The organism is Clostridium sp. UBA5712 (genome assembly GCF_002419845.1).
GTDB lineage: Bacteria > Bacillota > Clostridia > Clostridiales > Clostridiaceae > Clostridium_J > Clostridium_J sulfidigenes.
Genome location: NZ_DIGW01000014.1, coordinates 57,672 through 115,342, shown reverse-complemented (window position 1 = coordinate 115,342; position 57,671 = coordinate 57,672). Strand labels below are relative to the sequence as shown.

The 57,671-nt window shown below is 31.6% G+C and carries 63 protein-coding genes and 1 riboswitch (2 of these 64 cut by a window edge); all 63 genes read right to left on the bottom strand.

Going from position 1 to position 57,671, the window contains the following annotated elements:
• A protein-coding gene (locus B3B03_RS11535; protein WP_346847903.1) for a flagellar brake protein crosses the window boundary here: on the bottom strand, positions 1–302 show its beginning. Its footprint begins 358 nt before the window's first position; 302 of the gene's 660 nt are visible here — the first part of the coding sequence; the start codon lies at positions 300–302; its stop codon lies off the left edge, out of view.
• A 9-nt stretch (positions 303–311) separates the two neighbouring features.
• A complete protein-coding gene (locus tag B3B03_RS11530; RefSeq protein WP_346877386.1) occupies positions 312–1,178 on the bottom strand; it encodes a MinD/ParA family protein in 867 nt (288 codons plus the stop codon).
• On the bottom strand, positions 1,172–2,350 hold the full coding sequence (gene flhF / locus B3B03_RS11525) for a flagellar biosynthesis protein FlhF (RefSeq protein WP_346877385.1): 1,179 nt from the start codon (positions 2,348–2,350) through the stop codon (positions 1,172–1,174). Before flhF ends, B3B03_RS11530 begins: the two co-directional genes overlap by 7 nt.
• Positions 2,350–4,413, bottom strand: a complete 2,064-nt coding sequence (flhA, locus tag B3B03_RS11520) for a flagellar biosynthesis protein FlhA (RefSeq protein WP_346877384.1) — start codon at positions 4,411–4,413, stop codon at positions 2,350–2,352. The genes flhF and flhA overlap by 1 nt, the downstream gene beginning before the upstream one ends.
• A gap of 19 nt (positions 4,414–4,432) precedes the next feature.
• Positions 4,433–6,268, bottom strand: coding sequence for a fused FliR family export protein/FlhB family type III secretion system protein (locus B3B03_RS11515; protein ID WP_346847899.1), 1,836 nt, complete (start codon positions 6,266–6,268; stop codon positions 4,433–4,435).
• An 11-nt stretch (positions 6,269–6,279) separates the two neighbouring features.
• Entirely contained in the window at positions 6,280–6,549 is a 270-nt protein-coding gene (locus B3B03_RS11510) for a flagellar biosynthetic protein FliQ (RefSeq protein ID WP_346847898.1), read from the bottom strand.
• Positions 6,550–6,563: 14 nt separating this feature from the next.
• The gene (fliP, locus tag B3B03_RS11505) at positions 6,564–7,385 is read right to left on the bottom strand and encodes a flagellar type III secretion system pore protein FliP (protein ID WP_346877383.1); all 822 of its coding nucleotides are present in this window, start codon (positions 7,383–7,385) and stop codon (positions 6,564–6,566) included.
• Positions 7,386–7,417: 32 nt separating this feature from the next.
• Positions 7,418–7,759, bottom strand: coding sequence for a flagellar biosynthetic protein FliO (locus tag B3B03_RS11500; protein WP_346877382.1), 342 nt, complete (start codon positions 7,757–7,759; stop codon positions 7,418–7,420).
• A gap of 7 nt (positions 7,760–7,766) precedes the next feature.
• Entirely contained in the window at positions 7,767–8,264 is a 498-nt protein-coding gene (locus B3B03_RS11495) for a flagellar basal body-associated FliL family protein (protein WP_346847895.1), read from the bottom strand.
• Positions 8,248–8,982 (bottom strand): OmpA family protein, encoded by a 735-nt coding sequence (locus B3B03_RS11490; RefSeq protein ID WP_346877381.1) that lies wholly within the window; start codon positions 8,980–8,982, stop codon positions 8,248–8,250. The genes B3B03_RS11495 and B3B03_RS11490 overlap by 17 nt, the downstream gene beginning before the upstream one ends.
• A gap of 10 nt (positions 8,983–8,992) precedes the next feature.
• Positions 8,993–9,784, bottom strand: coding sequence for a motility protein A (locus B3B03_RS11485; protein ID WP_346847893.1), 792 nt, complete (start codon positions 9,782–9,784; stop codon positions 8,993–8,995).
• Positions 9,771–9,986 carry a flagellar FlbD family protein gene (locus tag B3B03_RS11480; RefSeq protein WP_346847892.1) on the bottom strand — a complete coding sequence of 72 codons (216 nt, stop codon included), beginning with the start codon at positions 9,984–9,986 and terminating at the stop codon, positions 9,771–9,773. Before B3B03_RS11480 ends, B3B03_RS11485 begins: the two co-directional genes overlap by 14 nt.
• A 101-nt stretch (positions 9,987–10,087) precedes the next feature.
• Positions 10,088–11,146: a flagellar hook-basal body complex protein gene (locus B3B03_RS11475; protein WP_346877380.1), complete on the bottom strand. Its 1,059-nt coding sequence runs from the start codon at positions 11,144–11,146 to the stop codon at positions 10,088–10,090.
• Between the two features lie 43 nt (positions 11,147–11,189).
• Complete coding sequence (locus B3B03_RS11470; protein ID WP_346877379.1) at positions 11,190–11,891, bottom strand: flagellar hook capping FlgD N-terminal domain-containing protein; 702 nt, start codon at positions 11,889–11,891, stop codon at positions 11,190–11,192.
• An 11-nt stretch (positions 11,892–11,902) separates the two neighbouring features.
• Positions 11,903–13,234 carry a flagellar hook-length control protein FliK gene (locus tag B3B03_RS11465; protein ID WP_346877474.1) on the bottom strand — a complete coding sequence of 444 codons (1,332 nt, stop codon included), beginning with the start codon at positions 13,232–13,234 and terminating at the stop codon, positions 11,903–11,905.
• Between the two features lie 5 nt (positions 13,235–13,239).
• Complete coding sequence (fliJ, locus tag B3B03_RS11460) at positions 13,240–13,680, bottom strand: flagellar export protein FliJ (RefSeq protein WP_346877378.1); 441 nt, start codon at positions 13,678–13,680, stop codon at positions 13,240–13,242.
• A 14-nt stretch (positions 13,681–13,694) separates the two neighbouring features.
• Positions 13,695–15,002, bottom strand: a complete 1,308-nt coding sequence (gene fliI / locus B3B03_RS11455) for a flagellar protein export ATPase FliI (protein WP_346877377.1) — start codon at positions 15,000–15,002, stop codon at positions 13,695–13,697.
• A 14-nt stretch (positions 15,003–15,016) separates the two neighbouring features.
• Positions 15,017–15,784: a hypothetical protein gene (locus B3B03_RS11450; protein ID WP_346877376.1), complete on the bottom strand. Its 768-nt coding sequence runs from the start codon at positions 15,782–15,784 to the stop codon at positions 15,017–15,019.
• Positions 15,768–16,781: a flagellar motor switch protein FliG gene (fliG, locus tag B3B03_RS11445; protein WP_346847886.1), complete on the bottom strand. Its 1,014-nt coding sequence runs from the start codon at positions 16,779–16,781 to the stop codon at positions 15,768–15,770. The genes B3B03_RS11450 and fliG overlap by 17 nt, the downstream gene beginning before the upstream one ends.
• Positions 16,782–16,783: 2 nt before the next feature.
• Positions 16,784–18,355, bottom strand: coding sequence for a flagellar basal-body MS-ring/collar protein FliF (gene fliF, locus B3B03_RS11440; RefSeq protein ID WP_346877375.1), 1,572 nt, complete (start codon positions 18,353–18,355; stop codon positions 16,784–16,786).
• 16 nt (positions 18,356–18,371) lie between these two features.
• Positions 18,372–18,692 (bottom strand): flagellar hook-basal body complex protein FliE, encoded by a 321-nt coding sequence (gene fliE / locus B3B03_RS11435; RefSeq protein ID WP_346877374.1) that lies wholly within the window; start codon positions 18,690–18,692, stop codon positions 18,372–18,374.
• Positions 18,693–18,711: 19 nt separating this feature from the next.
• On the bottom strand, positions 18,712–19,143 hold the full coding sequence (gene flgC / locus B3B03_RS11430) for a flagellar basal body rod protein FlgC (RefSeq protein WP_346877373.1): 432 nt from the start codon (positions 19,141–19,143) through the stop codon (positions 18,712–18,714).
• A 2-nt stretch (positions 19,144–19,145) separates the two neighbouring features.
• Positions 19,146–19,526, bottom strand: coding sequence for a flagellar basal body rod protein FlgB (gene flgB / locus B3B03_RS11425; protein WP_346877372.1), 381 nt, complete (start codon positions 19,524–19,526; stop codon positions 19,146–19,148).
• 414 nt (positions 19,527–19,940) lie between these two features.
• Positions 19,941–20,023: riboswitch (cyclic di-GMP riboswitch) on the bottom strand.
• A 111-nt stretch (positions 20,024–20,134) separates the two neighbouring features.
• Complete coding sequence (locus B3B03_RS11420) at positions 20,135–20,980, bottom strand: flagellin (protein ID WP_346877371.1); 846 nt, start codon at positions 20,978–20,980, stop codon at positions 20,135–20,137.
• 295 nt (positions 20,981–21,275) lie between these two features.
• On the bottom strand, positions 21,276–21,503 hold the full coding sequence (locus tag B3B03_RS11415; protein WP_346877370.1) for a nucleotidyltransferase domain-containing protein: 228 nt from the start codon (positions 21,501–21,503) through the stop codon (positions 21,276–21,278).
• Positions 21,500–21,895: a nucleotidyltransferase substrate binding protein gene (locus B3B03_RS11410; RefSeq protein WP_346877369.1), complete on the bottom strand. Its 396-nt coding sequence runs from the start codon at positions 21,893–21,895 to the stop codon at positions 21,500–21,502. The genes B3B03_RS11415 and B3B03_RS11410 overlap by 4 nt, the downstream gene beginning before the upstream one ends.
• Positions 21,896–22,106: 211 nt before the next feature.
• Positions 22,107–23,852, bottom strand: coding sequence for a methyl-accepting chemotaxis protein (locus B3B03_RS11405; RefSeq protein ID WP_346877368.1), 1,746 nt, complete (start codon positions 23,850–23,852; stop codon positions 22,107–22,109).
• A gap of 162 nt (positions 23,853–24,014) precedes the next feature.
• Positions 24,015–24,833 carry an EFR1 family ferrodoxin gene (locus B3B03_RS11400; protein WP_346877367.1) on the bottom strand — a complete coding sequence of 273 codons (819 nt, stop codon included), beginning with the start codon at positions 24,831–24,833 and terminating at the stop codon, positions 24,015–24,017.
• An 89-nt stretch (positions 24,834–24,922) separates the two neighbouring features.
• Entirely contained in the window at positions 24,923–25,621 is a 699-nt protein-coding gene (locus B3B03_RS11395) for an acylneuraminate cytidylyltransferase family protein (RefSeq protein ID WP_346877366.1), read from the bottom strand.
• A 15-nt stretch (positions 25,622–25,636) separates the two neighbouring features.
• Positions 25,637–26,806: a UDP-N-acetylglucosamine 2-epimerase gene (gene neuC, locus B3B03_RS11390; protein ID WP_346877365.1), complete on the bottom strand. Its 1,170-nt coding sequence runs from the start codon at positions 26,804–26,806 to the stop codon at positions 25,637–25,639.
• Entirely contained in the window at positions 26,800–27,798 is a 999-nt protein-coding gene (gene neuB, locus B3B03_RS11385; protein WP_346877364.1) for an N-acetylneuraminate synthase, read from the bottom strand. Before neuB ends, neuC begins: the two co-directional genes overlap by 7 nt.
• Entirely contained in the window at positions 27,791–28,426 is a 636-nt protein-coding gene (locus tag B3B03_RS11380; protein ID WP_346877363.1) for an acetyltransferase, read from the bottom strand. Before B3B03_RS11380 ends, neuB begins: the two co-directional genes overlap by 8 nt.
• Positions 28,426–29,478, bottom strand: a complete 1,053-nt coding sequence (locus B3B03_RS11375) for a nucleotidyltransferase family protein (RefSeq protein ID WP_346877362.1) — start codon at positions 29,476–29,478, stop codon at positions 28,426–28,428. Before B3B03_RS11375 ends, B3B03_RS11380 begins: the two co-directional genes overlap by 1 nt.
• 29 nt (positions 29,479–29,507) lie before the next feature.
• Positions 29,508–30,671, bottom strand: a complete 1,164-nt coding sequence (locus tag B3B03_RS11370; protein WP_346877361.1) for a LegC family aminotransferase — start codon at positions 30,669–30,671, stop codon at positions 29,508–29,510.
• Between the two features lie 18 nt (positions 30,672–30,689).
• Entirely contained in the window at positions 30,690–31,679 is a 990-nt protein-coding gene (locus tag B3B03_RS11365) for an NAD-dependent 4,6-dehydratase LegB (protein ID WP_346877360.1), read from the bottom strand.
• Between the two features lie 13 nt (positions 31,680–31,692).
• On the bottom strand, positions 31,693–31,992 hold the full coding sequence (locus B3B03_RS11360; protein ID WP_346877359.1) for a hypothetical protein: 300 nt from the start codon (positions 31,990–31,992) through the stop codon (positions 31,693–31,695).
• Positions 31,982–33,793: a motility associated factor glycosyltransferase family protein gene (locus tag B3B03_RS11355; RefSeq protein ID WP_346877358.1), complete on the bottom strand. Its 1,812-nt coding sequence runs from the start codon at positions 33,791–33,793 to the stop codon at positions 31,982–31,984. Before B3B03_RS11355 ends, B3B03_RS11360 begins: the two co-directional genes overlap by 11 nt.
• A 121-nt stretch (positions 33,794–33,914) precedes the next feature.
• On the bottom strand, positions 33,915–34,760 hold the full coding sequence (gene hag / locus B3B03_RS11350; protein ID WP_346877357.1) for a flagellin Hag: 846 nt from the start codon (positions 34,758–34,760) through the stop codon (positions 33,915–33,917).
• 189 nt (positions 34,761–34,949) lie between these two features.
• Positions 34,950–35,279 (bottom strand): hypothetical protein, encoded by a 330-nt coding sequence (locus B3B03_RS11345; RefSeq protein ID WP_346877356.1) that lies wholly within the window; start codon positions 35,277–35,279, stop codon positions 34,950–34,952.
• A 6-nt stretch (positions 35,280–35,285) separates the two neighbouring features.
• The gene (gene fliD / locus B3B03_RS11340) at positions 35,286–37,313 is read right to left on the bottom strand and encodes a flagellar filament capping protein FliD (protein WP_346877355.1); all 2,028 of its coding nucleotides are present in this window, start codon (positions 37,311–37,313) and stop codon (positions 35,286–35,288) included.
• 12 nt (positions 37,314–37,325) lie between these two features.
• Entirely contained in the window at positions 37,326–37,715 is a 390-nt protein-coding gene (gene fliS, locus B3B03_RS11335; RefSeq protein ID WP_346877354.1) for a flagellar export chaperone FliS, read from the bottom strand.
• Between the two features lie 15 nt (positions 37,716–37,730).
• Positions 37,731–38,078 (bottom strand): flagellar protein FlaG, encoded by a 348-nt coding sequence (locus tag B3B03_RS11330; RefSeq protein ID WP_346847867.1) that lies wholly within the window; start codon positions 38,076–38,078, stop codon positions 37,731–37,733.
• Between the two features lie 228 nt (positions 38,079–38,306).
• Positions 38,307–38,522, bottom strand: coding sequence for a carbon storage regulator CsrA (csrA, locus tag B3B03_RS11325; RefSeq protein ID WP_346847866.1), 216 nt, complete (start codon positions 38,520–38,522; stop codon positions 38,307–38,309).
• Between the two features lie 4 nt (positions 38,523–38,526).
• The gene (gene fliW / locus B3B03_RS11320; RefSeq protein ID WP_346877353.1) at positions 38,527–38,928 is read right to left on the bottom strand and encodes a flagellar assembly protein FliW; all 402 of its coding nucleotides are present in this window, start codon (positions 38,926–38,928) and stop codon (positions 38,527–38,529) included.
• A 321-nt stretch (positions 38,929–39,249) separates the two neighbouring features.
• The gene (gene flgL, locus B3B03_RS11315) at positions 39,250–40,185 is read right to left on the bottom strand and encodes a flagellar hook-associated protein FlgL (protein ID WP_346877352.1); all 936 of its coding nucleotides are present in this window, start codon (positions 40,183–40,185) and stop codon (positions 39,250–39,252) included.
• A gap of 25 nt (positions 40,186–40,210) precedes the next feature.
• On the bottom strand, positions 40,211–41,899 hold the full coding sequence (gene flgK, locus B3B03_RS11310; protein ID WP_346877351.1) for a flagellar hook-associated protein FlgK: 1,689 nt from the start codon (positions 41,897–41,899) through the stop codon (positions 40,211–40,213).
• 10 nt (positions 41,900–41,909) lie between these two features.
• Positions 41,910–42,320: a flagellar protein FlgN gene (locus tag B3B03_RS11305; RefSeq protein WP_346877350.1), complete on the bottom strand. Its 411-nt coding sequence runs from the start codon at positions 42,318–42,320 to the stop codon at positions 41,910–41,912.
• Positions 42,321–42,608 (bottom strand): flagellar biosynthesis anti-sigma factor FlgM, encoded by a 288-nt coding sequence (gene flgM, locus B3B03_RS11300; RefSeq protein WP_346847861.1) that lies wholly within the window; start codon positions 42,606–42,608, stop codon positions 42,321–42,323.
• Positions 42,609–42,729: 121 nt separating this feature from the next.
• A complete protein-coding gene (gene fliY, locus B3B03_RS11295) occupies positions 42,730–43,914 on the bottom strand; it encodes a flagellar motor switch phosphatase FliY (protein ID WP_346847860.1) in 1,185 nt (394 codons plus the stop codon).
• Positions 43,907–44,902: a flagellar motor switch protein FliM gene (gene fliM, locus B3B03_RS11290; protein WP_346877349.1), complete on the bottom strand. Its 996-nt coding sequence runs from the start codon at positions 44,900–44,902 to the stop codon at positions 43,907–43,909. The genes fliY and fliM overlap by 8 nt, the downstream gene beginning before the upstream one ends.
• A 26-nt stretch (positions 44,903–44,928) precedes the next feature.
• Positions 44,929–45,327, bottom strand: a complete 399-nt coding sequence (locus B3B03_RS11285; RefSeq protein WP_346847858.1) for a chemotaxis protein CheW — start codon at positions 45,325–45,327, stop codon at positions 44,929–44,931.
• A gap of 16 nt (positions 45,328–45,343) precedes the next feature.
• The gene (locus B3B03_RS11280; protein WP_346847857.1) at positions 45,344–45,703 is read right to left on the bottom strand and encodes a response regulator; all 360 of its coding nucleotides are present in this window, start codon (positions 45,701–45,703) and stop codon (positions 45,344–45,346) included.
• 17 nt (positions 45,704–45,720) lie between these two features.
• Positions 45,721–46,314 carry a chemotaxis protein CheC gene (locus B3B03_RS11275; protein ID WP_346847856.1) on the bottom strand — a complete coding sequence of 198 codons (594 nt, stop codon included), beginning with the start codon at positions 46,312–46,314 and terminating at the stop codon, positions 45,721–45,723.
• A gap of 10 nt (positions 46,315–46,324) precedes the next feature.
• Entirely contained in the window at positions 46,325–48,481 is a 2,157-nt protein-coding gene (locus B3B03_RS11270; RefSeq protein WP_346877348.1) for a chemotaxis protein CheA, read from the bottom strand.
• Between the two features lie 11 nt (positions 48,482–48,492).
• Entirely contained in the window at positions 48,493–49,257 is a 765-nt protein-coding gene (locus B3B03_RS11265; RefSeq protein ID WP_346847854.1) for a protein-glutamate O-methyltransferase CheR, read from the bottom strand.
• On the bottom strand, positions 49,257–50,384 hold the full coding sequence (locus B3B03_RS11260; protein WP_346847853.1) for a chemotaxis response regulator protein-glutamate methylesterase: 1,128 nt from the start codon (positions 50,382–50,384) through the stop codon (positions 49,257–49,259). The genes B3B03_RS11265 and B3B03_RS11260 overlap by 1 nt, the downstream gene beginning before the upstream one ends.
• A 25-nt stretch (positions 50,385–50,409) precedes the next feature.
• Entirely contained in the window at positions 50,410–50,898 is a 489-nt protein-coding gene (locus tag B3B03_RS11255) for a chemotaxis protein CheD (RefSeq protein ID WP_346877347.1), read from the bottom strand.
• A 3-nt stretch (positions 50,899–50,901) separates the two neighbouring features.
• On the bottom strand, positions 50,902–51,360 hold the full coding sequence (locus tag B3B03_RS11250) for a chemotaxis protein CheW (protein ID WP_346867717.1): 459 nt from the start codon (positions 51,358–51,360) through the stop codon (positions 50,902–50,904).
• A gap of 11 nt (positions 51,361–51,371) precedes the next feature.
• Positions 51,372–53,135, bottom strand: a complete 1,764-nt coding sequence (locus B3B03_RS11245) for a FapA family protein (protein ID WP_346847850.1) — start codon at positions 53,133–53,135, stop codon at positions 51,372–51,374.
• Positions 53,136–53,228: 93 nt separating this feature from the next.
• A complete protein-coding gene (locus B3B03_RS11240; protein ID WP_346847849.1) occupies positions 53,229–54,050 on the bottom strand; it encodes an aminotransferase class IV in 822 nt (273 codons plus the stop codon).
• Positions 54,051–54,052: 2 nt separating this feature from the next.
• Positions 54,053–54,691 carry an HAD-IB family hydrolase gene (locus B3B03_RS11235; RefSeq protein WP_346848211.1) on the bottom strand — a complete coding sequence of 213 codons (639 nt, stop codon included), beginning with the start codon at positions 54,689–54,691 and terminating at the stop codon, positions 54,053–54,055.
• A 140-nt stretch (positions 54,692–54,831) separates the two neighbouring features.
• Positions 54,832–55,224: a DUF1292 domain-containing protein gene (locus B3B03_RS11230; protein WP_346847848.1), complete on the bottom strand. Its 393-nt coding sequence runs from the start codon at positions 55,222–55,224 to the stop codon at positions 54,832–54,834.
• A gap of 173 nt (positions 55,225–55,397) precedes the next feature.
• Positions 55,398–57,671, bottom strand: the 3' portion of a protein-coding gene (nifJ, locus tag B3B03_RS11225; protein ID WP_346877346.1) for a pyruvate:ferredoxin (flavodoxin) oxidoreductase. 1,239 nt of this gene lie beyond the right edge of the window; only the last 2,274 of its 3,513 coding nucleotides appear in the window; its start codon lies off the right edge, out of view; it ends in the stop codon at positions 55,398–55,400.

Sequence of the window (57,671 nt, the reverse complement as noted above, 5' to 3'; positions counted from 1 at the left end):
TCTCTTCTTTGTACCTTATGCAATTCACTTTCTCTTTCCAATGTAATCAAGGCTATTTTATCAAATTTTCTCCCTTTCACCTTAGCTTGAAAATTATATATATTACCTTTTCCATCATTATAATTACACTTAACTGTGTCTCCAGTACTTAAGGGATAGCTTATGCCATTTAGTATAGGTGTAGCTATAGCTATATATATACCATCTTCATCAATATCCTGAATTTTTGATTTTGCTAATTCTCGATTTTTTGTATAAATCTCTATTTTATTATTGATTTCCATCATATTATTAGCTTTCATACTCTCCTCCTATGAAAAAATATTAAGCATTTTTTTAAATATACCCTGGATGCTATTACCCTTATTATAAGATATACCTTCTAACCCCTTTGCAATAGACTCAATGTTTTCACTTACTTCACTTTTAGGGAAAGACAATACCACAGGTCTTTGCATCCTTACAGCTTGCACTAATTTTTTATCTTCAGCGATGTTTCCTAAATGCACTAGATTAGCTCCTAGAAATCTATTTGCTGAACTATTAAGTCTATTAAAAGTATCATTTCCTTCTTCCTTGCTTAAAACCTTATTAACAATAATCTTTGCTCTATTTTTCACATTATGATTACATATGGTTTTTAATAAGCTATATGCATCCGTTAATGCTGTTGGTTCCGGAGTAGTCACAATAAAAACTTCATGACTACACTCTATAAAGGCCATAACTGTTCTATTTATGCCTGCTCCTGTATCAATTAATATATAGTCAAAATCTTTTATTTCTCCTAACTTATTAATTAAAACTTCTCTTTGCGACCTATTTAAGTCATCTAATCTAGAAAGTCCTGTACCTCCACATAAAATTTTTATACCTAAAGGTCCATTTATTACTACCTCATGAACAGATTTATTATTTAATATTATATCAAAAATGGTATATCTAGGTATAGTCCCTATTAAAACATCTACATTGCCCATACCTAAATCTGCATCTAGTACTAAGACCTTTTTCCCTAGTTTTTTAAGAGAAATTGCTAAATTAATTACCATGTTACTCTTACCTACCCCTCCCTTACCGGAAGTTATGGTAAAGATTTTAGTATTATTATTGCCTTCTTCCATAGTATCTTGCTTTTCAAATACCATTTGTCTTAATCTTGAAGCCTGGTCTAACATATACTATTTTCCCCTAACACCAATTTTATTATCTCATCCTCCAATGGTACCTTTATATCATCTGGTACATTCTGGCCTACAGTGATAAATTTAATAGGAACTTGAGTCCTTCTACATATATTTAGTATGGAACCATAAGTTGAAGTCTCATCTAGCTTAGTTAGTATTAGTCCCTTGTAATTTATATTAGAAAATCCATTAGCTATGATGTCCATGTCACCACTCTTAGTAGTAGCACTGACTACTAAATAAGCATTATCCACCTTAGCCCTATCTAGAAAAGCCTTCAATTCTAATACTTGCATAGTATTTTTACTACTCCTTCCAGTAGTATCTAATAAGATCACATCACAGTCTTTCATTGAGTTTATAGCTTCTTCCATCTCAGCTAATGAAAATACCACTTTAAAATCAATATTCATAATATCTGCATAGGTTTTTAACTGTTCTACTGCTCCTATTCTATAGGTGTCTACAGTAATTAAACCTACCTTTTTCTTTTTTACAAGAGCTAGCTCCCCTGCTAGCTTTGCTATAGTTGTAGTTTTTCCTACTCCTGTAGGACCAACTAAAGCTATGGTTCCATTTATTTCACTAGAATCTATTTTTATAATAGCGCCAAGTTCCTCTTTAATTCCATTCATGATTTCATCAACGGAAGACACTTGTTTATTTATTTTTATAGTTTCTATTAATTCTTCAATTATATCTTTAGATATATCTACTTCTCTAAGTCTTTCCTTGGCTTCTTTAAAATAAATTTCACTATTATTAGTCTTTTCTTGTTGCAACTCACTTTCTTCTTTGTTTTTGTTATCTAATTCTTCTAATTTAATTTCTTCATTTATAGAATTATTGCTTTGAGTAGAAAAATAGGAATTTATAAGACTCTTCATTGTTTCAACTTCTTGTCTTAGCTCCACTTCATCATTTTCCACTATATCTACTGGTAAAATACTCTTACTGTTTATTTCTTTATCATCCCAACTTAAATCATTAGATTTAGATTCAACAGCTGCGGTTATCTCCACTACTTTAGGAGAAAACAACCCTTTAATACCAGGCTTTCTTATAGCTCTCTGGCTTATAATTACAGCATCTTTTCCTAACTCCTTACCTATCTTACTTAATGCTTCCTTCATGGTAGAAGCTACATATTTCTTTATAATCATTAGATAGATACAACTCCTTCAGTCCTTATCTCTACATCATTAGGTATTTCATTTAAAGATAACACTACAATGCTTGGAAATACCATTTCTATAAGCTTTCTAAAAGCTGGTCTAATTCTTGGAGAAACTAGAATTATAGGTATATTAGTTGGAAAGTGTGTACTTTCTAACATTCCCTTAATACTATTAAATATTTCTGTTGTAATATCTGGATTTATTGCTGGGAAAGAACCCTGCATAGATTTTTGAATATTACTTCCTATTAGTTTTTCTATATCTGGAGATATGGTTACTGCAGTAATTCTATGTTCATCATCCACTAGATCATTGCAAATAGTTCTACTTAATGAAAATCTTACATATTCCGTTAGCATTTCAATATCCTTAGTATTTCGCGAATTATCAGCAAGACATTCTAATATAGTTACCATGTCTTTTATAGATACCTTCTCTTTTAAAAGTCCTTGTAACACCTTTTGAATTTCTCCTATGGTCATAAGGTCCGGTACAAGTTCCTCTACCACAGTAGGATACTTTTCCTTTACAGAATCTAAAATAACTTTAGTTTCTTGACGTCCAAGAAGTTCATAAGAATGAGCTTTAATAGTTTCTGTAAGATGAGTAACCATAACTGTAGTTGGATCTACCACAGTAAGTCCCTTTATCTCTGCATCTTCTCTTTGATCCTTATTTATCCAAAGAGCTTCTATTCCAAAGGTAGGTTCTATGGTCTTTATTCCTTGAATATTTATATCTTCTCCAGAAGGATTCATACATAGAAACATGCTTGGCATTATGTCCGCTCTAGCTATCACTGTTCCTCTTATCTTTATTACATATTCATTATTTCTAATTTGCAGATTGTCTCTAATTCTAATAGGTTGAACCACAATTCCCATCTCTATAGCACATTGTCTTCTCACTGATGAGATTCTCTGCAATAAATCTCCTCCTGAGGATTCATCAGCCATAGGAATAAGTCCATAGCCTATTTCTACCTCTAATGGCTCAACAGAAATTAAATTCATCACATTTTCTGGCTCTCTACTCTCACTCTCTACAATTTCCTTTTCTTCTATTTCTATCTTCTGCTTAACTTGTTGCTTTTCATCCTTATACATTAGATAAGCACTTGTTCCAGATGCTGCAGATAGAGCAAAGAATACTAGTGTAGGCATCCCTGGAATTATTCCAAGGATAAAAAGTACTAGAGATGCAATTGCTATAACTACTGGGAATGCTGTCAATTGTGATGATACCTGTGCTCCAAAGTTATCATCGCTTCCTGAACGAGTAACTAAGATACCCGAAGCTGTAGAAATTAACAGTGCAGGTAATTGACTTACAAGTCCATCTCCTATGGTGAGTTGTGTAAACTTAGCAGCAGACTCGCCTATGCTCATATCCATCATTACTGCCCCTATAACAATACCACCTAAAATATTTATTATAGTAATTATAATACCTGCTATGGCATCACCTTTAACAAATTTAGATGCACCATCCATAGCTCCATAAAAATCTGCTTCCCTTTGAAGGTCAAGTCTCTTTTTCCTAGCATCTTCTTCTGTAATCATTCCTGCATTTAAATCTGCATCTATACTCATTTGCTTTCCTGGCATTGCATCTAAGGTGAATCTTGCTGAAACCTCAGATACTCTTCCAGCACCACTAGTTATAACTAAAAACTGTATAATAACAATAATTAAAAATATTATTATTCCTACGAAATAGTTTCCACCAATTACGAACTCTCCAAAAGCTTGCACTATCTTTCCTGCATCTGCTTGTCCTAGAATAAGTCTAGTAGATGATACATTTAGTGCTAACCTAAATAGGGTAGTTACAAGTAATAATGTTGGGAATACTGATAGTTGCAATACATTTGTAGTAAACATTGTAAGTAACATTATAACTATAGATATTGAAATATTAATGGCAAAGAAAATATCAAGTATTCCTGGGGGTAATGGTATAATTATCATTAGTACAATAAGAATTACCCCAAATGCTACTATTATATCTAAGTTATTCTTAATACTAAATCCCTTATCTTTAAGCATAATTATCATCCTTTTTACATTATTTCTTCATTTTATAAACTAATACTAATATTTCTGCCACTGCCTTATACATATCAAAGGGAATTTCCTTATCTAAATCCACTTCTTTGAACATGAGTCTAGCTAATGGTTTATTTTCTATAATTGGTACATTATTTTCAATAGCCTTTTCCTTAATCTTTAACGCCACATACTCACTGCCCTTTGCCACAACTATCGGTGCTTTTCCACTATTTTCTTCATATTTCAAAGCCACCGCAATGTGAGTTGGGTTTGTAATTACAACAGTAGCATCTGGTACTGATTGCATCATTCTTCTCATAGCCATTTCTCTTTGCTTTTGTTTTCTTTTTCCCTTAACTATAGGGTCTCCTTCTTGTTGTTTATATTCTTCCTTTATCTCTTGTTTAGTCATTTTTAAATCCTTATTATGTTGGAATTTCTGATATAAAAAATCTATGCATCCTATTATTAATAAGGCTATCCCAACTTTAACAAAAACATTAATTATTAAACTAGCCAATTCTGTAAGTATTGTTCCTGTTTTAAGATTTCCAAAGTTCAAAAGACTATAGTAATTATCTATAACAAACTTATATCCTATATATCCTACAATAGAAACAATACCTAAATTTTTTACTAAATCCACTAAGGATCTTATAGAAAACATTCTTTTAAATCCACTTATAGGATTTAGTTTGCTAAACTTAGGTTTTAATGGATCTCCAGTATATATAAAACCAGTTTGAATTATTGATCCAATTACGCCTATAACCATAATAGGAACTGCCACTGGTATAAATATTTTAAATATATCTATGAATACCTTTATTAAAAGTCCTACTAAACTCTCTTGGCTTAATTGAAAATTTAAGTAACTCCCTAGATACTTTGTCATACTGGAGCTTAATACCTTTAGCACAAAGCTACTTAAGATAGCTATAACTAAAGTAGCTGCTAAAAGAGTTAAGGCAGAAGATAATTCCTTACTTTTAGCTACTTGACCTTTTTTCTTAGCATCTTGAAGTTTTTTAGGAGTAGGTTTTTCCGTTTTATCTCCACTATCATTAGATGCGGAAATTAATATAAAGGGCATCATAGTGAATATTTCCGAGAATATATGCTTAATAGCACCAAAATTTGAAGCTATAATTTTCATAATTAAAGGAATAGAAATTACAAAGGTTGCAAGTCCAACAAAAATCTTGATTGGCATTCCTAGTATCATAGCATTAAGCTGAGGCATAACTCTTGATACCAAGCCCAATACAATTTCCGTCATAAGTATTATAAGCATTATTGGCACTGCAATCTTAATCCCAATAGTAAAAAATTCAAATACAACTTGAATAATATATCCCAAAATTTCTTTATTAAAGGTTACAGTTCCTACAGGAACTGAAGTAAAACTATCTATAAGACACTGCACTAAAATAAGATGTCCATCAACTAACATAAATACAGCAAGACAAATCCAGTACATCAACCTTCCCATTACTGATATGTTTTCACCTGCAACTGGGTCAAATAGGCTCATCATAGAAAAGCCCATGGAAAAATCCATAATTTGTCCTGCCATTTGTACAACACTAAACAGTAAATTTACTATATATCCTAGACATATTCCTATAATTACTTCTTTACCTATAAGCACTATTAAAACAAACATATTACTTATTTCTGGTAATGCTTCAGTACTGATTATGGGAGATAAAATCATGGATATAATAAGTCCTACACCAATCTTTGCTATATTTGGTGTTCCTGTTGGGAAAAAGGTTGGCACTGTAAAAATCAAGGATGTTATCCTCATAAACACCATTAAAAAAGCTATAAACATTAAAATATCTACCAACGTTATCCCACCTAAGCTCCTATATTAGAAATTATTGAAAAAATTCTTTGAGTAAAACCTATCACTGTGTTTCCTATAAATGTGGCAGTAATTATTCCCACTATTGCCACAGCTATTATTTTAGGTACAAAGGTTAAAGTTTGTTCTTGTATCTGAGTTGTGGCTTGAAATATACTTATCAAAAGACCTACTACCGTAGCTGTAAGTAGTATTGGTCCAGCTGCCATTAAAGCTGTCTTCACCATATCCTGTAATATTGCAACCACCATAGTCTGTGTCATATTACATCACCTCTCTAAAATCCTAGTATTAAGGATTGACTTAACAAATTCCATCCATCTACTAATACAAATAAAAGTAATTTAAATGGCAGAGAAATCATAGCTGGCGGTAACATAAACATACCCATAGACATAAGAACACTAGCTGTTACAATGTCCACCAATATAAATGGTATAAATAACAAAAATCCTATTTCAAAGGCTGTTCTTAACTCACTTATAACAAAGGCTGGTACAATTGTATAAAGTGGAACATCATCATAATTATAAGTTTCCTTACCATCTGCATCCTTTTCTACTTTAATAGCGTCCTCTACCTTTCCAGCTTCAAGAAACAACTTTAAATCTTTTACTCTAGTTTGCTTTAACATAAATTCCCTCATGGGCTTTATCCCTTTATCTATAGCAACATCCATTGTTATTTCTTCCTTCATATAAGGCTGAACTGCCTTTTCATTAATTTCTGAAAAGGTAGGTGCCATTACAAAGAAAGTTAAAAATAAGGACAACCCAACAATTATTTGTTTGGGCAGTGATGTAGCTCCTATAGCACTCTTAAAGAAAGAAAGTACTGTTACAATTCTTATAAATCCTGTGGTCATTATAAGGATTGATGGAAGTATTGTAAGTACTGTTAGTACTAATAATAATTTTATATTGTCCACATATTCAGTAGGAGTTTTTGCATCCCCATCACCAAAGGATATATTTATATCTGGAATTGGCATGGTATCTCCAGTAGCATAAGCTACTTTACTACTAATTGAAATAACACAAAACACCAGTAGTATTAGCGTTATGGGTTTTATAAACTTTTTTAGATCAAATTTTTTCATATGTATTATCCCTTTATTCCTAAAATAATATTTTACTTTCTCCATTTAAGATACTTGTCTTTAAAAATTTGTTTTAACTCACTACTATTCTTTAATTTAATCATTTCAATTTCTTTATAATCTTCTCCTGCAACTTCTTCTACAATTTCTATTTTTCCTTGAGCTGAAGTTACTAAATAATATTTATCTCTTATCTTTACAATGAGCAGAGAGTTATCCTTACTAATGGTTAGTCTCTCTACTACTCTCATTGTAGATTTTCTGTTTATGTGACTATATTTCTCAACAGTCTTCCCTAGCCAAAGAATTAATCCTATAACTAATGGGAAAAATATTACAAGTTTTAATAAGGTTAAAATCAATTGACTATCCATAGGTCACCTATTGAACAATTATATCTGTGAAATAAATATTGGTTATCTTACCACTATTTAAAAGTTCATTTGCCTTTACGACTATCTCTTCTTTTAATAAAGCATCTCCCTCTGTTTTGAAATCCGTAGATTTCTTAGCTCTTAATACCTTATTTATACAGTCTCTTATTTGTGGAATCTTTGCTGTAAGTTCTTCTTGCAAATCCTTATTCTCTAAATTCGAACCTAAGGAAATTTTCACCTTTACAAATTTAGACTTTCCCTCATCACTTAAATTTACTAAGAACTCGTCTAAATTTAAGGTAGCTTCCTTTTCTACTACATTACTTTCACTAGTGCCATTATTATTTTTACCTACATTCTTTGTTGCAATGGTATATCCAACAAATACAGCTCCACTTATAAGTGCAAATATTACTATAGCGGTTACTATAATTAGAACTAATTTAGAACTTCCGCCCTTTTCTTTTTCTAACTCATTGCCATTACTATTTTTCTTGCTCATTTCCTTGCTCCTTTACATTAGTTACAACTATAATATTAACTCTTCTATTTTTAGCTCGACCTTCATCCGTATCGTTTTTTGCTATAGGTCTATACTCTCCACATCCCTGAGCTGAAAATCTTTGAGGATTTAAAATCTTTTTACTACCAAGAAAATAATCCAGTACGCTTAATGCTCTAGCAGAAGATAGATGCCAGTTATTTGGCATAGCTGGTGTGTTAATTGGTACATTATCTGTATGACCTTCAATTATAATCTTGTTATCTACCTTTCCAATTAAGTCACTAACCTTATCTAATACGTTTTTACTATCTGACCTTAGTTCTGCCTTTCCAGTATCAAAAAGCACCGAATCCTTCATCTGGATATTAAGACCTTTTTCATCTTCATATATTTGAACATCATTCTCTAAATCATTTTCCTTAATGTAAGTTAATACGTCCTCTAAAATTTCCAAGTCTTCATTTTCTTGAATATCATCCACTGTAAGCTGTGGCTTTCCAACTATAGGTACATCACCACTACTTGAGTTAAATTCAAGTATGGACCTATCAGCCTTACCACTAAAAGCACTTTGCATGGCTACAGCTATCTGCTGAAATTTTTGTGAGTCTATAGTTGATAGTGAATAAAGTAAAACAAAGAAGGTTAATAGCAAAGTAACAGTATCTGCATAAGTAGCTAACCACCCATCAGTTTTTATGTCTTTCTTGGCCATAATTATTCACCTACTCTCCTTGATTAACACTACTTAAATACTTTACTCTATCCTCTGGTGATAAATATACTATCATTTTATCTTCAATTACCCTTGGGTTTACTCCTGATTGTATAGAAAGTACTCCTTCAATCATCATTTCCATTTGGTTTACTTCCTTAGATGTTTTATAATTTAGCTTTCCTGCTATAGGAAGTACAACTAAGTTAGCAAGCATTGATCCATAAAAAGTTGTAATAAGAGCCTTACCCATACCTGATGCTAAGTTGTCTGCATCTGATAGGTTAGCAAGCATTTGAATAAGTCCAATCAATGTTCCAATCATACCCATGGCTGGAGCATATGCTCCCCAAGTTGTGAACATAGATGCTGCATCTTCATGTCTTTTTTCTAATTCTTTAATTTCTAAAGTCATAACTTCTCTAATAGATTCAGGTTCAATACCGTCAACTATCATATTTAAGCCTTTTTTAACAAACTCGTTACTAATCTCTTGTATATCTTCTTCTAAAGAAAGTAGTCCATCTCTTCTAGCTTTTTTAGATAAATTAACAAATAGTGCAATATTATCTACCTTAGATGTTCCATCTTCTTTGAAAGCTTGTGCTGCAACCTTGATAAATCTTTTTATTTCATTCATTGGATAAGACATTAAAAGTGCACCGAAGGACCCTCCTACTGTTATAGCTAAGGATGGTACATCAAAGAATAGCTTTAACGATCCTCCATTTAGCATTCCATAAAATACAAGAACAATTGCAATCACAAAACCTATAGCTGTTAACATATCATTCTTCTTCATTGCTTTCCTCCAACCGTACATTTGCCCAGTATTTTCGTCTAAATTCTATAACCTTATCAACTATTTCTTTAGAACTTTCTTTAACTAAATACTTTTTTCCATTGACTAAGGTAATTACTGTCTCTGGGATTTCTTCAATTTTTTCAATGTGATTACTATTAAGAATAAATTTGTTTCCATTTAAGGGATTAACCTCTATCATATTCTCCTATACCTCCTATGATATAGTAAATTTACTTAAGCTAAGATCAATATAAGCACCGTCCTAGCCTAAGGAAAATCACATTTACATATTTAAATAAATTATCTTTTTAAATTTACAAGTTCTTGTAATATTTCATCTGCAGTAGTGATGATTTTACCGCAAGCCTGGAAAGAACGAGTTGCAACTATCATATCTGTAAACTGTGCAGATAAATCAACATTTGACATCTCTAAGAATCCATTTAAAACTTGTCCATAAGCCTTGCCATTGTCTTCTCTTGCACCTAAAGCAGCTTTATCAGTATATTTACCAACTCTAGCTAATGGATTTCCTGAGTTTGCTGAAGGAGAATACATATTATTTCCCTTTTGCTCAAGACCTTCATTGTTAGTAAATGACGCCATGGCAACTTGTCCAAGAACAGTAGTACTACCATCAGCAAGGACAGCCTTAATTAGTCCATCATTTTCTATAGAGAAACCTTGAATTCTAACATCTTCTCTTCTTCCTGTTGGATTTCCACCAGCATCTACTTCTGGATTTCCATCTTTATCAGTTACCAGCTTAGAAACAGTTTCTGGTATTTTAAGTGCTACTAATTCATTTTGATTAGCATTTAAGTTTTCGGATTCTCCATCTACATAATTAACTATTCCACCTAATGGAGATGTTGCTGTTCCATCACTTATAGCATAACCCATAATTCTATATCCATTAGAATTTAGAAGATTTCCCTTACTATCTACCTTAAATGAACCATCTCTTGTATAAAAGCTCTCTAAGGTTGTAGATTCCATACTTTGATCTGGATTAACTGTTATTGTGCCATTTTCTTTTCCTTTAGCTACTATAAAATATCCTGTTCCATCTACAGCTACATCATAAGGTCTTCCTGTTGGTTGCAGACTTCCTTGAGCCATGTTTGTTACTATACTTTGTATAGAAACTCCCATACCAACTCTAGAAGGGTTAACTCCTCCTAAGTTTAATCCTGGACCTGATGCTCCCTTATAACTTTGATACATACTATCCTGAAAAGTAACTGAAGATGATTTAAAGGAAGTAGTTCCTGAGTTAGCCACGTTATTTCCTATTACATCTAACTTTTTTTGATTTGCTCCTAAACCTGATATCCCTGAGTACATTGAATTTAACATATTATACTATCCCTCCGATTCTCTATTTTTTAATGTAATTTTATTAACCTTTTACTCCAATTACAGAGTCAAATAAGTAATCTCTGATTTCTATTTTTCCATCAACTTCAACTTCAACCTTAAGCTTTATGCCTTCTGCATCCCTATATACTTCTAGAACTTTCCCTGTAATACTCTTAGGCTTTACTGGCTTTTCTTCTTCCTTGCCATCTCCCTTAGGCTTTTCTACAGATGTATCTGCTGGCAATGCTATTTCAACAATTTTACCCATCAATGTTACTGCATTAGAGAAGGTTAAGTTATCCATATTTGGATCTCCCGAATCAATGACATCTGTAACTTGGCTATATTCATAATCTGTATATTTTCCATCTACACCTTCCACAGTAACATAAACGTCTCCCTTATGTTTATACACAGCCCTAACTACGCCACACTGAGGTACTCCATTAGCATCCAATGCATCTAAAGCTACAAATTTTCCAGTTAATCCTTGTGCAGATGAAAGAGTCATTGTAGAATTTAATGAACTCATCTGTTCAAGGGTTGTAAATTGAGCTAACTGTGAGACATATGCAGTAGTATCTTGTGATTGAGTTGGATCCTGATTAGAAAGCTCAGCAGCTAATATTTTAAAGAAAGAATTTTTGTCAAGTTCTGCCCCTGGTTTTACAATAGGCGTACCATTTTTAGTTTTGTTTCCTTCAACCCAAGGTGCTGTTGTATTATTAGTTGATATTGCCATTTCATCATCTCCTAAACTAGTAAATCTATCTCATTAGAGGCTTTCACATTAGCTTCAGGTATAACATCCTCTTCAACTATATTGACCTCTGACCCTTGTCTACCATTCTCACTACCTCTTTGTCCACCATTTTCATATGCTTTGCCTTGGTTGTTTCCATGAGCATAATAGGTAGTATCCTCTTCATAAAGTCCTATATCTACTGATTGTATTTTTATGTTGTTTCCATTTAGCTTTTCATTTATGTCCTTAAGTCCTAAAGCTAACATTTCTACAGTTTCCTTTGATGTAGCCTTAATCATTGCCTTTAAAGCACCTTGTTCCATACTTACAGATATGGATATTTCACCCAACTCTTTAGGATAAATCTTTACAGTTAAATCCTTAACCCCATTTTTATCCATGTATGATAAAGCTTTTATCACATCATTATTAAGATCACTCTTTGTAATAGCTATAGGCTTTTCACTAGATACTTCTCCTGATTTTTGTACACTATTTTCAAAGTATGACATAAAATCAGCAGCTCTTGTAACCTTTGAATCCTTCTCTTCACCATTAATTACTTTATTCAAAATAGCTGTTTCCTTTGAAAACTTACTATCTTTACTACTACTACTTTCTTCATTATCTTCTACTCTAGCTACTACACTACTTTTTTCTATAACATTAGCTTCCAGTTCTATTCTTCTAGGTATATTTAAAGGCTCCTCTTCTTTATTAGCATCTTTCATTGAAACTATTTTTTGTAACTGACTTATTAGATCATCATTATCTATACCTTCTTCTGCTGTTAATAGTTTCATAAGACTTTCACTACTATTGTCTAGCTCAGTAATATCTTCATTAATTAAAGTTAATAACTCTGTAAGTTTATTTTTCATGTCACTATTAATTGATGCTTCACTTAATAATTCTAATAAGCCATTTGCCCTTTTTTCACTTCCTAAAAGGTCTAATAAAGGTTGTAGTTCCACTTTACCTTCATTTCCACTGATAAGATCAGAAGAAACCATTTCATCCTTAGAAGGATCCTTCTTATTCAAAAGAGCTATTATTAGATTTATTAGTGACTGCATATCTTCTGAGGTACTTAGCTTTTCACCTTCATGAACTTCCTCAGAGCTCAATATGTAATCCTTCGAAGGCTCTTTAACTTTTTCTTGCTTAATAGAATTTACTGATTTAGTTTTAGAGCTTTCATTATCTGTACTGTAGTTTTTAAGTTCCTTGGAAAATTCCTTATTAGAATATCCTTTATTTCCTTCAGACTTTTTAACTTTATCACTAGTACTACTACCTTTATACAGGTCATTTCCAACACTAAATTGTGCCATTTCCATCAAATTTATCGCCTCCCACACTCACGTATAAATCCATAAAGTGCAAATTCATCATTTTGAATTTGTTCTATTCGATTTTCTTCTTTTATAAATGCTGCCTGATCCTTATCTTTTAATATGCCTACAATCTTTTTATTTACTTGAGCAGTAACTAATTCTTTCCTAGTGAGCTTCACTCTTTCTTCATCAGTTTTAAGCTTTTCTTGTGTAATATCAATAGTACTATTTAATAGATTTAAGTAATGATGCTGAATTTTTCTTTCAGTTACACTCATGTTATTATTCACAGTAGAGTATCTTTGGAAGCTATCCTCTAGACTTTTAAGTTCTTCTTCTACCCTGTTCTTATCCCTAAGGGCCTCCATAAAAACTATTTTTTTACCATCTTCTTCTTTTTCTCTTAAGTCCAATAACCTTTGTAATTTAAACTTATAAGTTTGTCCCAAAATTTACACCACCTTTATTTAAACATATTAATAAGCATGTCTTTACTAGCTTCAATTTCGCAACCTTCTTTTATCTCTTGAGTTAAAAATCCATTTATACTATCTATATATTCAATGGCCATATCTATTTTAGAATTACTTCCCTTTACATAAGCTCCTAGATTTATTAAATCTTCAGCTTCTTTATAAGAGGCCATTAAATCTCTAGCAAGTGAGGCAGCCTTTATATGGATTTCCTCTGCAATTTCTGGCATAAGTCTAGATACACTTTTAAGTACATCTATGGCTGGATAATGATTTTTAGTAGCTAACTCACGGCTTAAGACAATATGTCCATCTAAAATACCTCTTACCGCATCTGCAATTGGTTCATTAAAGTCATCTCCATCAACAAGGACGGTATAAAAAGCTGTAATAGATCCTTTATCAGACATACCGCTACGCTCAAGAAGTTTAGGTAACATTGCAAAAACCGAAGGAGTATATCCTTTAGTAGCTGGAGGCTCTCCTATAGCAAGACCAATTTCCCTTTGTGCCATAGCAAAACGTGTCACAGAATCCATCATAAGAATAACCTTTAATCCTTTATCTCTAAAGTATTCCGCAATGGCTGTAGCAGTAAATGCACCCTTTAGCCTAACAAGAGCCGGTTGATCAGATGTAGCACATACTACTACAGATTTCTTTAACCCTTCTTGACCTAGATCTTTTTCTATAAAATCTAAAACCTCTCTACCTCTTTCTCCTATTAGGGATATTACATTTACATCAGCCTTAGCTTCTCTAGCAATCATTCCAAGAGTAGTACTTTTTCCTACCCCTGAACCAGCAAAAATACCAATCCTTTGTCCTTCACCACAAGTAAGAAATCCATCAATGGCTCTTACCCCTGTAGGAAGAACTTCTTTAATTCTTCTTCTCTTCAATGGGTCTGGTGGCATAGCTTCCAAGGGATAATTCTTATAAAGTGACAATTCCTTTTCATCTAAAGGATTTCCAATTCCATCTAAAACTCTTCCTAAAAGTTCATCTGAACACTTTATACTTAACTGCTTTCCTGTTCTCTCTACTCTGCATCCAGGAGATATCCCTATTAGGTTTCCAAGGGGCATAAGAATCAAATTTCCATCTTTAAAACCTACTACTTCACAGACTATAGTTTTGTTTTCCTCATTATATATGTGGAAAATTTCCCCTACAAAACCCTTAACTCCTTTTACTTCAATGGTAAGACCTATTATGTTTTTAACTATGCCTTCCATATGATTAAAATTTGTTTTACTAATACTTTTTTCAATGTCTCCTATATTCAAATTAATCATAATACCATCTTCCTCTATGCTTCCATGAGAATTTCCTTTAGTTTCTCTATGCTCCCCTTAATAGTAAAGGTGGTTTTTCCATCATCCTTTTCAACAACTAAGGTTCCATAATCTAAATAATTATCCTGTAAAACCACAACTTCTCCTCTGATGCCCATACTATGCTTGAATTCTTCTATCTTTGTCTCTATTTCTTCTAAATAGTTAGGTGCTACCCTTATAATTATCATCTTGGCATTTTTCTCTTCAGATAGGATGTTGAAAAGTAATCCATTTAGTGCTTCCTTACTTTCAAGCTCCTTTTTAAGCATATTTTCTACGGCATTTACAATAATTTTTCTAATGCCCATCTCCTTAGACTTAAGAAATTTATCATACTCTTCCTTAGCTTGATAAAGAATAAAATTTGCATTTCGAATTATTTCTTCACCTTTTTTTACTCCTTCATCATAAGCCTTGTCATAGCCTTCTTTATAACCAATACTATGGCCTTCTTCATAACCCTTATTAAATCCATCTTCCTTGGCTTCATATAGGATTTCTTCTACTTTTGCATTTGCATTTGCAAGAATAGCTTCCCCTTCTTTATGGGCATTTTCAACTATTTCTTCACCCTTTTTCTTTAGTTTTAGATACTCCTCCATGCTCCTAGGATTAGTATCCTCAAGCTCTATAGTCTCCTCTACTATGGGAGCTGGCTCTATATAAAAGTCTGTATCTATTGCCTTGGTTCCACTTTCACATACATTAACACTTTTTATTACCCTATAAGATGAGTGCATCGTCTCCACCTCTTACAATTGTTATTTCTCCAGCTTCATCTAGTCTTCTAATTAAGGCAACAATTTTTTGTTGAGCTTTTTCAACATCCATAAGTCTTACAGGTCCTAAGAATTCCATATCTTCTTTCAATGTAGCTGCTGCACGTTTTGAAAGGTTTCTTGATATAGTTTCTATTACTTGTTCTGAAGTACCCTTTAGAGCCATACATAGCTCCTTATTATCAACCTCACGTAAAATTCTTTGAATTTCCACATCATTGATAGTAATAATATCCTCAAATACAAACATAGATTCCTTAACTTTATCTGCAAGTTCCATATCTTCCCTTTCAAGACCTTCTGTAATGTTTTTCTCTGTAGTCCTATCAACTTGGTTAAGTATATTAACTAAAGATTGAACTCCTCCTATAACACTACTTTCACTAGTAACCACTGAAGATAACTTACTATTTAATACCTCTTCAATTTCTTTCACTACCACCGGATATATATTACTCATAGTAGCAACTCTAAAAGCAACTTCACTCTGTAATTCAGATGGAAGTGCAGACATTATCTGTCCCGCTTTGTCCGGCTGTAGATGACAAAGTATTAATGCTATAGTCTGAGGATGTTCTCCTGAAATTACATTCATAAGCTGAGTTGCATCGGCTTTTCTAGCAATAGAAAAAGGTCTAAACTGCTGTGAAAACTCTGTAACTCTCTCTAGAATATCGTTGGCCTTTTGAGTTCCTAAAGCTTTAGATAAAACGCTTCTAGCATACTCTACTCCACCTTCAAGAATATAATCCTTAGCCTTATTTAATTCCATAAATTCATCTAAAACAGCTTGTCTGTCCTCAGCTTTAACTGATGACATATTAGCAATCTCATAGGTTATCTTTTGTATATCTCTTTCATTTAATCTTTTTATTATTGCTGCAGATGCATCTGGTCCCAAAGAGATAAATAATATTGCTGCCTTTTGAATACCTGTAAATTTTTCTGTTTTAGCCATTACTATCTCCCTTCTTCATCAGTCATCCATGATTTTATAATATCCGCTACCTGTTCAGGTTTCTTTTCTGCATATTTTTTAACTTCTTTCATAATCTTTTCTCTTTCAGTTTCTGCTTCTAAATCTAAATCTTTGTATAAATCCGCCACTGTTTCTAAAGTTTCATCTCCTATAACTACATCTAGCCCTTCTATAGCCTCTTCATCTTCTTCATCATCTTCTTTTCTCTTACTTCTAATAATAGAAACAACTACAATAATAAGTATAAGTGCTATAACTGCTCCTACTCCTAAAGCAATAAGCTTAATCCTCCTAGATTTTGCTTCTGCTTCCTTCATAGCGTTAATTTCTTCTTCAGCTTGTGTTTTATAATCATCATTAAATGTTAAGCTTTCAACTGAAATTCCATCACCTCGTGCCTCATCAAAACCAATGGCATCAGATACTAAATTTTTTATAGTATTCTTAGTTGCATTATCCATATCTCCATTTACAACAACAGATGTGGTAATTCTCTCCACTTGACCTGGTGCCTTGACAACTGTTTCTTCACTCTTAGTATTATTAAAATTTCTTGTTTCTTCCGAATAGCCTGCTTTTTCAGTATCTTTTTCTGCATCTTGCTCATTAGTCATATTATTATCTACAGTACTTCCTGAAGTATTTTCAGTACCCTTACTATTGTCTTTAATAATATGCTCACTTACTACTGCGGATCCCTTTGGATCATATGTAACATTATTCTGCTTTACAGCGTCAAAATTAAGCTGTGCATTTACAGATACTTTTACATTATCTTTATATATTGGTTCTAATACATTTAAGATTTTCTTTTCATATTCTTTCTCAACTTTTTTAGTTGAATCAATTTGATTTTCTGTACTAGTAGCTTGGGTCCCTTTTTCATTATCAAACAAACCTTCCGTTAATAACTTTAGATTGTCTGATACTATTGTAACGTCTTCCTTATCTAAGTTTTCCACACTACCTGTTACTAAGTGTACAATAGCTTTAACTTGTTCAGGTGAAAGTTCATTTCCTGGCACTAACTTTACCGTTACTGAAGCACTAGCAGGAGTTGGTTTAGTTACAAAGGCTGAGTTGGTTGGTAAAACTAAGTTTACTTTTGCAGCCTCAACTTCTTCAAAACCCTTTATAGTTCTTTCAAGTTCTCCAGAAAGTGCTCTTTGATACATTATTCTTGATTCTTCATCTGTGGCCCCAATGCTACCCTTATCAAAAAGTTCGAAGCCTTGGCTTCCTTCTGTTATTTGAACCTCTGACAGCATTTCCATTCTCAGTTTATCTACTTGAGACTTTTCAACTAAAATGGAATTTCCTTCTATTTTATACTTAGTTCCTTTGCCCTCTAGATTGGCTATAATCTTTCCTGAATCTTGGGAATCCATATTTGAAAATAAAACCGTATACTTTGGTTTAAGTGATACATAAAGTAGTGTTCCTACTGCTATAAAAGTCACCACCGCAATTATCACTAAAGCTATCTTTCTAGTTTTCGACATGGAATTCCACTTATCTTTTATCTTCTTCATTAGCTCCGATAGCTTACTCATCTAATCCTTACCCCCATTATACTTGCATATTATTAAATTCCTTATAAGCATCAACTAGCTTATTTCTTATTTGAATAGCAAGCTCTAGGGACATAGATGCCTCTTCTGTAGCTAATACTACTTCATGGATACTTTTTTCTCCTGCAATATATCCTGTTACATTGTTATCTGCTTCAACTTGTAGATCGTTGACCTTTTGCAATTCATCCTTTATAACAGCTGCAAATCCTGTGCCACCCGAAGTGCTATTCTCTTCAGTATCCTTTTCTTTTACCCCATAAATTTCCCTTAGCTCATTTTGAAAAATTGTTGCATTTGGTATGTAATTGTTCATCATAAAGTACTACTCCCATCTTTTATTTACCTATTTCTAAAGTTTTTAAAAACATACTTTTTTGTGCGTTCATTGCATTGACATTGGCTTCATAAGCTCTACTTGATGCTATTAACTCCACCATTTCATTGGAGATATTTACATTTGGCATAGATACAAATCCTTCTTCATCCGCATCTGGATGACTTGGATTATATACTTTAATAAGTTCTGATTCATCATCTACAATGCCAACTGCTTTAACCCCATTTAACTTGTCCTCTACTTTTCCATTGCTTTTATTGTAGGCTTCCTTTAAGTTCTCTTGAAACATAGCAATCTTTCTTACATAAGGTTTCCCATCTTTTCCTCTAGTAGTTCCTGCATTAACAATATTAGAAGAGATAGTATCCATTCTTAATCTTTCTGCAGTAAGACCACTAGCTGAAATTCTCATTCCTCTAAATGCCTCCACTTTTAGTTCCCTCCTTTTATAACTCTACTTGTACTATTTAGCTTTCCACTGGCAAATCTAACTAAAGATTCATACATCATAGTATTAGCAGCTTGACTTGTCATTTCTGTTTCAATATCCACGTTATTACCATCTTCTCGCATAGATGCACTATCATCTCTTTTAACTTGTACATCTTTGCTTCCAATGCCTATATGTTTTTCATTTGTAGTTTTTAAATTACCATTAGCTGTTGACTCTTCCATAACCTGTTCGAAGGGAACATAATATCTCTTATAGTTTTTTATATTTACATTTGCAATATTATTAGCAATAACCTTATTAGCCTCAACAGTTACATTCATAGATTTTTTTAACAATCCATATACTTCATTTTGTGACATTTTATACCTCCATTTTCCACTTAAACATACTTAATGTTTATAAATTAGACATAAATACTTAAATCCCTTCTTTTTTTTGTTAGTTATACGATTTTTTATTTATTTTATACACTTTAAACTTACTTTAAATAGAAATAAATCTACAAAATTCATCATTAGTAAAAAACAGTATGGTAAAGATTGAATAATAATGGTTACATGTAATCTTATGTAAAATACTCATTGTAAAACATGAACCTGGGTAATCATTTACAATATGGTATATTTTATAAAGCCAATTGCAACTTTTATATGAAAAACTATAAATTTTATATAAAAAAAGCTACTCAAAAAGAGTAGCTTTTAATTACAACAAGGTTAAAATAAAAATATTATTTACTTCTATAATACCTAAAACAAAAAGTATACTTACTCTTTGGCAACTGGCTGGCATACCCTTAGGCTTAGCCCCTATAGCTTTGCGTCACTAACTTTCGTCAATTTTGCCTATTTAATTTTTTCACATATCTGCATTATATACTATATTTTTCTTCCATTCAACCTTTTAAACGTAAATTATTTACTTTTTACTTAAAATTCCTTATTTGCTACACGAAATTACTTTTTCTCTACCTATTAGGATATACATTGCTCAATATTTGTAGAATATCCTGTGGAAATTCATTACTTTGAGCCATCATAGCCATACCTGATTCCACTAAAATTGAGTTTTTAGCATATTCAACCATTTCTAGTGCTATATCAGTACCAGTAATTTCACCTTCTGCTCCTTCAACCTTACCTACTATTTCACTGGTATAATCTGCAGTAGACTCCATTCTATTACTTAGAGCTCCATACTTTCCTCTTCCAGAATTAAGCTTATCTATAGCATCATCTAAGCGTTCTAATCCATCATTCATATTCTCCACACTTATTTTATTGCTACCGTCAGCATTCACAAGTCCTAGTCCTGTAGATGTTAAATTATATGTTGGCAGTTTAGTTACATAGTCACTAGTTGCTCCAATAAGTAGATCCACTGTATCACCTGGATTATTTTTATCGGCTAACAGCTTTACACCATTCATCTCCGTATTATTAGCAGTATAAGTTATATGTTCTAGATTCTCATCTATTTCCTTTTGAATAACTGCTCTATCTTCCGGCGTAGTTGCTCCTCCAGCTTGAACCATAAGTTCTCTAGACCTTTGTAAGGCTTCACTTATACTTTGCATACCACCATCCATGGTTTGCATAAGACTTACACTATCTTGAATATTTCTAGTGGCCATTTGAAGACCTCTAATCTCTAACTTCAACTTATCACTCTTAGCCTTAGCATTAGGATCATCTCTATAGGTCTGTATCTTATTACCTGAACTAATACTACCATAAGCCTTAGATTGAGCTACTAAATTTTTAGTATAGCTATTAAATATCCTCATAGCGGACATATTTCTACTTAATCTCATTATCTCACTCCTCACAAAAATTACCACGGGGTCTGACCCCCAGGAATTTTTTTCCTTGGGGTCTGACCCCATGGAATAAAGTTCCATTTATTTAAACTATGTTGACAACTAAATCCATTTTACTTATCGTCACTTTTTATTAATTACTTTATGATTAGCAAAAGCATTAACAGCTATTTTTAGCCATTAATGCTTTTCCATTCTTTCACAAGTGCCCGTCACCTAGAAAAGATAACTTTCCCTACCCTATCTATATGTTCCTTTAATTCCTTATGCTTTAAATGTGAATAATCAACTATGTCAAAAAGTACGGCATAGGACTTTTTTCTTCCAGTATTGAATTAAGTTTTGATAAAATATCCAAATTTATATTTTCTCCATAGACAGCTATATCAATATCTGAGCCTGGCTTATAATTACCCTTAGCACGGGAACCAAATATAGATGCTTTTTCAATCTCATCAAATCCTCTTATAACACTAACTATATATTCTAAATCTAATTCTCTTAGCCCAAAACTCACTGTAATTCCTCCAATTTAGAATATAATTTTTTAATAATAGGATAATAGGATTTACGAATAAGCTCTACTGCTTCTTCAGCCACTTCTTCATTATAAGTATATGACATTAAGTTTCTCTTTTCCAATGCATCAATCCATATATGTCCATCTTCAATCAACTGAATTTGAAAAACAGTTTTTATCGTTCCCCTTGGACTTTTTACTTCAAATCCTTCTAATTCAAGATAATCTTTCATAGTCTTCCATGCTAATTCAAAAGTATATTCAAAACATTTTATTAAACCTTGAACTTCAAATTTATTAAGGTCACCTTTTTCTATAAACTCCGTTAGTTGTGATGTAGCCTTTTTATAATTAGAAAATCTCTGTTTCCAGCGAATATCATTGTTCATATAAAGCCACCTGTAAAGCCACCTGCTTTTTAATTATTTTTTCTCTTAAAACCATAGTATATTCATCTTCATACTATTTTATTATACCATGTAAAATGCAGGGATTGAACCATTCTTTTACAAATGCCTGTGACCAAATTTAATTGAAAAAATCACCATAGGGTCAGACCCCCAGGAATTCTTTTCCTCGGGGTCTGACCCCGTGGAATATTTATACTGTAAATTTATTGATAATACCTTGTAGTTCATCTATAATATTTACCAATCCTTCACTACCATTGGCTATTTCTTCGATACTTGCTGATTGTTCTTCTATAGCTGCTGAAGCTTCCTCAGTTCCTGCTGCATTTTCTTCTGCTATAGCAGATAGATTTTGCATTAAGTCTACAAGCTTTTCTTTACTTTCATTCATTTTTTCTGATGATTCATTAAGCTTATCTATAACATTATTAGTTATTTCTATAGAATTTGATATTCTATGAAATTTTTCTTCAGTTTTTTCTACACTTTCAGATTGGGAATCAATTATCCCTTTTACTTCTTTCATTCTATTTACTGCATTTTCAGATTTTAATTTTAACTCTTCTATTACAGTTTTGATTTCTCCTGTAAAATTATTAGATTCTTCAGCAAGTTTTCTTATCTCTTCTGCTACTACGGCAAAACCTCTTCCATGCTCGCCTGCTCTCGCTGCTTCAATAGCTGCATTCAAAGCAAGTAGATTTGTTTGTTCCGATATAGACTGAATCATTGTACTTGCCTTTTCTATCTTTTCTGCACTTTCGTTATTACTTAATATAATTTCATACACCTGTTTAGAAGCATTATTACTTTCTCCCGTTTTTAATACTAAATCTTTTAATATAATAAAACCTTCTTCTTTTTCCTTTTCTATATCCTTTGCTGCGTTATTTAATTCCTCTGTATATTCTTTATTCTCTTCTAGTAAACTACCCATTTCTTCTACACTTAAAGCTGCTTCTCCTGTATCTTGAGCTTGGCTACTTGCTCCACTAGCTATATTTTCTATAGTTCTTGATATTTCTTCAGAAGCTATGGCTGACTGTTCTGCTGTTGCTGTTAGTTCCTGGGAAGTTGCCACTACCTTTTCTGCACCTTCTGAAGTTTTTATAACAAAGTCTCTTACATTGTCCTCCATAACCTTCAGAGAATTTGCCATAATTCCTATTTCATTTTTCCTTTTCATATATTTTAATGTTTCATCTTTTTCATTAAACTTAAAGTCTAAATTTGACTGTTTTTTTATAGTATTAGTTAAAGCAACTATAGGTTTTGTAATTGATGCCCCTAAGCTATAGCTTATAGCAACAGATATAAGTAGTCCAATAACAATTACTATAACTACCGATTTTATGGTAGATAATACACCTTCATTATATATATCTAAAATTGATTCTACAGATTTTCCAACATAATAAATACCAATGACTTCATTATTATCACCAAAAATAGGTGCATATTTTGTCATATACTTTTCACCTAATATATCAGCTTCTCCAAAATATTCATTCCCCTTTGAAATCTCTTCATAGGCTTTACCACTAGCATCCAATTTTGTTCCAATAATTCGTTCCCCTTTATCATCTCTAATTGTGGTCAAAACTCTCACATAATCATCACCAGACTTAGCAAAGACAGTAGCAAGTATATCCATACCTTCCGCTAATTCGTCAATAAACTCATAGTCACCATCAATGGGCTTACCATTAGAGTCTATAAGTTTCCCATCATCATTAAGACTTAATGTACCAAACTGCTCCTTAAGATAAATATCTAGCACACTATAACCTGAACCTATTGCATCTTCTGATTGTTTGTTTATAATATTTTTAGTAACACTAAATGACTTAAAAAGTCCCATAAACATCATAGACAACGAAATAATTATAATAATAGTAAGAATAATAGTAGTTATTTTCCATTTTAAGCTTTTCATAAATTTAATCTCCTCTGTCACAAAATTTTAGTAATATATAATTAAAATTAATAATATTATCGATATTTAACATTATAACTTTATGGTTTTTTTTAAACTTTATCACATATAAAAAGCATTAACAGCTATTATTAGCCATTAATGCTTTTTACAATTATCTGTTTACAAAAATAATTCTGGTTCTTTTCTATGTATAAAATTTATTTCTAATTCTTCTTTGTGCTTTAAATATCCAATATCATCAAAATACTTTGCTTCTACAGGACATTTTTTAATACATGCACAACATTTAATACAAATTCCATTAACTTTAGTCACATCTTCAAGATCAACAGAGCCCATGGTACAAACACTAGCACAAAGTTTACAATCTATACAACTATCCTTAGTTTTGGGCTTCACCTTTCTTATATCAATAGGCTCTCCCTTTTCATCCCTAGGCATATAATAATTTCTATAAGGCTTTTGTTCATTTATTAATAGATCCTGTCCATCTTCTCCAGCAGCAATTTTACTATATATTTTATCAGCAAAATTCCTAACTATATCCATATCCTTTTCATCAGGTCTATTCTTAGCTAAGGTTTTAGAAAAAGAATGTTGTCCTATAAATGCAGCCCCCACAATAACCCTAAAGCCATCTAGTTCTAATATATCTCTTAACTCTATCAAAGCATCATCATAATTTCTATTTCCATAAACCACCACTGCGACAGCCAACGCACCATTACCCACAATAGAATTTATATACCTTAAAAGCACATTAGGCACTCGCCCTGCATAAACTGGAACTCCTACAATAACAATATCATCCTTTGAAAAAGATACAGATTTCTCCCTTATCTTTGGTAAGGTAAAATCAATACTATTTATGCTTTCCTTTAGGTTCATAGCTTCCGAAAGTCCTTCTGCTATACCAGATATTACTTTCTTAGTTGTATCTGTAGCACTAAAATATAGTGTGTTTAGTTTATAATGCAAATTTATCACCTCTTAATGAATGAAAGACCAGTATGAATATTCCATAGCATTATGCTGAGTGATATTTGACCTCAACATAATTAGCTCAATTATATATTTTGGGCCATAATATATTCTGCAATTCTAAAATCTAGCTCTGTATCAATATCTATTGAGCTTTCTCTACTCATAATGTATGCTTTGCTTTTCTTTCCGTAGAAATCCCTTTCGCTTAAATATTTTTCAACATTAGATATATATATTGAACCATTTATACGATAATACTTTTTGTCATCTTGCCTTCGAGTTGCACTGTTTTTATTTATAAAACCTTCTAAAGATAAACTATCACTCAATGTATTATATATACTTAAAGAATGTTCAGCCTCACAAACACTTACTACAGAATCTAATTTGTTTTCTATTAATAAATCTAATGATTTTTTTATGTCTAAAGCTTTTCTTAGGGGTGAAGTAGGTTGTAGTAACATAAAATAATCATATACTTTCCCTAACTCCTTTAATCTTTGAATGGTATACACAATCATATCTGTACTACTAGCTATGTCGCTAGCTAATTCATCTGGTCTTAAAAATGGTATACTTGCTCCATATCGTTTAGATATATTGGCATACTCTTCTGAATCAGTAGAAACAACTATATCGGTAAATATATCACTTTCAATAGCAGCTTCAATGGTATATGCTATTAATGGCTTATCATTTAATAATTTTATATTTTTATGCCTTAGCCCCTTAGAACCGCTTCTTGCAGGTATTATTGCTAAGATTCTTTTATTACTATACATTTATACTTTTACCTTTCACATCATATTTATATCGTAAAAAGTTTTTTTTAACTCTATCTCTTTGCTTAACGCTTTTTTTATTTCATATAGTATTTTGTTAGATGTATCTCCATCTCCATATGGATTTTCAATCTTTGATATTTTATCTTTAAATTCTTTACTTAGTCCTCTTTTTATTGCTTTAATAATATCACTTTTAATAGGGTCACAATTGATTACCGTTTTAGCTTGCAATCTTCCCTTTTGTCTATCACCAATATTTATAGTAGGGATATTAAAGGAAGGAGCTTCTATAATTCCACTAGATGAATTCCCTATTACCATACTACAATACTTCATAGCACTTAAATATTTTAGTTGTCCCATAGAAACAAAACCAATATATTTCTCTGGGTTTTTAGATATAAATTCATCTATCTTTCTATTTATTTTTCTCCCCTCATTATCAGAATTAGCTTTTGTAATTATAAATTTCATATCATCAAATTCTTCTAAAGCACCTAATAACTCTGTAATCTGTATCTCTGCTAATCCTTGTTCTAGTGTAACTGGATGAAATGTAACAAGCGCAAATTTTTTATTCAAAACAAAATTTATACTTTTTTCTATCTCTTCCTGGGATAATAATTTTAATACTTTAATATTTTCTATTCCTATAGCTCCAACATTGAAAACTCTATGAGGCTCTTCCCCTAACTGCATTACCCTCTTTCTATAACTTTCAGTACTTGTAAAATGAAGATAACTCAATTTAGTTATGCAGTGCCTAAATACATCATCCTGTGCTCCCTCGGTTATCTCTCCTCCATGTATATGTGCTATAGGAACATTAGCTACCATAGCTGAAATACTTGCAGCCAATATTTCATATCTATCACCAAGTACAATTACCATGTCAGGCTTAGTTCTATTAATATACTCACTAAAGCTAATAATAGCTAATCCCATTGCTTTTGAAGTAGCTACATGTGAATCTGAACTTAGTAATATTTCTATTTTTTCATCAATAACTATGCCATCTTCTTCAATCAATTTATATGTAAGTCCAAATTCTGTTGACATGTGCATTCCTGTAACAACCAATTTTAAATCTATCTCTTTATCATCTATCATTTTCATTATTAACGGCTTCAGTAATCCATATTCAGCTCTTGTTCCAGTAATCACACATATTCTTTTTACCATTGAATTAGATCATCCTTTCTATAATCTTTTTTAGAAACCATACCAATTATAGCGTGCCACATCTTGGGGTTTATTCCACTTGCAGGTCTCTTAACAGTTAAATTTTTTTCTGTGAAAACTTCACCGCATTTTATATCTACACTAGCAACGATACTTTTCCTTACTATCTTCTTATTTTCTTTTTCTACAGTGGTGGGATACTTGATTCCATCTCCAAGAGCCTTTTCTATATTTCTAATAGACTTAATCATCATCCTAAGCTCATCTGGATTTAAACTAGCTAAATGATCAGGTCCTTCCATAGTTTTATCAAGTGTAAAATGTTTCTCTATTACCTTTGCTCCCATTGCTACAGCTGCAATTGAAACCTCTATTCCTTCTGTATGATCAGAGTATCCAACATCAACCTTAAATGCTTCTTTTATTGTCTCCATTGCTTTCAAATTTACATCATTCATATTAGTAGGATAATCTGTATTACAATGTAATACAATAATTTCATTATTACCATTATTTCTTAGAGTGCTTAAAGCAAATTCTATGTCTGATAAATCACTCATTCCTGTAGATAAGATAATCTTTTTACCTATTCTAGCTACCTTTTCAAGGTAAGGTACATTTTCTATTTCTCCAGATGGAATTTTAAATACTTCAATTCCCAAGTTATCTAAAAACTCTATACTTTCTATATCAAATGGTGATGATAAAAACATTATATGTCTCCTTTTACAATATTCTACCAACTCTCTATATTCAGCGTAATCCAATTCTAACTTTTTCAGCATTTCAAACTGCGAAGTCTCTTCGCTTAAATTTCTTACTTGATATTTAGCTTGTTTAGCATTCTTAGTCACTAAATTTTCCGCTTTAAAGGTTTGAAACTTAACTGCATCAGCTCCTGCTATTACTGCTTCATCTATTAACTTTTTTGCTACTTCAACACTTCCATTATGATTAACACCAGCTTCTGCAATAATAAATACCTTATTCATATTCTTTCCCCCTTGCTGGATTTCCATATACTTTAGATACTTTATCTATTGAATTAATTACTACGGATCCTGCTCCAATTACAGTACTTTTGACTACACTTATTCCCTCAATAATAGTAGCATTTGTTCCTACATGACAATACTTTTCTATGGTCACTCCTCCGCTCAGAGTTGCTCCTGGAGCAATATGTACAAAATCTCCAACTAGGCAGTCATGCTCAACTATAGCTCCTGTATTTATAATAGCTTGTTTCCCTATTATAGCTTCTGCATTTACTATAGCACCTTTTCCTACAAAAGTTCCTTCACCTATACCACATTCTTCCGATACAATAGCCGTTTTATCTATTATAGCTGGAAATTTAAATCCTATTTTACTTAGCATATCATATAAAGTAATTCTTAATTTAGGATTTCCAATACTTCCAACTGTAATAAATGCATATTCAACACCTTGATTATGCATATCTTGTAATATATAATCCGTTCCAAGTATCTTAACATTAAGTATCTCCCCTTTGTCAACAGGATCTGTAATACCTACTATTTCAAATTCATTTTTACTTCTTATGGAGTCAATGACACTTTTACAGTGCCCTCCTCCACCTACTAATACAATCTTTTTCATTAACCTTCCTCTAATCTTTTCATCATTTCTTGCATTTCATCTGGTTGTCCCATATCCATCCAAGCTCTCTCTGTTATTGGATAAACTCCAACTTTCATTCCTTTATCCATACATTCTTTTGCTATATCAGGTAAGTGAATAAATGTGTCTTCCTTTATTAATTGTAGTGCCTCAGGCTCTATTATGTACATTCCTGTATTAGTTAAAAATGAATACTCAGGTTTTTCTACCATACTCTGTATATTTCCTTCATTATTTAAATTAACTACACCATAAGGTATTACCATATTTTTAACTGCACATACCATAGTAATAAAGTTTTTATTTTCTTTATGATACTCATACATGGCTTCATAATCACTATCTATTAATATATCACAGTTAGATACAAAAAATGTGCTCTTTATTTTATCTTTAAGAAAATAAAGGCTCCCTCCAGTACCTAGCGGTTTATCTTCTTCTATATAGTATATATTATAATTCTTAACTACTTCTTCAAAATATGCTTTAATCATATTTTTCTTATAATTAACGGTTAAATAATATTCATTACATCCAAATTCCTTAAATCTATTAATTATTCTTTCTACTATAGGTATATCACCAATAGGTATAAGAGGCTTAGGTAAAATTTTAGTGTAAGGATATAACCTAGTGCCTAACCCTCCAGCCATAATTACCACTGGTATATCTAATGAAGGCTTCTTCTCAACACTAGACATATCCAAGTCGTTCCAAAATATTATTGATTTTACTTCCCCTTCAATACTAACTACAGGTATAGAACTAATTGAATATTTCTTCATAAGTCTTTTAGCTTTATATCTCTCTGTTTCTGTTATATATTTAGGCGAATAGTTAGCAATTTCTTTTACAGGTGCCGACAAATCCCCACTCTTTAAAATCCATCTTCTTATATCGCCATCTGTAAGTATAGCCTTTAACTTATTATCTTCTGTTATAAGTAAAACCTGCTTGGCAGTTTTATCTAAAATCTTAGCAGCTTGTCTTATACTTATCTCTTCATTTATTATTATATCCTGAATATTCATAGCTATATCTCCCCATACTTAATAATGCTTTAAATACTATTCAAAACATTAATAACATAATTAACTTCTTCTTCTGTTAAATTGCTACTACATGGAATATTTATCACATTTTCTAAATAATAATTAGCTCTATCTATTTTATAAGCTCTTGATTCTCTATACGGTTTTTGAGTATGAATTAAATTCCATATTGGTCTTACTTGTATATTTTTTTCTTTAAGATACGGAATAATTTCTTTAACTCTTAATGGATATATATCATTATTTATTAATAAAGAATAAAACCAATAATTGGGTTGTATATTATTATTAAAATCAAGCATTGTTAATCCTTTAGTATTTTTCAATCCATTATTATATAACTCATAATTTTTTTTCTTAATTTCTATAAATTTATCTAATTGTTCTAATTGCGCAACCCCTAGTGCTGCTTGTAAATTAGTCATTCGATAATTATATCCTATTTCATCATGTATATAGTAAAGTTCATCATCTTTAGCTTGCGTAGAGAGGTATTTTCCTTTTGCTAAAAGTTCCGGATGATTTGATACTATCATCCCACCTCCACCAGTGGTAATTATTTTATTTCCATTAAACGAGTACACTCCAAAATCACCTATAGTTCCCGCATACTTTCCAATATATTTTCCTGAAATGAATTTAGTTCCTAATGCTTCTGTTGCATCCTCTATAACTTTAAGGTTATATTTTTGTGCAATATCCATTATCCTCTCTATATTTACACTATTACCAAAAACATGAACTACAATTATGGCTTTTATATGCTTCCTATTAAGCTTATTTATTAATTTTCCACCAATAAATTCACACTCTTCTTCACAAAACATTTTTAGTTTATTAGCATCCATTGTTAATGAATCATCACAATCCATAAATATAGGTTCTGCTCCAATATATCTAACAGGATTTACTGCTGCAATAAATGTCAATGTAGGAACTATGACTTCATCTCCAGCATCTACTCCACTTAAAATTAACGATAAATGAATACCAGCAGTTCCACTTTGACAAGCAACGGCAGATTCAACATTAAGATATTTAGCTATGCTATCCTCAAATTCATTTATATATGCTCCACCAGTAGATACCCATTCTTTTTCTACTGCATCTACTACATACTTTAATTCATTTCCTTTTAAATTAGGTACTGAAAGCGGAATAAACTTCTTCACTTAGCCCATCTCCTTTAATTAAATATTATATATGTCAGCTTTATACTTAGCTAAGTTTTCTGGTTTTCTAAACCATTCTATAGTTTCTCTAATTCCTTCTTCAAAAGTATAACTAGGCAACCAATTTGTTAACTTCTTAATTTTTTCATTTGAACCTAATAATCTATTTACTTCACTTTTATCAGGTCTTAATCTTTGATCATCACATACGATTTTTGCATTTGGATTTATTTGTCTTATCATTTCCTCTGCTAATCTTCCTATGGATATTTCATCTTGAGTAGCTATGTTTATCTCTTCGCCTATGGTTCTATCTGATTTAGCAATTTCTATAAATCCTCTTGCTGTATCCTTAACAAAATTAAAGTCTCTTGTAGGTGTTAAAGAACCTAATTTTATTTCAGTTTCTCCAGATAATAATTGGGTAATTATTGTTGGAATAACAGCTCTAGCTGACTGTCTTGGGCCGTATGTATTAAATGGTCTAACAATAGAAATCGGCATATTAAAGCTTCTATAAAAAGATTCAGCTAACCTATCTGCACCTATCTTAGTTGCTGAATAAGGAGATTGACCCTGATATGGGTGCAATTCGTCTATAGGTACGTACTGGGCTGTTCCATAAACTTCTGACGTAGAAGTTACCAGTATCCTTTCAGTCTCCAAGTCTCTTGCAGCTTGTAGCACATTCAGAGTTCCTTTTATATTAGTATCAACATAAGAATCTGGTGAATGATAACTAAAAGGAATTGCAATTAAGGCTGCAAGATGAAATACTTCATCTACTCCTTTCATAGCTTCTCTAACTCCATTAGGATCTCTTATATCTCCTGTAAACACTTCAATTTCCTTTAACTTATCTTTAGACAATGTATCTAACCAGCCCCATGAATTAAATGAATTATAATATGTAAATGCCTTAACATCATAACCTTCTTCTAAAAGTGTTTCTGTAAGGTGACTTCCAATAAATCCATCTGCTCCTGTTATTAATACCTTTTTACTCATCTAATACACCTCATTAACTTAATTGTTCTATAACTTTATTTATTTCTGGTATAATCTCATATTCAAACATATCACTCATTAAGATTAAATCATTGTTTTTTAGGGCTTCTAATATCTCTTTAAGAATTTCATTGAATTTTTCTATATTAATACAATTACTATTTACTTTTATAGCTTCTGTCATGAATATTTGTATATATTCAAGTATACTTTCAAACACTTGAGTATTTATTTTACCCCCATTGTTTCTTGTTTCTTCATTATTTATACTAATAAGTTCTACTAAATTTTCTGCAAATTCCTTAATATTCACTGTAAGTTTCCCCTTTACATATAGATTTTCTTTCATTTTTTATATATTTTAATGCATATTCAGCTTCATTTAACAAGTTTGAATATAGTATTTTACTTTTTTCATATATTTTCTTAGCCTTACTTAACTCCGTATCTTCATTTCCAATTTTATAATCTGGATTATATAAAACGATATTAATAGTATCTGCAAATAAATATTCTATAAATCTAATTTCTTTAGGTATTTCTCTTATAAATTTATCTGTATCTTCTAAAATCTTTAATGAGCTCTTTAATATTTTATGTTTACTAGTAAAATTATCATAATACTTTTCATTATGTTTTATAGCTTCTATTAATTTTATCTCTAACTCTTTTAAATAATTTATAGCACAATCAATTATATCTATAACTTTATCATCGCTTATACATCCAATCATATTTTCATAATTAACAGATATATGATTCTTATCTATTACATTATCAAACATAACTTTATTATCCATAAATTTTTTAATCTGTGTTCCCTTGATATTTGCTCCGCCTTCTGTGGAATTAATAAATTCTATTTGAGAGTTTTCCTTAATAATTTCCTCAAATTCTTCTCTAAAAAAATTTAATGTCATACTTGTTCTTACCTTATTTCCATATATATCTTCCACGTACGGACTAAAGTTATCAGCTACCTTAGTGATATCTTCTTTATCCTTATACTTTTCTTGTACAAATTCAGCATTTTCTGCATGAACCTTATCATCTGTATATGCTAAATCCTGACCTAAAAATATTATAGGATTACATCCCATATACATAGCTAATTTTGTACAAGTATGTGCAACAGATGAATGAGTAAAATTATAATTAGGATTTTCCACTATATCATTTATCCAAGGTGCATAAGGATAGAACACTCTATTTCCTTTATGTAATTTCAGAACTTTATTAGGCAAAATCTCTGAATGTACTAATGTTACCTCTTCTTTATTAATAACTTCATCAACCAATTCATAAGATAATTCATGGGCATCTATTATAGATAGAAAATCCGCCTTTATTCCTTCTTCTATTAGAGTTCTCCATGTTCTTCCTCCAGTAAAAATCACAGCCTTATCTTCAAACTGTTTAAGTTGACTTATGTTCTTGGATAGTGATGGTCCTGCTGATACTATAACTGCTGGTTTACCACTATATGCATTTTTCATATTCACTATATTTTTACTTTTACTTAAATATTTAAGATCAGAAATGGTAGATTCAAACCAAATCTTAGAAAAAAATATATTGGTGTTTCTATTAATAACTCTTCTTCTTGTGACGCTTCTAATAAGCTCATAAATATTATGAACTTCTGCAGGATATGCATTTCTATAATTAGGGTATTCTTGAACTACAAAGGATTTTAAAGCAATGCTTCCAATATACATTTCTAAATACTTTAAAAATTCATCTGTCATAGAAATTATTGCTATGTTTTCATACTTATTTTCTTTTCCATAGATATATTTATTATAAACCTCAATATTAGGTTCGATTATAATCAGCTTATTATCTTCTTTAATTAAAGGCTCTATTTCTTCTATGTACTCTCCAGTTCCTAATCCAATGATTATACTATGTTTATCTCCATTACTTAAAATAAAATCCTTTATTGAATCTATGTCCCTTTGAACAGAATATTTACTTCCTAAATAAATACTTTTTCCCTCAGTAAATATTCTTAGTATTTTTTTATTATCTTTACTTATTTCTTCATATACTTCATATTCTATAGCTTTATCTATATTATTTTGTGTTAATCTATTAATAGCTATATAAATCACTCCTTTTTTATGTCACTTTTCTATATATCACTATTATCGTTGTTTCAAACAAAAACTTAAATACTCTACACAAAAAAGGCACCGATAAATCGGTACCTTTTAAAAATAATCCAGTTCTAAATTATCTTAATAATTGAAGAACTCCTTGTGGTTGTTGGTTAGCTTGAGCAAGCATAGCTTGTGCAGCTTGTTGTAAAATGTTATTTTTAGAGAAATTCATCATTTCTTTAGCCATATCAACATCTCTAACTCTTGATTCTGCAGCTGTTAAGTTTTCTGATGAAGTATTAACATTAGCAATTGTATGCTCTAATCTGTTTTGCATTGCTCCAAGTTTTGCTCTTTCTCCAGAAACAGTATCTATTGCAGTGTTTATAGTATCTATCATTGCTGTAATACTAGCTGCACTAGTAGCAGATGATATAACTATTTTTCCAGCACTTACTCCTAAAGCACTTACTGTCATAGTTGCAATCTTTAAAGTAACAGTTTGTTTTGAGTTAGCTCCAACTTGTAATAATACTGAAGCATTGTTATCAGCTCCTGATAAAGATCCATTGATAAGTTTTTTCTTGTTAAACTCTGTTTGGCTTGCTATTCTGTTGATTTCATTTTGTAATTCTGTAATTTCTTTACCAATTTGAGCTCTATCATCTTGGATATTTGTATCACTTGATGCTTGAACTGCTAATTCTCTCATTCTTTGAAGAATGTTGTGAGTTTCATTTAAAGCACCTTCTGCTGTTTGAATTAAAGAAATACCATCTTGAGAGTTTCTTGAAGCTTGCTCTAATCCTCTGATTTGTCCTCTCATTTTTTCAGAAATTGCTAATCCTGCAGCGTCATCTCCAGCTCTGTTTATTCTTAAACCTGAAGATAATTTCTCCATAGATTTACCTGCTGAAGTAGTGTTGATTCCCATGTTTCTGTGTGCGTTTAACGCATTCATGTTGTGATTAATTATCATAATTAATTCCTCCTTGATTTTAACGGACATCCTTGTCCTTTTATATTTATAACTTCTTTGATAGAAGTATATAACTAGATATGTTTCTCATGAGTTTATTCTAATTTTATCTTCTAATATATTTATCGGTAGGTTCAAGATGAACTTTATACCTTTTTTTATTTTTTTATCAATTTTTCTTTTTTAATTTTATATCTCTTTATTTATAAAATTAATACCATTAAATTTATTTTCATATGCAAAAGCAGCCCTTTTACTTTTTTTTAATTGAAAGATTTCATCCTTTATTTTACTTCTTTCTTCATTAAGAATATTAAAAGCTTCTTTTTCCACAGTTAACAAATTTATTTCTTCTACTACTTTCTTTAATTCTTCTTTTTTTATATTCATACTGTTCATTTCTTCTATTATTTCTGTTCTTTCTTCTAGAAATTTATCGGCTTCTTCATCATTTTTTATAGCTTCAATAAACTTCTCTGTAATTTCTTTATACCTTAAAAGCAATTCCTTTAATTCCATAATATACTACATTCCTAATTGAGATGTAAGATAACTTTGTTGTGCATTAAGCTTATTCATCATAGATTCTATGGTTGCCCATTTAGAATATAGCTGCTGTTCTCTTTTAGCAAAATCCTTCTCCATATCTTCCATCTTTCTATCATATTTTTTTATAGCTTTTGTTATCTCACTATTAACTGATGAAGCTGAACCTTCTATACCAACTTTTTTAATTAAACTTGATGATATACTTACAGTTTCATTATATAGTATGCCTTTTAACCTTTGAGCAACGCCTGTTGATTTATTCTTTTCTAGAGCAGATAAACTATCATCTGATGGTGGAGTTGAAATAAATAATTTCATTACATCTTCTAAATTATTTTCTAAAGCATTAGTAAGTTTATCTTCATCAATAACAAAAGTTCCATTTTTAGTTCCTTGATAGTCTGCAACTGGTTTAATACCAAACTTCTCTAAATTTCCATCTACTCCATCTACAAGACCTCTCATAGCACTCTTCATAGAATTTGCTATTCTTGATACATCAGAATCTTTATATAACTGTCCTTGCTTAACCTTTTCATTCCAAATTTTTATCTCATTCTCTGACATTTCTTTCTTTTGCTCATCTGTTAATGGCATATAGTTTTTATTTCTTTTTTCTATAGTTAAGGTGTTAAGTTTTTCCATAAGCTTATTATAATCGTTAATAAAATTAACAAGCTTATCTTTTACCCCAGCAGCATCATTTTTACCATTTACACTTATCCCTTCTGCTGGTATTTCTCCTGTAAATTTAAAAGTCATTCCATCTAAAGTTAACGTATTAGAAATACCAGTATGGGTAAACACTCCACCTTTATCATCTTTTACTACTATTTCAGCGTCTGTGCCTTGTGATGACATTGTTGTACCATCTAATATACCTACATCAACTTTACCATCTGCTCCAGCTTTGGTAGAAGTAAATATAATCTTACTTGTATCAACTTCATCTAACTTAGCAGTTACCTTTATGTTTTGTTCTTTTAATACCTTATTTAAATATTCTACTTCTTGTCCATCAACTGCTTTAGATAAGTCAATAACATTTCCATTAATAGATATAGTTTTCCCTTTTATATCAGCTGCATTTAAAGTATTAGTAGTATAAGTAGCATTTATTCCACTAGTAAAAGTTCCAGTATTACCACTTATTTTGATATTAGGATCTTCAACTTTACTTCCTAATACTGTGCTACTAAAAGTAATATTTCCACTGTCATCAATTTCCGCAGTTAATTTTTTATCTTTCAATTTACTCTGTAATAACTTCTCTATATCATCATTAACATTTTCAGGTGTAATATCAATAGTTACTATCTCACCATTTACATTTATTTCGCCATTAGCATCTTTTAAATCCTGAACTGTAAAACCAGTTACAGTTGCGGCTGTTGCATCTATTCCCTCTACTATAGTTCCTACTAATGAACTTGTCCCACCTATTGTAAATGTACTATCCTTACCTAAAACTGTAGATTCAAAGATAAATCCACTTTGATTTCCAGCTTCTGTTCCTGCAAAATCACTATATCTAACCGATACATTCATTCCTGCTGCTTTTAATTCTTTATTTAAGTTTTCAGCCCTTGCTTTTGCTGTATCACCTTGTAGCGTAAATTCTTTTCCATTTATCACAAGGCTATTACCTGAATCTAGTCCCTCTGTCACTATTGCCTTAGCTGCTGTGGCTGTATTCCCTGTTACTGTGTAATTTCCCGGCTTTACATCACTACCACCAGTTACAGTTAACACATTCTCATTGGATGATTGAAATTTTACTGTTGACCAATTCTTGCTTAATAGTAAACTATCTGTTTTCGCAACATCAAAATACTTATCATAAAGTTCTTTAGACTCCTTAATTAAGTCTCTGTAAAGTTGTTGTTTTATCTCCATTATGTCTTTTTGTTGCTTCTGTTGTTGAATTTTAATTCTATAGGGCTGCATAGTTTCCTTGACTAATTGGTCCATATCCATTCCTGTGGCAAGTCCTGTTATTCTCATACTTAGTCCTCCTTATCTTTTTCCTTTTGAAACTTCATAAGCTTCCTGCCATGTGTTTCTTACTTCTTCTATAAGTGGCATAACTTCATCTATAATTTTTACATCCTTTTTAATGTTTGCCTGGAAAAGTCTTTCTTTTATAAACTCATATATCTTATACATATTCACTGCCCATTCACCGGCATTTTGATCTAAAGTAATCATAAGCTCTGTAAATATATCTTGAGTTTTCACAAGATTTTCATGACTACCTTTTACATCTTTATCTAATATAGCTTGTCTAGCCATTTTAGCAAATTTTACAGCTCCATCTAAAAGCATTAATAGCAATTGCTCCTTAGAAGCATAATTAACACTATTACTTTTGTACGCGTTATATGCATTAGCACCTGCATTATACATTTTATCTCCTCCAGTTTAGGCCTTTTTGTCTACAAGTATCCCCACCATTTCACACATTTTAGCAACCATATCTAGGATTTTTTTTGGTGGTACTTCGAGTAATACATCCTTGGTTTTATTATCTACTATTTTTATCATTATCTGATTAAATTTATCATGTACCTCATACTCTGCATGGATATCTTCGTCTTCCATAAATTTATTAAGTTTATCAACAGCCTTATGAATCTCTTCTAATTTATAATTTTGATTTTTATCTATAGCTTCCTGTGTCGTTGCATTATTTTGTGATATAGGTTGAACTTCTCTTGCTGGAGTTACACCTTCCATGGCTCTTCCAACATTAACTCTACTAACTTCCATATTAATTCCCCCAAATTATAATATTTTATAATAAATGTTTCGGTAAATTATATTAATTATCTTCCCTGATATATATACTTAACCTCTCAACCCCGCACTATGACAACAACTAGTTAACTATTTAACTAGTTATATAGCTATATAGTTTTATACTTATATAGCTAACTATTTATATAGTCATATAGTTAAAAGTGTGAATATTTAACTATTTGGGGGTTATGTATAAAATTATTTTTTTATTTTAGGTAATAGCTCCATGTTTATTTTAGAAGCATTGATGTTTTCTTCTCCTACTTCTTTATAAAGCTCACTTCTTAATATTTTAACTTCCTTAGGTGCATTGATAGATACCTTAACAGAGTTATCGTCAATTTTAACTATAGTTATCTCTACATTGTCTCCAATTTTAATTCCTTCACCTGGTTTTCTTGTTACCACTAGCATACTATCACTCCTTTATTAAGGGATGTTTAATGCTATAGTTTTCCCTATCTAGAATCATTTGATACCCTAAGTTATTTTTTGAATTTATTATAATAGGAGCCTTTAAATTAGTAGTTATCTTCTTAACATCACTATTAAGAGTAACCGTATTTAAAATCAAAACATCTTCAGGAGCTTCTATCTTAAGAGAATTTATAACAGCCTCTGTTAACTTAACTTCATAATCCACTTTGAAATCAAAGGGAACTATAGTAACAAAGCCAATATTCACATCCTCTGTAGACTTAAGGGTCTTAAAAGGCTCTGACCCTTCTATCTCCTCAAGAACAAAAGTTTTTAAACTCTCAAACCCCGGCAACCCATTATTAAAGGTAATAATATTCTTTTCTTTTTCCTCTACGGCCATAATGACACCTCTTATCTCTATTAATTACTGCTTATCTACTATCAACTTTTATGTGACTTTCTTATATTTGAAAATTCTTTGTAGTGACAAGGATAAGTGGTGCAGAAGCAATAAAATTTGTGATTCTCGAAACTCTTAGTTGTAGCGTTGTGAAATTACCGTAACTCTTGCCACTGACGGCAAGAGCCGAGCTCTGAGCCAGGATGGCCAATAGTGAGGATAGGTAATTTCACAAAAGCGTAGACTTAGAGTTTCTTAATTAAAAATATGCTTCAAACACTTATCATGTCACGGAAAAGAATTTTCATAGCCTACAAGTCTCTATAAAAAGTCTAGAATTGATGGCTGAAGGACTTTGGAGCTAGTTTGTAGGGATGCTACGTAGATGGTTCTTGCTACAGCCATCTCCATACTCTTTTCCATGAAATCTATATCTTCATTACCAGATAGTATTTCTGTAAGGTTTTCATTTTGTGCTGTATTCAGCTCCTTAGCACTTTCCATCCTATTTTGCACAGTACCAACCTTAGCACTTATACTAATCATATTTTCTATTACCTTATCCATCTGATCCAAGTTTTCTCCTACAACCTTAGACTTACCATTTACATCACTCAAGTTATGTAGAAGGTCATCAAAGAATTGTGTAACTTCAATATCATTACCTGCTTTGTCCTTAAACTTTAAAACTTCTACAGCATTTACATTGTAATCCACTTTAACACCAGAAGATATCTCTACTTTTAGAGATTTATTTATAATATTTTCATCTCCTGATATACTTATGGAATTTTCACCTGTTACCCCATCTAAATTTACTTCTACTGGTTTTAAAGCTCCATCTTTACCACCAAAGATATACTTTCCATCAAAGCTAGTATTTAAGATCTGTCCAAATTCTGCTACTCTCTCATTTATCTCTTCTTTAATAGCAGTAAGTTCTGATGAACCATAGGCAGCATTTCCAGAAGATACCATAAGTTCCCTTATTCTTTGAAGACACTTAGTACCATTGCTTAGAGCTGTGTCTGTGGTATCCATCCAGTTTATAGTATCCTTTATATTAGTGTTATATTGTTTATTAGCATTTATTTCTGAATACATCTGCATGGATCTTGCTACTTTAAAAGGGTCATCTGAAGGTTTTGAAAATACCTTACCAGTATTTAATTGCTTTTGTATTTTGTTTAAGCTATTTAAGTTAGTATTCATATCACCTAAAAAGCCACTAACCATTACACCATGAGTTATTCTCATTTTATCACCTCAACTTCTTATCTTTTTATCTAACTAGACCAATTACTACATCAAGGAGTTGATCTACCGTTGTTATTACCTTTGCATTAGCTTGGAAGGCATGTTGGAATTGTACAAGATTTATAGCTTCCTCATCTAAGGATACTCCTGAAGTTGAAAGTCTTCTTTCAAGAAGTCCCTTTAACAAAGTGTTTTGGTTTTTAACAATTCTAGTAGCTTCCTCAGACTGAACTCCTAACTTATTTATAGTATTTTTAAAGAATCCCTCTACCTTGACTCCTCCATCTATAGTATTAAACTTTGGTACCTCTCCTCCAGCAGTAGTACCTAGATGTTCCTCTACAAAAGCTTTATAGTCATATACTGAGCCATCCTTCTTTTTACCACTTTGAATACTATCTATATTAAGGCCAAAATCTCTTAGGCTTGCTAATGCTCCTGCTCTATCTCCATCAGTAGAACCTGAACCCTTACTTGCTCCAGCCTGAATTAACATAACATTTTTTAGGATATCTGAATTCATTGTTATATTTCCTGCTGTAATACCATCGTAATCAAGAGGGTCATTTCCTGAATTAACAAAGAAGGCATACTGTTCACCTGCTGGAACTCCTTCTGTATGAATAGCATTTACTGCAAATGCTAAAGTCTTTGCCAAGGTATTAACTTGTTCGATGTAACTTTCAGCATCTTCGTGAATTGATTGAAGTCCACCTAGTCTTCCTGAGGATGGATTAAATATTTGATCATTATTTAATGCTCCACCTGTAAGATTCACACTTCCATCTTCTTCAGTAACAAGTACTCTTCCATTATTTAAATTTTCATATTGCTCATCAGAAATGGTAACTCCTGTTAATGTAACCTTATTTTTATCTGAAGTCATATCTCCATTTTTATAGTATTCTATATCATAACTTCCATCTGGATTTTTTGTTAGTTTATTTACAAATCCTAATTTATTAATATCTTGAGAATCTTTATTTCTTATTAGATTCATAGAGTCATTATCTTCTGGTTTACAAGTAATTCCATTAAGTATTTGATTTCTAGTATCGATACCAAACTTTGTACTTAGCTCATCTAAAAGTAAATCTCTGCTATCTAATAAGTCATTCGGATTGTTCCCTGCAATGGTAACAGTTATTATTTCTTTATTTATAGAATTTAATTGATCAAGAATAGTGTTTACTTCAAAAAGGTTGTTTTGTATTTCTTTAGCTGCATTATCCTTAGTATCATTTAACTTCTTATAAGTATGATTTAATTCATCTGCTAAAGCTTTTGCCTTTTGAGCTACTACTGTTCTAGCATCAGACTTTTCTGGATTTTTAGAAAGAGTTTGCCAAGCATCGAAAAACTCCGACATAAGTTCTGACATTCCTGTATCAGAAGGTTCATTAAAAATACCTTCAATTTCTGATAAGTAATCTTGTCTAACACCATAATTTCCAAGAAGAGAGCTTTCTTTTCTTATTTGAAAATCAAGAAACTGATTTCTTGTTCTTTCAATAGAACTTACTGTTACTCCTGTACCAATCTGTCCTACGCCCCCTGCTATGGTTTGAGGTCTTGCTGTTTGAAGTACAATATGTTGTCTTGAAAAACCTGGCGTATTAGCATTTGAAATATTATGGCTAGTTACATTGATATATTGCTGTTGAGCAAACATACCGCCCTTTGATGTATTTAATGTTGCAAATAATCCTGACATAACCTTCTCCTTATCTCTTTATTTTTCCATATCCATTATAAACTACCGGCTCTTTTTTAGGACTTATCATAGCTAACATAGAATTTGTATAGCTAAGACTTTGTTTTATTAGTAGTTCATTAGTTTCCTTTTGAATTACTAAAGCGTTAATAGCTTTAACCATCTCATCATATATATGAGTAATTTCCTTTTCATCTACTTCTTCTACTATTTTTTTAATAGATTCTTTACCTGTTAAGCTTCTTCTTAAACCTTCAGCTCTTGCTAAGTTTCTACTACAATCATCAATATCTTTAGTTATAGCTTCTAATTTAAACACATCTTGAAGAACCAATAGTTCATGTTGAGCTTCTAAAATATCTATAAGAGCCTTTATTGCCTTTAGCTCTTCTTCTAATATTCCTTTAAGCTGGTTTTTCATCTATTGTCCACCTTTCCCATATGCCATCATAGCCTTAGCCAAAACCTGTGAATCCACAGTATAGGTTCCTTTAGAAACTCTACTTTTTATCTTTTCTACTTCTTTATCACTGATACCAACACTTTCTTCTTCTAATGCTAATTTATTCAAGCTCTTTCCTAAAGTTGAAAGCTGACAAGTATCCTTAACCATATCCTTGTTTGATTTAGAATTTTCTGCTTTAGCATTTTCTTTAGTCTTATAGCTATTTACATATAGAGCGTGAATATTTCCATTATTAATTTTCATGTTTTCACTCCCAACTACTTCTCTCTACCTTTATACTCGAACCTATTTAATTAAAGTTTATAGGGTTTTTTAGTAAATTTTTTACAAACTTGTTATTGCCTCATTAATAGAAAAAAAGTCTTTACTTAGAAAGACTTTTTACTCTATCCTCTCCACTAGCAATTTCAGTAATTTTAACGCCAAAGTTTTCATCTACTACAACTACTTCACCATGGGCAATTCTTTTACCGTTGATAAAAATGTCTACTGGTTCCTCTGCTAGTTTGTTTAATTCAATTAAAGAACCTCTAGTAAGAGCTAGAATATCTCTTATATTCTTCTTTGTTCTACCAAGCTCTACTGATAATTCTAATGGAACATCTAATATTAAGTCTATATTTTTAGGCATTTCTGCACCTCTAATTTCTTCTAGTTGTCCAAAGGATGCTTGCTTCACGTTAACAGGTTCTTCATGATTTTCTACAATTCCTTGACCTTGAACACTGTAATTATTTTCATTTCTATTAGTGTCTTTTGAAGCTATTTCATTAGCTACAACTTCATTATTCATAGAAATTTCTTTAGGCTCAGCTACAACTTTCACTTCAGTTGATGCCTTTGTAGATTCTGATACTGGTGCACCTTCCTCAGTTCCCATCATAATACTTACAATTTTCTTTGCTGTAGCAATTGGTAATATTTGAACAATATTACTATCTACTAGATCACCTATAGTCATTCTAAAAGAAACATTCACTATTTCTTCGTCTGCAGATATATCTGTAGATATTTCCTCTGAATTTTCATCACAAACAGAAGATATAGGAGGTGATATATTTACCTCTCTACTGAACATAGTTGCCATGGAAGTTGCTGCTGAACCTATCATTTGGTTCATAGCCTCCTGAACAGCACTTATTTCTAATTCAGAAAGTTCATTTGGCGGCTCTACAACACCATCTCCACCCATCATTAAGTTTGCTATAACAGCTGAATCTTCAATATTTATTATAAATAGATTTCCCCCAACTATTCCACTGACAAATTGAACATCTAATACTATATTAGGTGTTTTAAAGCTTTTTTTCAGCTTATCTAATGTACTAAGAGTTATAGTTGGAGTTGTAATATTTACAGGTTTACCAACTACAGCTGAAAGCGCTGTGGCTGCTGTGCCCATAGATATATTTCCTACTTCACCTAATAAATCCTTTTCTAAATCTGATAATTCCTCAGCTGGTTCATTAACTGGTTCAGTTTCCGAAGAACCACCATCTCCATTTAGAAGTGCATCTATTTCCTCTTGTGAAAGAAACGAATTATCCATCATTCTCAACTCCCTTGTCAATATATTCAATTATTTGAACTGCCTTATTCTTACCCTTTAATCCTGGTTTAGCTTTAAATAGAAGTTCATCTTCAACATAAATATCAACTGTACTATCATAACTTCTATCTAGGGTAACAATGTCTCCTGTAAATAAATTCAAGAAGTCATTTACGGAAATCTTCGTTTCTCCAAGGACAGCCTTCATTGCTACATCTACATTTTTTATAGTTTTGTTTATATTTGCTTTTACCTCTTCACCTTGTTCATTATCTATGGTGCTGAACCAATTTTTTATAACCAAGTTGTCTAAAACTTTTTCTATGCTTAAATACGGAATACATATATTTATAAGTAAACTTGTATCAAACATATCTACACTAAAAGTTACTAATGCTACAGGCTCATTAGGAGCTAGAATTTGATTCAATGCTGGATTAGTTTCTATACTATCTAGAATTGGTTCTACTTCCATTACATCTTCCCAAGCTAACTTTAACTTAGAAATCATCTCCTGATTAACATGCTTAATAATGTTTTTTTCTATATCTGTGAGTTCCTTAAATTTAGGCTTTTTGTCTCCACTTCCTCCAGCTAGAACATCAAATATTCTAAGGACAAATTCCTCGTTAGTCTCTAATATTATTTGACCATCAAGGGGAGGCATTCTAAACAAATTAAGCACAGTGGTGCTTGGAATAGAATGTATAAATTCTTCATAGGTTATTTGTTCTACACTTTCTATCTTCACCTTAACATTACTTCTAAGCTGAGCTGTTAAGTAGTTAGATACTATCCTTGCATAATTATCGTGGATAACTTCTACTGCTCTAATAACATCCTTAGAAAACTTTTGTGGTCTTTTAAAATCATAATTTTTAATTTTAACGTTTTCTTCATCTTTTTCAATGTCACTTGGTTCTAAGTCACCAGAAGACAAGGCAGATAAAAGTGCATCTATTTCACTTTGCGATAAGGTTTCTGCCATATTCTACCTCTTTCTACCCAGTGGGTCTATTGTAGTAGTTTATCAATATCAATCATAGTTAATATTCTATTTTCAAGATTTATAAGTCCTTTTATAAAAGGCTTATTTTTATCTTCATGAACTCTTTTAATCATATCTTCTTCCACATTCATGACTTCTTCTACATGGTCTACAGTTATTCCAACCTGCTCACCATCTAAATCTATTACTATAATGTTATTATTGTTTTCATCACTTACATTCATACCTAAAAGAAGATTAATATCTAATACGGAAAGTATACTTCCCCTTAGATTTATAAGTCCTTTAATATATTTTTCCGCTTTGGGAACCTTTGTGATTTTCATTAGTCCGTTTATTCCTTGAACTTTGCTTGTCTCTACTGCGAATTCTTCGTCACCTATTGTAAAAACCACAACTTGCACTAAAATCCCTCCCATATTATCCTAATACTTTTTTTATAGCTTCAAGTACCCTGTCTGCTTGGAATGGTTTAACTATAAAATCCTTTGCTCCAGCCTTTATAGCATCCATAACCATGCTTTGTTGTCCCATTGCACTACACATAACTATCTTTGCACTTGGGTCAAATGCTTTTATTTGTTTAACTGCTTCTATTCCATCCATCTCAGGCATTGTAATATCCATGGTCACTATATCTGGTTTTTCTGCTTTATAGATCTCCACTGCCTTAATTCCGTTATTAGCTTCTCCAATAACTTCATATCCATTCTTCTCTAAAATATCCTTAACCATCATTCTCATAAAAGTCGCATCGTCTACTATTAATACTCTTGCCATTTTCTACATAACCTCCGTTAATTTAATCCTAATGATTCTAATATTCTTTCCAAAGACCCTGGCGCTGGGATAAAATAAAAATCACCTTTTAAGTCTTCATTCTCCTGAGAAAATCCTGTTTCTATATCTAATACATAGTCATTAAATTGACCAGATTCAATGAAAGTTGTGGAAAGCACTGCTGTAAGCATGTCCTTTGCTACTGCCGGTACCGACGGGAATAGCCTTAAATTAGTCATTTGACTTATGGCATTCATATAGGTTGCAAATATTATGTTACCTATTTCTCCAAGGGCTGAATAACCTAGTTCATTTAACTCTTCTCCCTCTTGCTTTCCAACTAGCATTTCTGCAATCTTCATCATTGTAGCTGTATCAAACATAAATAATATATTTCCTGGGGCTTCACCAAGAACTCTTGCAATTACCGCATAAACTACAGTTTCTTCATCTACCCTTTCAAAAATATCCTCTAAGGAAATAACATTTACCCGGGGAACTGATATTTGAATCTCTTTCCCCAAGATTTGCGCCATGGCTGTAGCTGCATTTCCAAGACCTATATTGCCTATCTCTCTCAATGCATCTATTTGTAACTCGGTAAACTCCATAGCTCTCCTCCTAAATAAGTGCTGCTACATCTAAAATTAAGGTTACTAATCCATCACCTAATATGGTAGCTCCAATATATTCTTTTGTGGATTTTAGTATATTTCCAAAGGTTTTAATAACTATTTCCTTTTGTCCTAATAATGAATCAACTAGTAAGGCAACTTCTTTTTCGCCAACCTTTGCAAGTATTACGTATTTTTTCCCATAATCCTTACTTTCTATATCTAATTTATCATTAATTCTTACTAATTTAAACACCTTATCATTATATACCACAATTTCTTTATTATTTGTTCTTTTAATTTCCTCTGGATTATATTCCATAACTCTATCGATAAATCCTAAGGATATAGCCATAGTCTCTGTTCCAATCTTAACAAGTAAGGATTGAATTATTTGTAGAGTTAAAGGCAACTTTATTATAAAGGAGGTTCCTTTTCCTTCTTCACTGAATACATCTACGGTTCCTCCAAGGCTTGAAATTTTTGTTTTTACAACATCCATTCCAACTCCTCTTCCTGATATATCAGTAACTACTTCATTAGTACTAAACCCTTGAGAGAAAATAAGATTTTTTATATCATTATCACTCATCCCTTCAGTATTAATACCAACTTTCTCTGCCTTAGCCTTAACCTTTTCTACATTGATACCACTACCATCATCTTCTACCTTTATAACAGCCTTGGTACCTTCAGAATAGGCAATTAATTTTATCTTTCCTGCTGCTGGCTTACCTTGACTAATTCTTTTTTCTGCTGACTCAACTCCATGGTCTGCAGCATTTCTAAGTAAATGTATTAAAGGTTCACCTATCTCTTCAATTACAGTTCTATCAAGCTCTGTATCCTGTCCTTGAATTTCAAAATCAATCTCTTTATTTAGTTCCATTGATAAATCTCTTATCATTCTTGGGAATCTATTAAATACTACATCTAAAGGTAACATTCTAATCTTCATAACTAAATCTTGAAGATCAGTAGTAGTTCTTGCTACTTCTTCTAAGGTTTCATTTAATTCCACAATCTTATGATTAGCACTTATTTGCTCTAATCTAGTTCTATGAATTACTAGCTCAGATACCATATTCATAAAGTTATCTAATCTTTCTAAATCCACTCTAACAGATTGTCCAACACCTTTATTTTTATGTTTTACTGGTTGTTTTTTATTTTCCTCTTTGGTACTAGGTGCTGTTTCTACAGTTTTTGCCTTAAGATTATTTTTTGAATCCTTCAGCTCTACTACTTTGTTAGAACTTTCTTTGTCTTTAGCAATTTCAGCAGTATTTGTAGCCTTAGTACTAGTAGCTAAAGCTGTGGCAGCAACTTCATTAGCTCCTTTAGCATTGCTAATACTTTTACCATTTTTAACCAAGTAACTTATGTCTCTTACATCAACTTGCCTTATTTCAGATATTCCATTAATAGAATTTCTTATTATGTCTTGAGATGTTTCTGTTACAAATACTAAATCAATATCAAAATCAAAATTTTCACTTTCTAAATCTTCAAGCTTTGGATTTGATTTTAGGATTTCTCCATTCTCCTCTAAAGTCTGAAATAAAATAAATGCTCTAGCAGATTTTAAAATAGTTTTTTCATCAAGTCCAACATGAACATGGAAGGTATTGAAATTATTCTTTAAAGCTTCCTTTAAGGTATCAATATCATATTCATCAAGACCTAAGTCTACAATCTCCTCACTGCCAATTATATCTTGTACCACTTCTTTATCTTTATTCTGAATTACCTCTGATGAATTTTCTTCCTTTTGGATGTTTTCATTTCCCTCTGCTATCTTTACTAGCTGAGTTACAATGTTATTAATCTCTAAGTCTCCATCACCTCCATCAGTAATATCACCTACCATGGATTCTAAAATATCTAAACAATTAAACAATACTGTTACCACTTCATGGGTTACTTTAAGTTGTCCCTCTCTAAACTTAGAAAGTACATCCTCCATCTTATGGGTAAGTTCTGCCATTTTAGTATAACCCATAGTAGCAGCCATTCCTTTAATGGTATGTGCAACTCTGAAAATCTGATTTAATATTTCCATATCTTCCGAATCATTTTCTAATATAAGTAATGACTCATTTAATAGTTGTAGATTATCACTTGACTCTTCTAAAAACATAGATAGATATTGAGAAGTGTCCATGTTACCCCTCCTTAAATTTTCTTATAGATAAATGTTGAAAGTTTCTCAAAACCAAAATTTTTATATCCATATATACTTTCTGTAGCACCTATAAATAATAAACCTCCTGGATTTAATGCTTTAGAAAACCTTTCATAAATTTTTTCTTTTACTTCATTAGTAAAATATATAACCACATTTCTACATACAATTATGTCAAAGCCACCTTCATAGCTATCTAATATAAGATCATGTTTTTTAAAGGTTACTAGATCTTTTACTTCCTGGTTAATTATAAATTTTTCCCCCTCATGTTTAAAATACTTATGAAGCTTAACTTTAGGTATGTTTTTAATATCTCCACTTACATACTCTCCTGCTTTTGCTCTTATTAAGATGTTAGTATCTATATCCGTAGCTAATATCTTATGCCTAACACTAGGAGTCATCTCCTTTAGCATCATAGATATAGAATAAGGTTCTGCACCAATAGAGCAAGCTGCACTCCATATTTTTAGTGGTCTGTTATAGGATAATTCACTTTTCATAAAATTTTCAAGTTCCTGAAATATTTGTGGGTTTCTATAGAACTCTGTTACATTTATCGTAACATAATCCAAAAACTTTTCCCTTATGACCTTATCTTTTTTTATTAATATCATATATTCATCTAAATCTTTAGCTCCAGCTCTAGACATAATAGTAAGTATTCTTCTATGTAACTGAGCTGATTTATAGCCAGACAAATCTAAATTAAACTCTCTTAATATAAAACTTTCAAACTTTGTAAAATCCATTAATTCTTCACATCCCCCAGTACTATATTAGCTATTCTTTTACTAATATCATAAAGTGGAATAACTTCGTCTATCATATTAGTTTCATAAGCTGCTTTAGGCATTCCATATATTATACAAGTAGACTCATCTTCTGATATAGTGGCTCCACCTGCTTTTTTAACTTCTATAATTCCATCAGCCCCATCTCTTCCCATGCCAGTGAGGATAATCCCTAATAAATTCTCTCCATATACCTTAGCTCCTGATATAAACAGCTTGTCTACAGCTGGCCTCACTCCCCACATTGGAGGTTCTAAATTTAAGGTTATAGTTTTGTTTCTACTTATCTCCATATGTTTACCACCAGGTGCTATATATACAACATCCTTTTCTATGGACATACCTTCCCTGGCTTCCACCACCTTAACCTTAGAAAATTTATCAAGTCTTTCAGCAAATGCTTTTGTAAAGCCTTCTGGCATATGCTGAACCACTAATACAGGAACCCCTAATTTTTCTGGAAGATTTGTAATGACATTAAATAATGCCTTAGGACCACCTGTAGATGCCCCCATTACAATTGCTGAGATTTTTTTATTACCTATCTCTTTACTTCTTATAGCTTCAGGCATTGAGTCTCTTTCTCTTATTTTCAATACTGTAGAAACTCTATGTATTTCTCTTTTTTTATCTTCTTTAATGTCAACATCTTTTGTGTTACTAACGGAAGAAGTCTTTCTAACAAATCTGATGCCTCTTATTTTTGAAACTAAAATTTCTCTAACTGCATTAATGTTTAAAGAAATTGAACCTGATGGTTTTGGTACAAAATCTATAGCTCCATTTTCTAAACATTCCATAGTTTCCTCGGCACCATCTTGTGTTAAACTACTAATCATAATAACTTTAGTAGGTATCTTTAACTCCATTATTTTCTTCAAAGCTTCTATTCCATTCATCTTTGGCATTTCAATATCTAAAGTGATAACATCTGGAACCTGCTTTTTTAACTTTTCTAAAAGATCTTCTCCATTTCTTGCAATTGCTATCACTTCCATGTCATCTTCCATATTTATCATGTCTGATATCATCTTTCGCATTAAAGCGGAGTCATCTACAACCATAACTGAAACCTTTTGTACCATATGTAATCACTCCAATCATTAATTTCTATATAATTTTAATACCTTCTCCTACAGTTTTTACATATAACTCCCCTGTTACTGTATCAAAGGTTATTGTTCTTCCTTTAGTTCCTCCAATTTCTTCACTATCTATAGGTATCTTTCTAGCCTTTAATATACCCTTAACTGCTAGGCTATTTCTAGCACCTATATCCATATTAACCTTACTGTCTGCAAAGTTAAACATAGACGCTCCACCAGCAATCTTAGCTCTTAGATCCTTTTCTTTTGCACCATTTTCTACCATTTCTTTAATCAGAATAGGTATTGCAAGATTAGCAAACTTTATTTCATTTGCTATCTTATTAAACTTTTCACTGTCTGGAAGCATAATATGGGCAAGGCCTCCAATTCCACTTTTTTTATCTATTATGGCAATACCAATACAAGAACCTAGCCCAATTGTCATAAGTCTATCTGGACATTTGGCTATTTTATAATCTGCAATGCCTACTTTTATCTCCTTGTATTCCATAGCTTACCTTTCTATTTTCTCCTTTTCATCCTTTGAAAGAAGTTCATTTAAATTTAAAAGTAAAATAATAGTATTTTTGTTCTTGTCTTTTATTATACCCTTCACATATCGCTTCGATATATTAGAAGATATATCTGGTGTGGGTTCTAAATCCTCAACTTTCCTAGATATAACTTCATTAACAGCTTCTACTATAACTCCCATGGCACCATCTTCGTTTCTAGCAACGATTATTGAACCATCCTTTTCTTTATCTTCCAGATTATATATTCCAAATTTTTTAGCTAAACTAATAACTGGTAATATTCCATCTTGATAATTTATAACTCCCTGTAAAAAATCTTGTGAATCTGGAATTTTTGTTGGCTCTTCATAGTTTAGAATACGTTCTACCTCTCTAATATCTGCTGCAAAGCACTGGTCTCCTAATCTAAACACAAGTAATTTAAATTCCTCTGCCACTTTTACCCCTCCTAAATTTTAAACTTATCAACAATTAAATCTCGATTTTTATCTATATATACATGAACATTTTTGCATGTTTCATCCATTATAGTTTCCATATTTCCAACTATAAACTTAGTATTTAAGTAAGCAACATCACAATAAATATGTCCTTCCTTACCTACTACGACCTCCGTCATAACCCCCGAAGGTGAACCTACTACCTTAGCCTTAATTTCACTTTCCGCCTTAACTTTTCCACCTCGAAGCTCGCATTGACCTTCTCCTGTAAAATATATACCCTTTTCTGCGTAAACATTGGATTTATAAATACCTTTTCCATTTATTATCAAGCCCCCAGAGCAAAATACTGTACAATCTTGAATGTACCCTATTGTAGCATCTGAATTAATATCCTTCATAGCTTCTATGGCCTTTATTTTCTCTTCTGCCAAAGTTTTAACCTTAATTAGTTCTTCTACACCACTTATTAACATGTAGTTCTTATTAGCATATTTAATCTTTAACACTCTAAATAATTCATTGTTATTATCATTAATTTCAACCATTGTATTTAATACTTTATTAATTATCTTTGTTATCAAAGGAAATTTACTCTTTATAACAAGGGCTATAATATCACAATCTCTTATATTCCCCTTTATATCTCCACCTTCTTTAACAGCTATTACAGCCTTATACAAGCTATGAAAACTATCCACTATGGCAGATAACTCTTCTAAATATCCTTTAAACTCAGAGAACTCACTTCTAATCTTTATGGTAGATGAAATTGCACTACCAATAATTTGCATATCTCCCTCTGACCAAAGACTACATCTTACTGCATTTCCCTTTATAATTATGGTATTTCCTGATTTAACCTTCATACCTTCTTTAACATCAGCATTAATAATTACATCGCCTATAAAATTAATATCCCCTGTAGTTATATCTACATCACTAAGAACCTCATGAACATTATTAACCTGAAAAATACATCCCTTTACTTGAGGTTTTCCCTCCATTGTAGACACTATAGTATCCTTATCCTTAAATTTGCATCCTGATTTTACCATCATGTCCTTAACTTTTCTTTTCTTTGGTTGGATAGGTTGTGAAAATAGGTTAATACCTATGGTACCTTCTTTTCCTACAGTACGCTTTGCAAGGATATCATCTTTCTTCACACTTGTTATACTACCTATAGATTTAAAATCTACATTACCACTTTGGTCACTTTTAAATCCTTTATGGGTACTAGTATCAAAATATACTTCTAATACATCATCTATAGGTTCAATAGGTTCCTTTCCTCTAGCAACTACAACATTTTCTATCTTGTCCATATTTTTTATGTCATCTAACATCTTATTGTCAATCCCATAAACTATGTTCTTATCTTTAAGTTCTTTTAATAATTCATCTCTTGTATATTTAGGTGGAAATTTCTCTCCTTTTACCTTTGCATTTAATGTAATCATAGGTGCTTCTGGTGTATCTTCTAAAGTATAAATTACTTCTGGACTATAGTTTATTGATATACTAGCTGTCATTTTGTCTTCACTAATATTTATATTCAATTCTCTTATTGCCTTAGATTCATTAAAAATTATATCTATCTTACTTTCAGAGCTAACTCTAGCTCTTCCTTTTACTTCTTGTTCATCTACAAATAAACCAACATCCTTGCCCTTTACAATCCAAGGACCCTCAGAAATATTTTCTTCATCAGTAATAATCAGTTTGCCATCAAGTACTTTTGCAGTTCCCCTTAATGTCTTATTTTCCACATTATCACCCCTAATACATAATACAGATCATTTCCTTCTAAAATACAAAAACAATACTATAATATATTATCGTATTGTTTTTGACATACTTTACTATTTACTTGTTTTATAATTCTTCAAGTTTCTTGTAATTAATTCTTCAAATTTATCTTTTATATCATAAATTCTTTGATAAATTTTATCATATTTTATAATACCTTCAACTTCATTTATAGGTAGCACCTTAGGAGAAGTTCCAGATATAAATAATCCATCTAAATTTTTTATATGTTCATAATGAATATTTTCTTCTCTTACCTTTAAGCCCAATTCTTCACAAGCTTTTATTATCTCACTTCTAGTTATTCCTGGAAGTACCCCTTCTACTGGGGCTGTAATTATTTCATCACCCTTGATCATAAATATATTGGACTTGCTTCCCTCTGTAATGTACCCTTTACTATTTACTAAAATAGCTTCATAACTGCCACTAGCATCTATTTTTTCATTAACTTTTCCCCTAAAGGAATTATCTATAACCTTTGCATTAGGATTATGTCTTTCTCCAAAATAAAGAATAGTCTTTACTCCATTACTATACATATCCTTAGTTGGATAAGAATGCTTTATAAAAAATATAAATAGATTATCCTTATTTATTACAAGCTTTAAATTACCATTTTCAACTCTGTTTAGAGTTATTAACTTTCCTATGTACTCCTTAATCTTATCCATAGATATAAGTTCTTCTTTTTTTTCTAACTTTAAAGAATTTTCAAGCCTAGCTAAATGTTCATCTAAAAATAGAGGAGCTCCATCTATAACCCTAATAACTTCATATATGCACTTACCTTCTACCACATATATATCTTGAAATTCCTCCCTTTCATAAGCTTCATCATTTTTTATAAAGTAATCATTTATACAATTCTCCATAATTATCGCCACCTTAAAATCTCTAATTCATGATTCTTCTTATAATTTATTAAATATCCCTTGCCAACTAACTTCAAAAGAGGTAAATCCGAAAGAGAATCAGAAAACATATAGGAATTTTTAAAATCCACTTCTATATTGTCTTTTATTAATTCCTCCATTAATCTTTTTACCTTTGCTTCACCTTTGCAATTTTCCCCTAAAATTTTAGGATTAAATTTTCCTTCATCAATATGAAACTTAGTTCCAATAACCTTATCTACTTCTTTTATACTATAAAATTCATTAACATAAAACTCAGGAGAGGCAGAAATTAAATATATCTTATAGCCCTTTTCCTTAAAGTCCTTAATTGCTTTAATTGCATCTTCATACAATATACTCTCTATCTTTTCCTTATAAAATCTTTTCACTAGCTTCTTTAAGTCTTCCTCACTGGTTCCTGCTAAAAATCTTAAAAAATTCTCCTTAGTTCTTCCAGCATTATAAACCTTTAAACCATAAAAAATACCAGTTATTATATGTGATGGTAAGTACCTAAGTAACTTCCTATCCTTCTTAAGCATATATTTATATAATTCTATAGAAGTCTCCTTTTTAGTTAATGTATAATCAATATCAAATATAGCTAGTTTTTCCATGTGAAATTGACCTACTTTCATGTTATTCTTAACCATTGATCATCCATTCCATATCCTTCTTAATATATTATTTCCATAGGAGAATATGGAGTAGCTAAGCATAAAAGCCGCTATATAAATAGCGGCTCTTAAAAGTTTAATTAGTTTTCACTATTTTCATTTGCAAGTAATTCTTCGTAATATGCTTTTGCTGCATCATACTCTGAATCTTCTGGTACAACAAGTTCTCCTACTTCATCATCACCAACTACTTTAAATAAGTATATTGAACCATCATCTGGATTTTGTACTAAGGCATATTCATTTTCTTCAAATAAAAATCCATCAACTATTTCACATTGAGTTACATTTCCTTCTTCATCTTCTAACTCAACGAACATTGCTTCGTGCTCTCCGCAGCCACAACCACACTCTTCGTGCTCATGTTCATGGTCGTGTCCTCCACAGCAGCATTCATGACTTTCTTGCTCATGTCCTCCGCAGCATCCTGTTTCTTTTTTATCTTCATTATTTCCACAACAGTTATTTCCCATATTAATAGCCTCCTTAAATAATACTCCTCTTCATTGTACCCTTAATCTTCATATTTTAGAAGTGTTTTATAATATTTTAATACAAAGTTTTTATTTTCATCCAACAATTATCCTAATTTTGCATAAAGAAAAGGGCTGCCCCAAAACGGAGACAACCCTTAAATTATTTAAAACTATTGTTGAGCTGCAAGTTTTTTATAAGATTCTAATCTTTCTTTTGCATCTTGTTCAGTCTTAACAAATAATTCCTCAGCTACTTCTGGGAACATTTTTTGAAGTGATGCATATCTTACTTCGTTTAATAAGAAGTCTCTGAAAGATTCAGTTGGCTCTTTAGAATCTAAGCTAAATGGATTCTTACCTTCTTCTTTAAGAGTTGGGTTGAATCTATATAATCCCCAATATCCGCAAGCAACAGCTTTTTTAGATTCTAATTGAGTATTACCCATTCCTGTCTTAATTCCATGGTTGATACATGGAGCATAAGCAATTATTAAAGATGGACCTGGATATGCCTCTGCTTCTCTTATAGCTTTAAGAGTTTGAGCTTGGTCAGCTCCCATAGCTATTTGAGCAACATATACATAGCCATAGCTCATTGCCATCATTCCAAGATCTTTCTTCTTAGTTCTCTTACCTGAAGCTGCAAATTTAGCAATTGCTGCAGTTGGAGTAGCTTTAGAAGATTGTCCACCAGTGTTAGAGTAAACTTCTGTATCAAATACAAATACATTTACATCTTCTCCTGATGCTAGAACGTGGTCAACACCGCCATATCCAATGTCGTATGCCCAACCGTCTCCACCAAAGATCCATTGAGATCTCTTAACGAAGAAGTCTTTGAATTTATATAACTCTTCCATTGTTTCGCAGCAAGTTTTGTTTGCTTCGATTAATGGAAGTACTTTCTTAGTAGCAGCTTTTGAAGCTTCTGCATTATCTTTATTCTCTAACCATTCATTTAAAGCAGCTTTTAACTCTTCATTACAACTTGTTGATACTGCTTTTTTAACTAAGTCAGTAAGTTTTTCTCTTTGGTGATTAGCACCTAAGAACATACCTAAACCGAACTCAGCGTTATCTTCAAATAATGAGTTAGCCCAAGCTGGTCCTTTACCTTCTTGATTCTTAGTGTATGGAGTTGAAGGAGCACTTCCTCCCCAAATTGAAGAACATCCTGTAGCATTAGCTATCATCATTCTGTCTCCAAATAATTGAGTTATAAGCTTAGCATATGGAGTTTCTCCACAACCTGCACAAGCACCTGAGAACTCTAGAAGTGGAGTCTCAAATTGGCTACCTTTAACTGAAGCAACACCTAATGGATTTTCAGGTTTTTTCATTTTAACTGTGAAATTCCAAGACTCTATTTGATCCTTTTGAGTATCAAGAGGTTTCATAACTAAAGCTTTTTGTTTAGCTGGACAAACTTGTGCACAGTTTCCACAGCCTGTACAATCTTGAACAGCTACAGACATTGTGAATTTTAAGCCTTTAAGTTGTCCGCCTTTTGCATCTGCAAGCTTAATAGCTGCTGGTGCATTAGCAAAATCTTCTTCTGTTCCAATAGATGGTCTTATTGTAGCATGAGGACATACATAAGAACATTGGTTACATTGGATACAATTTTCTGGAATCCATTCTGGTACGTTAACAGCTATTTCTCTCTTTTCATAAGCAGCTGTTCCATGGTCAAAAGTACCATCTTCTCTTCCTTCAAAAGCACTTACAGGAAGTTTGTCTCCTTCTTGTCTATTCATAACTTCAACGATGTTTTTAATGAAGTCAGGAGTATCCTTCTTACATTCATTTTTATCTTCTGCATTTTTCCAAGCTTCTGGAACGTTAACTTTAACTATAGCATTAACTCCAGCATCTATAGCATCGTTGTTCATTTTAACAATTTTTTCACCTTTTTTACCATAAGATGTTTGAACTGCATCTTTAAGGTATTTAATAGCTTCATCTACTGGAATAATTTCAGCTAATTTGAAGAAAGCAGCTTGACAAATCATGTTAATTCTTCCGCCAAGACCAATTTCTTGAGCAACTTTTACAGCATTTATTGTGTAGAAGTTTATGTTATGCTCAGCAATATATCTCTTCATTGATGCTGGTAAATGTTCTTCTAAATCTTTTTCATCCCAAATACAGTTTAATAGGAATGTACCACCATCTTTAATTCCAGCTAATACATCATAGCTATTAACATAAGATTGGTTATGACATCCAATGTAGTTAGCTTGATTGATTAGGTATGGAGATTTAATCTCTTCTTTACCAAATCTTAAGTGAGACATTGTTACTCCACCAGATTTTTTAGAGTCATAAGCAAAGTATGCTTGAGCATACATGTCTGTATGGTCTCCTATAATTTTTATAGCACTCTTATTAGCTCCAACTGTTCCGTCAGATCCTAATCCCCAGAATTTACACTCAACAGTTCC

Coding starts and splice junctions, on each gene's coding strand:
- B3B03_RS11530 (WP_346877386.1), bottom strand. CDS start 1,178: ATGTTAGACCAGGCTTCAAGATTAAGACAAATGGTATTTGAAAAGCAA.
- flhF (WP_346877385.1), bottom strand. CDS start 2,350: ATGATTATAAAGAAATATGTAGCTTCTACCATGAAGGAAGCATTAAGT.
- flhA (WP_346877384.1), bottom strand. CDS start 4,413: ATGCTTAAAGATAAGGGATTTAGTATTAAGAATAACTTAGATATAATA.
- B3B03_RS11510 (WP_346847898.1), bottom strand. CDS start 6,549: ATGACACAGACTATGGTGGTTGCAATATTACAGGATATGGTGAAGACA.
- fliP (WP_346877383.1), bottom strand. CDS start 7,385: ATGAAAAAATTTGATCTAAAAAAGTTTATAAAACCCATAACGCTAATA.
- B3B03_RS11500 (WP_346877382.1), bottom strand. CDS start 7,759: ATGGATAGTCAATTGATTTTAACCTTATTAAAACTTGTAATATTTTTC.
- B3B03_RS11495 (WP_346847895.1), bottom strand. CDS start 8,264: ATGAGCAAGAAAAATAGTAATGGCAATGAGTTAGAAAAAGAAAAGGGC.
- B3B03_RS11490 (WP_346877381.1), bottom strand. CDS start 8,982: ATGGCCAAGAAAGACATAAAAACTGATGGGTGGTTAGCTACTTATGCA.
- B3B03_RS11485 (WP_346847893.1), bottom strand. CDS start 9,784: ATGAAGAAGAATGATATGTTAACAGCTATAGGTTTTGTGATTGCAATT.
- B3B03_RS11480 (WP_346847892.1), bottom strand. CDS start 9,986: ATGATAGAGGTTAATCCCTTAAATGGAAACAAATTTATTCTTAATAGT.
- B3B03_RS11475 (WP_346877380.1), bottom strand. CDS start 11,146: ATGTTAAATTCAATGTACTCAGGGATATCAGGTTTAGGAGCAAATCAA.
- B3B03_RS11470 (WP_346877379.1), bottom strand. CDS start 11,891: ATGGCAATATCAACTAATAATACAACAGCACCTTGGGTTGAAGGAAAC.
- B3B03_RS11465 (WP_346877474.1), bottom strand. CDS start 13,234: ATGGAAATGGCACAATTTAGTGTTGGAAATGACCTGTATAAAGGTAGT.
- fliI (WP_346877377.1), bottom strand. CDS start 15,002: ATGATTAATTTGAATATAGGAGACATTGAAAAAAGTATTAGTAAAACA.
- B3B03_RS11450 (WP_346877376.1), bottom strand. CDS start 15,784: ATGCACTCATCTTATAGGGTAATAAAAAGTGTTAATGTATGTGAAAGT.
- fliG (WP_346847886.1), bottom strand. CDS start 16,781: ATGGCTAAAACAGAAAAATTTACAGGTATTCAAAAGGCAGCAATATTA.
- fliF (WP_346877375.1), bottom strand. CDS start 18,355: ATGAGTAAGCTATCGGAGCTAATGAAGAAGATAAAAGATAAGTGGAAT.
- fliE (WP_346877374.1), bottom strand. CDS start 18,692: ATGATGAACAATTACATACCAAATGCAACAATTTTTCAAAATGAGCTA.
- flgB (WP_346877372.1), bottom strand. CDS start 19,526: ATGTCACAAAATGAAGTATATGGATTGTTAAAAAAATCTATGAATGTA.
- B3B03_RS11420 (WP_346877371.1), bottom strand. CDS start 20,980: ATGAGATTAAGTAGAAATATGTCCGCTATGAGGATATTTAATAGCTAT.
- B3B03_RS11410 (WP_346877369.1), bottom strand. CDS start 21,895: ATGAACAATGATATTCGCTGGAAACAGAGATTTTCTAATTATAAAAAG.
- B3B03_RS11405 (WP_346877368.1), bottom strand. CDS start 23,852: ATGAAAAGCTTAAAATGGAAAATAACTACTATTATTCTTACTATTATT.
- B3B03_RS11395 (WP_346877366.1), bottom strand. CDS start 25,621: ATGTATAGTAATAAAAGAATCTTAGCAATAATACCTGCAAGAAGCGGT.
- neuC (WP_346877365.1), bottom strand. CDS start 26,806: ATGGTAAAAAGAATATGTGTGATTACTGGAACAAGAGCTGAATATGGA.
- neuB (WP_346877364.1), bottom strand. CDS start 27,798: ATGAATAAGGTATTTATTATTGCAGAAGCTGGTGTTAATCATAATGGA.
- B3B03_RS11380 (WP_346877363.1), bottom strand. CDS start 28,426: ATGAAAAAGATTGTATTAGTAGGTGGAGGAGGGCACTGTAAAAGTGTC.
- B3B03_RS11375 (WP_346877362.1), bottom strand. CDS start 29,478: ATGAATATTCAGGATATAATAATAAATGAAGAGATAAGTATAAGACAA.
- B3B03_RS11365 (WP_346877360.1), bottom strand. CDS start 31,679: ATGAGTAAAAAGGTATTAATAACAGGAGCAGATGGATTTATTGGAAGT.
- hag (WP_346877357.1), bottom strand. CDS start 34,760: ATGATAATTAATCACAACATGAATGCGTTAAACGCACACAGAAACATG.
- B3B03_RS11345 (WP_346877356.1), bottom strand. CDS start 35,279: ATGGAATTAAAGGAATTGCTTTTAAGGTATAAAGAAATTACAGAGAAG.
- fliD (WP_346877355.1), bottom strand. CDS start 37,313: ATGAGAATAACAGGACTTGCCACAGGAATGGATATGGACCAATTAGTC.
- fliS (WP_346877354.1), bottom strand. CDS start 37,715: ATGTATAATGCAGGTGCTAATGCATATAACGCGTACAAAAGTAATAGT.
- B3B03_RS11330 (WP_346847867.1), bottom strand. CDS start 38,078: ATGGAAGTTAGTAGAGTTAATGTTGGAAGAGCCATGGAAGGTGTAACT.
- csrA (WP_346847866.1), bottom strand. CDS start 38,522: ATGCTAGTGGTAACAAGAAAACCAGGTGAAGGAATTAAAATTGGAGAC.
- fliW (WP_346877353.1), bottom strand. CDS start 38,928: ATGGCCGTAGAGGAAAAAGAAAAGAATATTATTACCTTTAATAATGGG.
- flgL (WP_346877352.1), bottom strand. CDS start 40,185: ATGAGAATAACTCATGGTGTAATGGTTAGTGGCTTTTTAGGTGATATG.
- flgK (WP_346877351.1), bottom strand. CDS start 41,899: ATGTCAGGATTATTTGCAACATTAAATACATCAAAGGGCGGTATGTTT.
- B3B03_RS11305 (WP_346877350.1), bottom strand. CDS start 42,320: ATGAAAAACCAGCTTAAAGGAATATTAGAAGAAGAGCTAAAGGCAATA.
- flgM (WP_346847861.1), bottom strand. CDS start 42,608: ATGAAAATTAATAATGGAAATATTCACGCTCTATATGTAAATAGCTAT.
- fliY (WP_346847860.1), bottom strand. CDS start 43,914: ATGGATAATTCGTTTCTTTCACAAGAGGAAATAGATGCACTTCTAAAT.
- fliM (WP_346877349.1), bottom strand. CDS start 44,902: ATGGCAGAAACCTTATCGCAAAGTGAAATAGATGCACTTTTATCTGCC.
- B3B03_RS11280 (WP_346847857.1), bottom strand. CDS start 45,703: ATGGCAAGAGTATTAATAGTAGACGATGCGACTTTTATGAGAATGATG.
- B3B03_RS11275 (WP_346847856.1), bottom strand. CDS start 46,314: ATGGAGTTTACCGAGTTACAAATAGATGCATTGAGAGAGATAGGCAAT.
- B3B03_RS11270 (WP_346877348.1), bottom strand. CDS start 48,481: ATGGACACTTCTCAATATCTATCTATGTTTTTAGAAGAGTCAAGTGAT.
- B3B03_RS11265 (WP_346847854.1), bottom strand. CDS start 49,257: ATGGATTTTACAAAGTTTGAAAGTTTTATATTAAGAGAGTTTAATTTA.
- B3B03_RS11260 (WP_346847853.1), bottom strand. CDS start 50,384: ATGGTACAAAAGGTTTCAGTTATGGTTGTAGATGACTCCGCTTTAATG.
- B3B03_RS11255 (WP_346877347.1), bottom strand. CDS start 50,898: ATGGAATACAAGGAGATAAAAGTAGGCATTGCAGATTATAAAATAGCC.
- B3B03_RS11240 (WP_346847849.1), bottom strand. CDS start 54,050: ATGGAGAATTGTATAAATGATTACTTTATAAAAAATGATGAAGCTTAT.
- B3B03_RS11235 (WP_346848211.1), bottom strand. CDS start 54,691: ATGGAAAAACTAGCTATATTTGATATTGATTATACATTAACTAAAAAG.
- B3B03_RS11230 (WP_346847848.1), bottom strand. CDS start 55,224: ATGGGAAATAACTGTTGTGGAAATAATGAAGATAAAAAAGAAACAGGA.